The sequence below is a fragment of the Curvibacter sp. GW821-FHT01G03 genome (genome assembly GCF_059422285.1).
In genome coordinates this window covers 1-56,028 of record NZ_JBWKWP010000015.1, presented here as the reverse complement: position 1 = coordinate 56,028, position 56,028 = coordinate 1, and the positions used below count along the sequence as shown (strand labels likewise).

The following is a 56,028-nucleotide window of genomic DNA, read 5'->3' as shown; positions in this document are numbered from 1 at the left end:
CGTGGTCCTGACGCTGCCCCTGGCCTACCTGGGGGCGTATCACATGGCGCGTCAGTTGTCGGGGGATCCCCGGGTGATCCTGGCGCTGTGATGACTTTTGAAGCGGGTCTGCAGCGGTGGGCGCCCGGCCTGCTCTGGCTGGGGGCGTGGCCGGTGGCTGGTGGCTTGAGCCAGGTGCTGTTGCATGGCGAGGCCTTGCCGGTCTGTGCTTTCAAGGCCCTCACGGGTTGCCCATGCCCGCTGTGTGGGGGCACGCACCTGGTCCACGCCCTGGGCCAGGGCGACTGGTCTGGCGCCTGGCAGGCTCAGCCCGGGCTGTTGCCGCTGCTGCTGGGGGCCTGGCTGATGCTGGGTTGGCGCAGGCTGGCCCCTCAGGGAGGGCGCCAAGCCTGGAGCCGGCTGGAACGGCGGCTGTTGGGGGCCGGCGTGGTGTTCTGGCTGGCCGAGTGGGGTTGGCGGGTTGGGTGTGGCTTGGCAGGCGCCTGGGTTGCGGGCGGTTTTGCGGGCGGGTGAACCTGCGCCCGCAGGGCTTCAATCTCAATGCTTGACGCCTTGCCGCCCGGCCAGGGACACGGCCTTGAGCGACAGGCCGTCGATTTCGGCCGTGATGCCTGACAGCACGTTGGCCACCACGGCGAATTCGCGGCCGTGCTGGCCAGCCCGTGCCGCCATGACCTGGGCATTGAAGCTCACCACCTTGGCTTCCCGGGCCACGGTCTGGATCGAGGCCACGATGCCGGTCAGTTCGCGCATCATGGCCTGCGATTGGGCGGCCGTGACCTGGTCGAAGGCGGTGGTTGCCCGGTTCAGGGCATCGAGCACCTGATCGGTGCTGTCCACCAGCGAGGCCAGGGTCTCGCTCACCCGGTGGTCTTGTCGCTCGATCTGGTCCTGGGTGGTCCGGAGTTGCGCGATGAAGGTGTCGATGGTCTGCCCTGCACCGTTGGGGCCCTCGTAGGCCCGCAGAATGACCTGGGCCTGCTCGGCGGGCAGCGCACGGCCGGTTTCACGCAGGTGTTGCTGGCTGGTGGTGAACAGTTCCAGCGATTTGCGCGCGGCGGCCAGTTGTCCGGCATGGCCTTGGGCGGCCAGCACGGTCTGCAGGATCATGCGCTGCGACAACATGCGTTGGCGGGCGGCCATGTTGACCAGGGAGATGTCGCCTTCCCTGGGTTGGCTGGCCGCGCCGATGCCCCTGGGCAGGGCCTGCGGGTAGGCCGAGGCCGGGTGTCGTGCCAATGCAGTCATGTGGACTCTCTTTCCCTGGTGAACACGCCTGAAACGAAGCAAATGCCGGGCCAGAATTGTCAGCGCCAAGTCAGTCCTGGTGCCTCTCCCGGTCGGTCCTGGACGTGTCCGTCGTTCTCAAAGCGTGCCGGTGCGCTCGCGCATGGCGTCGACGTCGGCGGGCACTGAGGGGCTGGTGCTCAGGGCATGCACCCCACCGATCACGTCACCCACCACGATCACCGAAGGGCTGCCCAACTGTTCGGTCTGCAGCGTGTGGCACAACTGCGCCAGCGTGGTGATGGCATGGCGCTGCGTGGGCAGGCTGGCCCGTTGCACGATGGCCACCGGGGTGTGGCCGGGCAGGCCTTGCAGCAGCTCTTGCTGAATGCGCTCGGCCCCGCTCACGCCCATGTAGATCACCAGCGTGAGGCGGGCGCTGTGGGCGGTGGCCGCCAGTGCGGGCCAGTCGGTACCGCTGTCGCCGGGCTTGGCGTGGCCGGTGACGAACACTACCCCGTGGGCATGCTCGCGGTGGGTCAGGGGCACGCCCAGCGAGGTCACGGCGGCCAGGCCCGAGGTGATGCCGTTGACCACGCTGACCTCGATGCCGGCGGCACGCAGGTGCTCGACTTCTTCGCCGCCACGGCCAAAGATGAAGGGGTCGCCTCCTTTGAGACGCACCACCTGCTCGCCTTCGTGCACCGCCGTGATCATCAGCTTCTCGATGAAGGCCTGCGGGGTCGACTTGCAGCCGCCGCGCTTGCCCACATAGACCACGCGGGCCTGCGGCGAGGCCAGGGCCACGATCTCGTCGCTGACCAGGTCGTCCACCAGCAACACGGTGGCACGCTGCAGCGCTTTGACGGCCTTGAGTGTGAGCAGTTCGGGGTCGCCCGGGCCGGCGCCCACCAGGGTGCAATGGCCTTGTCGGGCCGATGAGGACCGGGGGTCCGGGGTGAGGGTGTTGGTCATGGGTGCTCCACAAGGCGCAGGATGTGTTCGACCTGGCGTGCGATGGGGGTGGGTACCGGCAGCTTGCCTGCCAGCACCAGTTGAATGTAGTTGGCGGTGGAGGCCGCGCTGATGTCACGGGGCAACTCGGGCAGGGTGGCCAAGGGGCCCTGCTGGGCCGCTTGCCAGGGGTAGGCCTGGCCTTCCATGTAGGCGGTCATCTCGGGGGTGCGGCGCGGGTCGGCCACCACCTCGCCCTCGGTGCCGCGCAGCAGCAGGGCGCGCTGACCGGTCAGCGCCAGCGTGGCCGCCATGGACTCGGCGTACTCCGGGTGGGTGTAGCTGCTGACCAGCACACTCGGGCCCTGGCAAGGGCTCATCAGCTTGACCATGCTGTGTGCTGAATTGCGCAAACCCACGGCCCGGCGCACCTCCAGCAGTCGCTTCAGGCCCGGCAGCAACAGGCCGGTGGGTGCGTAGACCAGTTCGCCAGCCTTGAGGGGGCGCACGGCCACCAGCGACGGGGTGCCGAGGGCCGACAGCACCGCGGCGGCCGGCACGCGGGCCTCTTCGGTCGGGGTGCCATGCACCAGCACACTGGCGCCCCGGCGCGCCAGCAGCAAGGCCAGCAGCGGCGTGAGCACGGGCAGCTTGCGCGCACCGTTGTAACTGGGCAGCACCACGATCGGTTTGAGGGTGGGGGGCATGCGGGTCATGCGGGCGTGGGTGGCATCGAGAAACCCGGCCATCTCTTCGGGGGATTCACCCTTGATGCGCATGGCCAGGCAGAACGCGCCGATTTCCAGATCGGTCACCGTGCCGTCCAGCACCTGGCCCATGAGGTCGGCCGCCTGCTCCCGGCTCAGGGGGCGTGCACCCTCTTTGCCGCGGCCAATTTCCTTGATGTACTGACTGATTGCCATGTCGTGGTCTGCTTGTTTTGGAAGGTCTGTTGAAACAGAGCCGCGCATTGTCCCTGAAGCCTTCTGACTTTCCGCTATATGCCCAACTTTGGTGCGGCTTCTGCATCGCCACACCTGGATGGGTCTCAGCCCGTCACCGGCTTGATCAATCGCACCATGCGCTTGAGCTCCGGCACACATGAACCACAATTCGTGCCACATTTCAGCGCTCCCTGAAGCTGGCCCAGTCGCTCCTCCTCCTGGCCCTGGCAGCCCGCCAGCGCGGCCTCGATGGCCTGGTCGGTCACCCCCACGCAACTGCACACGGTTCGCCCTTTGCTCACCACGGCCACCGGCGCTTCGGCGCCGGGCAGCAACAGCAGCCGCCCATAGGCCCGCGCGGGCAGGTCCTCCTGCAGCAGCGTGCGCAGCCACACTTCGGCGCGGGTGTCGCCACCCAGCAGCAGGCCGGTGATGCGGGTGTCGTCACCCTGGGGCTCCACCCGCACGGTGCGGCGCTGGCCGCGCCGCAGATCGACGTAGTTCAGCGAGTCTTCGTTTTGCAGGCCCAACAGGGTTTCGATCTGCACCAGCACTTCGGCGGGGGGGGCCTCGGGCGCAGCGGCCCGGAACAGCACGCCGGTGGTGGGCGCCGTGGTACCGCCCAGCGCATCCGCCCGGCCAAAGGGGACGCAGGTGCTGAAGGCAAAGGCGCCCATCAGGGGCTTCAGCTTCTCGCGCGCCGCAAGGGCCTCGCCGGTCGGCAACCAGGCCATGGCCACCAGGGACCAGGGCAGCTCCGCCTTGCTGATGCGCACGGCCGCGTGTTTGAGTTCGGGCTGCTTGGAGCTTGGGCAGAAGGTGCTGGGCATCAGCGCGTTGACGCCGGCCAGCGGCTCGCCCGTGGCCGAGCAGCCGCTCAGAAATTCGGCGCCCCAATGCATGGCGATGTAGGCCTGGTTGAGCCCGACCTCGCTGCTGGCCTGCACGGGCAGCACGATGGCGCCACGCCGTGATTGCACCGTCACCAGATCGCCCTCCTGCCACTGGCGGCGGGACATGTCTTGGGGATGGAGTTGAATCGCGGGCTCGGGCACGTGGCCGAACAAGCGGCCCAGGGTGCCGGTGCGGCTCATGCCGTGCCACTGGTCACGCAGGCGGCCGGTGTTGAGCGAGAACGGGTAGCGCGCATCGCGGCTTTCGGCCACCGGCTGGTAAGGGGTGGCGCTGAAACGGGCCCGGCCATCGGGGGTGGGGAACACGCCATCTTCGTACAGCCGGACCTTGCCGGCCGGCGCCCCGGCGGGCATGGGCCATTGCTGGGGACCCAGGCTGTCGAGCAGCTCGTAGCTCAGACCCGTGATGTCCAGGTCGCGGCCCCGGGTCGATTCGCGGTGTTCGCACCAGATGGCTTGCACCCCGGCCTCCGGCGCTTCCGTGGGGTAGGGGAACAGCGTGGCCTGGCCAGGGCGCAGCCGGGCTTCCAGGCGCTGGGCCAGCTGCACGCCGATGGCCCAGTCGTGACGGGCCTCGCCGGCCGGGGGCAGGGCGGCGCGCACGCGGCTGATGCGGCGCTCGCTGTTGGTCACGGTGCCCAGTTTTTCGCCCCAGGTGGTGGCGGGCAGCAGCAGGTCGGCGAATTCGGCGGTGGCGGTGGTGGCAAAAGCCTCCTGCAGCACCACGAATTCGGCGCGCTGCAGGGCGCGGCGCACCGTGGCCTGGTCCGGCATCGATTGGGCGGGGTTGGTGCAGGCGATCCACAAGGCCTTGATCTGGCCGTCGGCGGCGGCCTCGAACATCTCGACCGCGCTCTTGCCCGGGGTGGCGGGCACCTGCTCCACGCCCCAGTGGGCCGCGACTTCGGCGCGGTGCTGCGGGTTGGCCATGTCGCGGTGCGCGCTCAGCAGATTGGCCAGGCCGCCCACCTCGCGTCCGCCCATGGCATTGGGCTGGCCGGTCAGTGAGAACGGGGCCGCCCCCGGGCGTCCGATCTGGCCGGTGGCCAGGTGCAGGTTGATCAGGGCGGCGTTCTTGGCGGTGCCGCTGCTGGACTGGTTCAGGCCTTGGCAGTAGAGGCTCAGCGTGGCTGGCGAGGTGGCGAACAGGCGGGCGGCCTCGTGCAGGTCTTGCGGCGCAATGCCGCAGACCTGGGCCACCCGCTCGGGTGTGCAGTCGCGCACCAGGGTCTTCAGCGCTTCGAAGCCGCTGGTGTGGGCGGCGATGTAGGCCGGCTGCGTCCAGCCCTCCCACAGCATGATGTGCAGCATGCCGTGGAACAGCATCACGTCCGTGCCCGGCTGGATGGCCAGGTGCAGGTCGGCCAGTTCGACGGTGTCGGTGCGCCGCGGGTCGACCACCACGATCTTCAGCCCGGGGCGGGCGCGCTTGGCGTCTTCGATGCGGCGGAACGCGATCGGGTGGGCCCAGGCGGTGTTGCTGCCGGCGATGAAGAGGCAGTCGGCGTGGTCGAAATCGGCATAGCTGGCCGGTGGGGCATCGGCTCCCAGGGTGGCCTTGTAGCCGGCCACGGCGCTGCTCATGCACAGGCGTGAGTTGGTGTCGAGGTTGTTGGTGCCCAACAGGCCCTTGGCCAGCTTGTTGAAGACGTAGTAGTCCTCGGTCAGCAACTGGCCCGACAGGTAGAAGCCCAGGGCGTCCGGCCCGTGTTCGCGCACGATGCGGCTGAGACGGTCGGCCGCCAGGTCCAGGGCGGCATCCCAGGCCAGGGGCTGGGTCGGGCCACGCCGCTCCAGGCGCTGCAGCGGTTGCAGCAGGCGGGTCTGGCGGGTGATGTCGGCGCTGGCCGTGAGGTGCAGGGTGGAGCCCTTGGTGCACAGGCGGCCGAAGTTGGCCGGGTGGGCCGGGTCGCCGCGCACGCCGGTGATGGCCTGGCCCCGGGTTTCGATGATCACGCCACAACCCACGCCGCAGTACGGGCAGGTGGAGCGGGTTTCCTGGAGGAGCGCCTGGGGGACTGGGGTCATGGCTGCGGGCCTCCGTCCAGGGGTTGACGGCAGGCCGGGCCTGCCTGGGGGCGCTGCAGCTCGGTGGCATGGTGCAGCAGTTCCTCGGTATCGAGGTGGACCAGCCCGTCTTGCACCAGCACGGCGAAACGCGGCGTGCAACCCACGTCGGGGGCCTGGGCCTGGCCATCGGCCAGCCCGATGGTCCAGTTGTGCAACGGGCAGGCCACGCTGCGGCCGAAGACGATGCCCTGTGACAGCGGGCCGCCCTTGTGGGGGCAACGATCGAGCAACGCGAAGACCTCGTCTTGGTCGTTGCGGAACAGCGCCACCTCTAGGCCATGATCGCGGCTTACGCGGCGTGCGCCCAGTGCGGGAATCTCGTCCACGCGGCAGATGGGTTTCCAGAGGCTCATCTTGTTCTCCGTTCAGGCCCTGAGGGCCGCATACAACCCGGTGACGCGGTCCATCACCGAGAGCAGGTTTTCGCTCGCCACGAACAGCTCCGACAGCGGCTTGCTGCCAGGGGTGGCCGAGCTGATTTTTTTCAGTGCAGCGTCAAAGAACACCCACTGGCCGTCTGCCAGTGCCAGTTCATCGGCGATGCGGGCAGAGGTTTCGGGGGCTTTGTGCAGGGTGTCTTGCGCCTGCAGGAATTCGCTGCGGGCCCGGGCCATTTCGGTGGCCGCGGCGGCCGGGTCGACCTGCAGCACGCCGGCCAGGTAGAACTTGGCCAGTCGCTGCGACAACATGCGTTGGCGCCCGGCCAGGTTCACCAGGGGGCCGGCGGGGCGGGTCGAGGTCGCTTCGAGCTGGGCGGTGCCTTGCTGGGCCAGCGCCAGGACCTGGGCATCGGCTTGCAGCAGGGCATTGGCCCGGCGGGCCTCGGGTGGGGCAGACAGCGCGTCGCGCAAGGCCTGCCAGGCCGGATCCAGGGCCGCATAGGTGTTGCGGATCGGCGTGCTGGGCGCGTAGGCCTTGAGTTGTTCATGCTGGCGCTCGAACAAGGCCATCGACTGGCTCAACACTTGCTGAGCCGTGGGTGTGGGCGCCTGGGCGGCCAGGGCCAGCCAGGCCTTGACCATGCGCTGCGAGAGCATGCGCTGGCGCCCCGCCATGTTGATGGCATCGGCCAGATCGACCTGGGCCCGGGCGAGGCTCGCCCAGCAGGCGGCCAGGCCCAGCAGGTGTCGGCGTTGCAGAGCCATGGTGTTCATCCGGTGGGGTTTCAGGCCTTGAGGGCGTTGAATTGGCGGGTGTCCACCTCGGCGCGATCGAACTCGAACCAAGGGTCGGGTTCGCCGTCGAGGGCAAATTGCAGGCGCTCCCACAGAGCCAGGCGGCCGGCGGCATCGTCCAGGATGCGTTTTTTCACGTGGTCCAGACCGACCCGGCCCACGTAGTGCACGGTGCGCTCCAGGTACCAGCCTTCTTCGCGGTAGAGCTGCATGAAGGCGCCCGTGTATTCGAGCACCTCGGCAGCGGTCTTGAGTTTGGTGAAGAAGTGCGCCACCTCGGTCTTGATGCCGCCATTGCCGGCGATGTACATCTCCCAGCCGCTGTCCACACCGATGATGCCCACGTCCTTGATGCCGGCTTCGGCGCAATTGCGCGGGCAGCCCGAGACGGCAAACTTGACCTTGTGCGGGGCATACATGCGCCACATGGCACGCTCCAGGTCCTTGCCCATCTGGGTGCTGTCCTGGGTGCCCATGCGGCACCACTCACTGCCCACGCAGGTCTTCACGGTGCGCAAGGCCTTGGCATAGGCGTGGCCGCTGGGCATGCCGATGTCTTTCCAGACGTTGACCAGGTCTTCCTTCTTCACGCCCAGCAGGTCGATGCGCTGGCCGCCGGTCACCTTGACGGTGGGGATCTTGTACTTGTCGACCACGTCGGCAATGCGGCGCAGCTCATCGGCCGTGGTTTCGCCACCCCACATGCGCGGGATCACGCTGTAGCTGCCGTCCTTCTGGATGTTGGCGTGGCTGCGTTCGTTGATGAAGCGGCTTTGCGGGTCGTCGCGAGCCTCTTTGGGCCAGCTGCTGATCAGGTAGTAGTTGACTGCAGGGCGGCAGCTCGCGCAGCCGTTGGGGGTCTTCCAGTCCATGACGCGGAACACGTCGGCAATCGTCAGCAGCTTGTCTTTCACGATGGCCTCGCGCACGGCCTGATGGCCGTGCTCGGTGCAGCCGCACATGGCTTTGGTCTTGGGGGTGGCCGAGTAGTCGCCGCCCGCCGTGAACATCAGCAGTTGCTCGACCAGGCCGGTGCACGAGCCGCAGCTGGCGCTGGCCTTGGTGTGTTTGCGCACCTCTTCGAGCGTGAACAGGCCTTTTTCCTTGATGGCCTTGCAAATGGCCCCCTTGCTGACGCCGTTGCAGCCGCAGACCTCGGCCTCGTCGGGCATGGCCGCCGCCTTGCTGTGGCCTTCGTGGCCCACATCGCCGATGTTGGACTCACCGAACATCAGCTTGTCGCGGATGTCGGCCACGCTGCGGCCATCGCGCAACAGCTTGAAATACCAACTGCCGTCCACCGTGTCGCCATACAGGCAGGCGCCGATCAGCTTGTCGTTCTTGATGACCAGCTTTTTGTAGACCCCGGCATAGGGGTCGCTCATCACGATTTCCTCGGTGCCTTCGCCGCCCATGAACTCGCCGGCCGAGAACAGATCGATGCCGGTCACCTTGAGTTTGGTCGAGGTGAGTGAGCCCTGGTAGCGCGCGATGCCGAACTCGGCCAGGTGGTTGGCTGCCACCTTGGCCTGTTCGAACAGCGGTGCCACCAGTCCGTAGGCGGTGCCCCGGTGGGCGGCGCACTCGCCCACCGACCAGATGCGGGGGTCGGTCACGGTCTGCATCGTGTCGCTGACCACGATGCCCCGGTTCACCAGCAGGCCGGCCTGTTCGGCCAACTCGGTGTTGGGCCGGATCCCCACGGCCATCACCACCAGATCGGCCGCCACCTCGCTGCCGTCCTTGAAGCGCACGGCCTGGACGCGACCGTCGGCGCCGCCGATCAGGGCCTGGGTCTGGGCACCGATGCGGAACTGCAGGCCGCGTTGCTCCAGCGACTTCTGCAGCAGCCGGCCAGCCACGTCGTCGAGCTGGCGTTCCATCAGCCAGGCGTTCACATGCACCACCGTCACGCTCATGCCGCGCAGCATCAGGCCGTTGGCCGCTTCCAGGCCCAGCAGGCCGCCGCCGATGACCACTGCATGGCGGTGCGTGGTGGCGGTTTCGATCATGGTGTTGGTGTCGTGGATATCGCGGTAGGCAATCACGCCCTGCAAGTCCTTGCCCGGAACCGGGAGCATGAAGGGGGTGGAGCCTGTGCACAGCAGCAGGCGGTCGTAGGCCGCCTCGGTGCCGTCATCGGCCCGTACCACACGCCGGATGCGGTCGATCTGCACCACCTTCTTGCCGGTGTGCAGGGTGATGTCGTTGTCCCGGTACCAGTCGTAGGGGTTGAGGACGATTTCCTCCAGCGTCTGCTCACCTGCCAGAACAGGCGACAACAGGATGCGGTTGTAGTTGGGGTGCGGCTCGGCACCGAAGATCGTGATCTCGTACAGCGAGGGGTCGATCTTCAGCAGCTCTTCGATCGTGCGCACACCGGCCATGCCATTGCCGACCATCACCAGCTTGAGTTTTTTCATCGTCATGCTCCGTCGCTTGGGGCCGGGCTGGCGAGCCAGTCGGTCCGGAAAACAAAAAAGGCGTCCACACGATGCGGCCTCGGGGGTGCGAGACTGCATGTGGGGACGCCTTCGTCCCGGGTCGACCCCTGCGCCATTGCAAGGGATCCACCCGGCGGCCCTGAGGCCGTTGGGGGTGTCAAGCAATGGCTGTGCCAGGGCGAACGGCGCCCGCTGGGGCTGCGAAGCGCCCTGGTGCGCGAAATTGGTGCGGTGCACCACCCGGACAGGTGCTGGATGGGCAGCACAGCGCACCAGCTTCGGGCATGGAACCTGCTTTCCGCTGGTGCATGAGTTTTGATCTCGAATTTGGTTTTGTCTCGCTGCCTGGACGCAAGTCCGAGAACGAGGATTTCGCGGCCCTGGTCAGTGGCCAGGGTCACGAGCAGGCCCGTGGGGCGATTGCCGCGATTGCCGACGGCGTGAGCACCGGGGGCTTTGGCCGCGAGGCGGCTCAGACCACCGTGACGACGCTGGTGCGCGACTATTTCGGTACCCCCGAAACCTGGGACACCACGGTGGCCCTGGACCGCGTCATCAGCGCGCAGAACGCTTGGTTGGCGGGCATCAACCGGCGCCGTCAGCCCGCGCTGGGCCTGACCACGCTCACCGCTCTGGTGCTGCGCGGGCAGACCTATACCGTGGCCCATGTCGGCGACACCCGGGCCTACCTGGTGCGCGATGGCGAGATGCAGCAACTCACGGTCGATCATGTGATGCCGCACACCGACTTCGCCCACCAGCTGACCCGGGCCGTGGGGCTGGAGGATCGTTTGCTGGTCGATTACAGCCAGGGCGATCTGCAAAGTGGCGATACCTTCGTGCTGCTGTCCGATGGGGTGCATGGCAGCCTGCCGGGTCGCGACATCCTGGCCTTGTTGGCGCAGGGGCTGGCGCCCCAGGCCCTGTGTGAGGCGCTGGTCAAGGCCGCGCTGCGCAGCGGCAGTGACGACAACCTGACGGCGGCGGTGGTGCGGGTGCAGGGGGCGCTGGAAGCCACGCTGCAGGACGAGGCTCGCCACGCCTTGCAACAGCCGGTGCTGCCTTTGCTCAAGGTGGGCGATGGGGTGGATGGGCTGGAGGTGCTGGCGCTGGTGGCTGACAGCGGCATTCACCGTCTCTACCAGGTGCGCGATCCGTTGACGCAGCGCTGCTATGCCCTGAAGTCGCTGCACCCCCAGCGTGCGCACGACCCCGAAGAGCGCCAGACCCTGGCTCACGAGGCTTGGGTGGCGCGCCGCATGCAGGGCGGCAGTGCCGCGGGACACCTGGCCCGGCTCCATGACTGGCCACCGCAAGGGGCGGCTTCGGCCAGCGGCTTTTACTTGCTGTACGACTGGTACGACGGCGAGACCCTGGGGGCCTTGCTGCAGCGGCAGGCGGCCCTGCCCCTGGCCCAGGTGCTCAACCTGGTCACCCAGGCCTTGCGCACGCTGGCGGTGTTGCACCGGCAAGGGGTGGTGCACCGGGATGTGAAGCCCGACAACCTGCACCTGGGCGACGACGGCGTGCTGCGCCTGCTGGACCTGGGCGTGGCCTTGAGCGGGCGTGAGCCGGCGGCCACGCGCGAGCTGCATGCCGGCACACCCAGCTACATGAACCCTGAGCAGTGGGCCGGACATGGCCAGGCGGGCCACAAGGCGCAGTTGCCCGATGCCGGCAGCGACCTGTATGCGCTGGGCGTGACGCTGTATCAACTGCTCAGCCTGGGTCGCTTGCCGTATGGCGAGGTGCTGCCCTACCAGAGTGGGCGCTACCACCGCGATCCGCAGCCACCCAGCCGGCACAATCCCCAGGTGCCGATCTGGCTCGACCATGTCGCCCTGAAGGCCGTGGCGCGACAGCGCGCACAACGCTTCGAGACCGCCGAGGAGATGCTGCTGGCGCTGGAGCGCGGTGCGTCTCGCCCCCTGAGTGCGCCGGTGGCAACGCCCTTGATCCAGCGCGACCCTGCGGCGGTCTGGAAAATCGCCCTGGTGGTCAGCGTGTTGTTCAATGCAGCGCTGGTTTATTGCCTGCTGTTCCTGCCGCACTGAGCCGCACCAAACACTTGCATCTGCCGGGCGGGCCAGACGGACGGTGTCCGTTGGGTTGGGGGCGACTTCAGTGGCGGGCGCGACCGCCTTTTTCGGCCCAGGTGCGGGTCCAGCGGATCTGCATCACGCGCAACAGCAGCAGCACCGCCACGGCACAGGCGGCAAAGCAGGCGAAGCCGAGCAGGTAAGAGCCGGTGTACTGCTTGGAGAAGCCCATCAGATTGGGCACCAGGCCGCCGCCCAGTGCGCCGAGTTCGCCGATCATGGAGCCCGCCACCGCGGTGGTCAGCGGCCAGCGCAGGGGTACCAGCTGGAACAGCGCGCCATTGCCCGCGCCCAGGGCCGAGAAACAGACCAGAAACAGCAGCACCGTGACCGGCAGCGAGCCTTGGGCGAAGCCTGCCAGCAGCAGGCTGGCGGCGGTGACGACCAGCACCCCCGTCAGGGTGTTCACGCCGCCCCAAAGATCAGACAGCCAGCCCCCCATGACCCGCAGTGCTGCGCCCAGGAAGGCAGCGAGCATGGTGAGCTGGCCAGCCTGAACTTTGCTGACCCCGAATTGTTCGTAGAAATAGCTGGGCAGAAAGGCTGACAGGCCCACGAAACCGCCAAAGGTGACGGCATAGATCAGGCTGAACGCCCAGCCGTCTTTTTCGTAAAGGCAGGACAGGTGCTCGCGCAGCGTGGTGTGGGGCGACAGGTCGGCCGGCTCTTTGGCAAAGACCACCATCACGGCCGCCGGAATGGCCACGCTCAGCGCGGCGATGCCATACACCGTCTGCCAGCCGAAGTTCTGTGCCAGCACCGGGGCCAGCAGCGCTGCGAAGGCCGTGCCGACGTTGCCGGCACCCACGATGCCCATGGCCAGGCCCTTGTAGCGGGGCGGGAACGAACCCGAGCCCAGTGACATGGCCACGCCGAAGCTGGCGCCGGCCACCCCCAGCAGCACGCCCATGGCCAGCAGGTCGTTGAAGCTTTGCACGAAGAAGTAGCCGTAGGCCATGCTCAGGCTGATGCCGCCCATTTCGACCAGGGTGGCGTTTTTGCGTCCGATGTACTGCGCCATCAGACCCAGCGGAAAGCGCATGAAGGCCCCGGCAAAGATCGGGATGGACAGCATCAGGCCCTTTTGCGTGGGACTGAGTTGCAGCGCCTCGGTGATGAAGGGCGCCATGGCACCGTTGATGGACCAGATGGCAAAGGAAAAGCCAAAGTACAGGAAGGCTGACCAGAGCGTGGGGCTGTGACCTGCGCGGTGGAACTCTCGGAAATTGAACATGGGTGTCTTTGCGGCCCCGAGGGCATGGCGGAAAACAAAAAAGGCGTCCGCACCGGATGGCTTTCTGAGAAAGAAGCCAACGGTGGGGACGCCTGTGTCCTGAGGGGCTGCGGTGCATCGTCACGCCACAGCCCCTGACAGCCTTGTGGGGCCGATGCCTTGATTCAAGCAAACTCCGTGCCGCCAAAACAGGCCTTGGAAACGGCTTGGACTCGGTCTTTTTGCCTGGGTTTGGTGCAGCGGCCTCGCTTTGAAGGGTGGAGGCCGTCGACTTGGTGCATGCCCGCCCAGGGACGGGGCCGTCTATGAAAAACGCCCCTCGACGGCGCAGGGCCGGGAGGGGCGCCGTGGGAGGGGGCGCGGCTCAGGCGGCGGTCTTTTCGACGTGGGCCTGACGGGTGTAGAGGAAATCAATCACGGCCTTGCGGTAGCCCAGGTACTGAGTGCTTTCAGCCAGCGCAACACGCGAGCGGGGGCGGGGCAGGTCAACGCTCAGGACCTCGCCGATGGTGGCGGCCGGGCCGTTGGTCATCATCACGATCTTGTCGGACAGCAGCACGGCTTCGTCCACGTCGTGGGTCACCATCACCACGGTGGCCTGGGTTTCGGCCACGATGTCCAGCAGCTCGTCCTGCAGCTTGGCCCGGGTGAGGGCATCGAGGGCGCCAAAGGGCTCGTCCATCAGCAGCACCTGGGGCTCCATGGACAGGGCACGGGCGATGCCCACGCGCTGTTTCATGCCACCCGAGATTTCGCCCGGGCGCTTTTGCGCCGCCGCACTCAGCCCGACCAGGGCCAGGGCCGCTTCAGTGCGGGCCTTGAGCTGGGCCTTGCTTTCGCGCTGGCCGAAGACGCGCTCCACGGCCAGGTGGATGTTCTCGTGGCAGGTGAGCCAGGGCAGCAGGGAGTGGTTCTGGAACACCACCGCCCGCTCCGGGCCGGGGCCCTTGATTTCGCGGTTGGCGCACAGCATGGCGCCCTGGGTGGGGGAGGTCAGCCCGGCAATCAGGTTGAGCAAGGTGGACTTGCCGCAGCCGCTGTGGCCGATGAGGGCCACGAATTCACCTTTGGCGATGGTGAGATGGATGTCCCGCAGGGCAGGGAAGGCCCCTTTGGCGGTGCGAAAAGTCTGTTCGACACCCTGGATCTCGATGTACTTGGCGCTGTTCATGGCGTGTTCCTTGATGACGGGGTGGGTCAGCTCTTGACTTCTTCGAAGGTGAAGGCCGTGGCGATGCGGATCAGGGCGTATTCCAGCAGCAGGCCCACGCCGCCGATCACGAAGATGGCAATGATGATGTTCTTGACGTTGAGGTTGTTCCACTCGTCCCAGACCCAGAAGCCGATGCCCACGCCGCCGGTCAGCATTTCAGCGGCCACGATCACCAGCCAGGCCGTGCCCACGGCCAGGCGCACGCCGGTCAGCATGTAGGGCAGCACCGAGGGGAACAGGATCTTGGTGAAGATCTTCCACTCCGACAGCTTGAGCACGCGGGCCACGTTCATGTAGTCCTGCGGCACGCGCTGCACGCCCACGGCGGTGTTGATGATCATGGGCCAGATCGAGCAGATGAAGATGGTCCAGATGGCTGCCGGGTTGGCGCCCTTGAAGACCAGCAGGCCAATGGGCAGCCAGGCCAGCGGCGACACCGGGCGCAGCAGGCTGATCAAGGGGTTGAACATGCGCGAGAGGAACTCAAAGCGACCGATCAAAAAGCCGGCCGGAATGCCCACCAGGGCGGCCAGGCCGAAGCCCATGGCCACGCGCTTGAGGGAAAACAGCACGTTCCAGCCCACGCCCTGGTCGTTGGGGCCCTTGCTGTAGAACGGGTCGCTGAACACCTCCAGGGCCTGCTTGAAGGTGTCGGCCGGCGAGGGGATGGCGCTGGCGGTGGTGATCGACACGATGGCCCACAGGCCCAGCATCAGGCCCAGGCCAAAAACCGGTGGCAGCACGCGCAGCCAGAAGGCGCGCCAGTCAAACGGCAGGCGTGCAGGGCGCGGGGCGGCAGGGACGGCTTTTTTCATGGCGGGGGCCTGAGCGGCAGAGGACTTGGGGGCAGGCACCTGCGAAGCGGGGATTTCGGCGGGGTTGTGGAAGACGGCACTGACCATGGCGGGCTCCTGTTGGGTGGGTGGGGCGCAGGGGAGGCTCAGGCGTGAACCTTGAAGGATTCGGCGTATTTCTTGGGGTCCTTGCCATCCCAGACCACGCCGTCGATCAACTTGCTGCTGCGCATGGGGTCTTTAGGCACGTTGATCTTCAGGGCGCTGGCGGCCTGTTTGTAGAGGTCGATCTGGTTGATCTGCTTGGCCACGGCCAGGTAGTCGGGGTGGTCCTTGAGCAGGCCCCAGCGCTTGTGCTGGGTCAGGAACCACATGCCATCGGACAGGTAGGGGAAGTTGACCGCACCATCGTTGAAAAACTTCATGTGGTTGGGGTCGTCCCAGGTCTTGCCCAGGCCGTTCTGGTAACGGCCAAGGATGCGCTGGTTGATGGCGTCCACACTGGTGTTGACGTAGGACTTGTCGGCAATGGTCTCGGCCATCTTCAGCTTGTTCTGCAGGCTGGCATCGATCCACTGGCTGGCCTCGAGGATGGCCATCATCACGGCACGCGAGGTGTTGGGGTACTTCTTGGTGAACTCGGCAGTGGTGCCCAGCACCTTCTCGGGGTGGTCTTTCCAGATGTCCTGGGTGGTGACGGCGGTGATGCCGATGCCGTCCATGATGGCGCGGTGGCCCCAGGGCTCGCCCACGCAGAAGCCGTCCATGTTGCCCACGCGCATGTTGGCCACCATCTGGGGCGGAGGCACGGTGATGACCTTGGCGTCCTGCAGCGGGTTGATGCCGGCCGAGGCGAGCCAGTAATACAGCCACATCGCATGGGTGCCGGTGGGGAAGGTCTGGGCAAAGGTGTATTCGCGCTTGTCGCTGGCCATCAGCTTGGCCAGGCTGGCCGCGTCAACCGCGCCCTTGTCGGCCAGCTTCTTGGACAGCGTGATCGCCTGGCCATTGTTGTTCAGCGTCATCAGGACGGCCATGTCTTTCTTCGGACCACCCACGCCCAGGTGCACGCCATAGATCAGGCCGTACAGCACGTGGGCGAAATCCAGTTCGCCATTGACCAGCTTGTCGCGCACACCGGCCCAACTGGCTTCTTTGCTGGGGATGATCTTCACGCCATACTTCTTGTCAAAGCCCAGCACGGAGGCCATGACCACGCTGGCACAGTCGGTGAGGGGGATGAAGCCGATCTTCACTTCTTCCTTTTCTGGCTTGTCGGAGCCGCCTGCATAGACGACCGAGCGCAGTGCCGGTGACAGGCCGGTGGCAGCCACGGCAGCGGTTTGCAGCACGGTGCGCCGGCTCAGGCGGGTGTTCAACAGGTCGGTCATGGGCTACTCCTTGAAGCTGAAGTCATTCGGAACGTACAAAGCAAAAAGGCGTCCTCACGCAGCAGCCGAGCCCTGTGGGCCAGCCGTGGTGGGGACGCCTTTGTCCTGGCAGCCTATCAAGCCCGCCATTGGGCTTGATACGCTGTGTGACCCGGAGGGGTCATGCACCTTCTAAGCAAAGGGTGTGCCAGGCGAAAAAGAGGGCGTTAGGCCTCTGGGCCGGCTTGGCTGGGCGGCCAAGTGGCACATGGCGGTGCGCAAGGTGCGGGCTTGGTGCGTGCCAAAGGCCCCAGTCGGTGCGCCGCACTGCTTTTGTGCGATGCACCAATCCCCGGTCTCATCGGTCCTGCCGAGGTGTCTGCGTGGCCCTGGGTGGGTGGGGGCAGGGCCTTTGTGTCGGTCCGGCGAGGCCGCCAGGGCCTACACTTCGGCACCGATGTTGAACCGTCTGCCCATGTCCGTGACCGCCTCCACTGCTCCTTTTGCCCATCACACGCCCAGCCAGGCCCCTGGCCTGGTTCTGGGCATCGAGTCTTCCTGTGATGAAACAGGGGTGGCCCTGGTGCATGCCAGTGCCCAGGGCGTGCCGCGCCTGGAGGCCCATGCCCTGCACAGCCAGATCGAGATGCATCAGGCCTATGGCGGGGTGGTGCCTGAATTGGCCAGCCGCGACCACATCCGGCGGGTGTTGCCGCTGGCGACCCAGGTGCTGGCGAGCGCCGGGCGCAGCCTGGCCGAGGTGGATGTGGTGGCCTACACCCGTGGGCCCGGTCTGGCGGGGGCTTTGTTGGTGGGTTCGGGCGTGGCTTGCGCACTTGGTGCGGCGCTGGGCCGGCCTGTGTTGGGCGTGCACCACCTGGAGGGCCACCTGCTGTCCCCCTTTCTGAGTGCCGATCCGCCGGAGTTCCCTTTTGTGGCCTTGCTGGTGTCGGGCGGTCACACCCAGTTGATGCGGGTGGATGCGGTGGGGGAGTACCAGATTCTGGGCGAGACCATTGACGATGCCGCGGGCGAGGCCTTCGACAAGTCGGCCAAGCTCATGGGCCTGGGCTACCCGGGCGGGCCGGCGCTGTCGCGCCTGGCCGAGGCCGGCGACCCTGCCGCGTTCAAGCTGCCCAGGCCCTTGCTGCACAGCGGTGATCTCGATTTTTCGTTTGCGGGGCTGAAGACCGCCGTACTGACCCAGGCCCGCAAACTGGGCGATGACCTGGCCGCGCGCAAGCCTGACCTGGCGGCCAGCACGCAGGCGGCCATTGTTGAGGTGTTGCTGAAGAAGTCGATGGCCGCCCTGCGCCAGACCGGTCTGCGCCGCCTGGTGGTGGCGGGCGGGGTGGGCGCCAACCGCGAGCTGCGCCAGCGCCTGAATGCGGCCTGCCAGGTGGCCCGGGTGCGGGTGCATTACCCCGAACTCCATTTGTGCACTGACAACGGCGCCATGATCGCCATGGCGGCGGCCATGCGCCTGCAGGCCGGTCGTGCCCAGGCGGGATGCGATTACAGCTTTGATGTGCGGCCCCGTTGGCCGCTGGATGCCATCGACGCGTGAGTAGGGGCCAGCCCAGAGTGCTAGTGGGTCTTGAAAAACTAATTTTTTCAACTATCACTTTGTTGAACTTGACAATTTATTCGGCAAATTCGGTAGAATTGATTCATGAGCTCCGAAAACAATTTTTCCTCCGTCCCTCCCTCTGGTGAGCACTGCACCACGATCGAGGTGGCTCGTGAATTGGGCATGGCAGTCCGTTCGGTCCAGATGATGGTGGACCGGGGCGAACTTGAGGCCTGGAAGACCCCCGGTGGACACCGACGCATTTCCCGCGTCTCGGTGGACCGCTGGTTGGCCAATCGCCGTGCTGGCCGCCGTGGCAGCCAGCGTGGCAGCCCGGCCAACCCGCGTCGGGTGCTGTTCATCGAGGATTCGGCCCACTACCAGAACCTGGTGTCGCTGATGATGCAGCAGCACTTTCCCGAGGTATCGCTTCATTTGGCCGACGATGGCATCGTGGGCCTGGCCATGTACGGGCAGTTGCAGCCCGATGTGCTGCTGCTGGACCTGTTGCTGCCAGGCATTGATGGTGCGACGCTGCTGACCAGCCTGCGCGCCCACCCGGAGCTGAACCGGAGCCAGTTGGTGGTGGTCACCTCGCTGGACGAGGAGCAGCGCCGCCCTTATGCCTTCGCGCTGCGCGACATTCCGTTGGTCTACAAACCCAACCTCGTCACCGATCTGCCCAGGCTCCTGGGTGAGTTGCTGCACGAGGGAGATGCGAGCCCGTCGACCGCCTCTGAAGCCCGGTCTGCCACGGCCGCCTGATCCATTCCTCCCTGACCGGCAGAGGCCGGTCTTTGCCCCGCAGCACCTCACGGTCTGCGGGGTTTTTCATTTTCCAAAGATTGATCGGTCGGTTTCAAGATACAAAAGGTGATTCTTGCTACCGAAGTGCTCGAAATACCAGGGGTGATCGAGGTGTCCGAGCGTAGTGCTGCAAGCGATCAAATTGACAGTGCTCAAAGTCGGGTGACGCAGGGCTTGCCCAGTGACGGGCGGCGAAAAAAAAGGCCCTTGACGGGCCTTGTGGGATGGGGCGCTCGGGCAGGTCAGCCGATGTTGATCCGGGTGCCTTGAGGTGGGGGGGGTGCCTTCTTGCCGAGTTGAAGGGTGAGCACCCCATTGACCAATTGGGCCGTGCTGGTGGCGGCGTCAAGCGCTTGCGGCAGTTCGAAGGCCCAGCGATAGCGGCGCGGCGCTTCGGCTGTGCTTTCGATGCGCACCACGCTGCCTTCGATGTCCACCTGGAGTTGTTCGCGGCTCAGGCCGGGCGCATCCAGCTGAAGTCGGTAGCCTTGCTCGGATTCTTCGAGGGGCTGGGTGCTTTCGCGTTGGCGCTGGGCCTGTTGGTGCAGGGTCTGGGCCAGGAATCTTTCGAGGCCGCGGTCCATGGCGCGCAGGCCATTGAGGTGGGCTGAGGAGCGAATCACGGGAGCGAAGATCATGGTGCAAGTCCTTTACACTGCGCGGCTCTCGAACTGAGTGCCGCATGGATCACAGGTGCGATCCAGCGGCTTTTTTTCAAGGATTTTTCTTCATGGAATATCTGCGCAGGTCCCTCTTGAAAAGGGCTTTGTCGACGTTATCTGTCGCGGCTTTGCCGTGGGTGTCGGCGCAGGCAGCCGGTGCGTCCGGCCCGATCCGGGTGGCGCTGATCGAAGGTCTGAGCGGTCCGTTCGCCAATGCGGGTGAGGCGGTTTATCGCAATGTCCTGTGGGCGGTGGAGCGCGTCAATGCTCGGGGTGGGGTGCGCCTGAGCGCTGCTGCGGGCGGGCCGCGCCCCTTGCAACTGGACCGCTACGACAGCAAAGGCCAGAACGAAGAGGCCTTGTCGGCCTTGCGCTCGGCCATTGATGACGGGGCCCGGGTGGTGCTGCAGGGCAATTCTTCGGCCACGGCGGCGGTGTTGCTGGATGCCATCAACAAGCACAACGAGCGGGATCCGGCACGACGGGTGCTGTTCCTGAACTACTCGGCCGTGGATCCGACCCTGACCAACGAGCGTTGCAGTTACTGGCATTTCCGCTTTGATGCCCATGCCGACATGCGCATGGCAGCCTTGATGGAGGTGATCCGGGAGGACCGCTCGGTCAAGAGCGTCTACCTGATCGGGCAGGACTACAGCTTTGGGCAGGCCGTGCTCAAGGAGGCGCGTCGTCAACTGGGTGAGCAACGCCCGGATGTGCAGGTGGCGGGCGAAGAACTGCATCCCATGGGGCGGGTGAAAGACTTCGCACCTTACGCGGTCAAGATCAAGGCCAGCGGTGCGCAAGCGGTGATCACTGGCAACTGGGGCAATGACTTGACCTTGTTGATCAAGGCTGCACGCGAGGTGGGCTACGAGGGGCGCTTTTTCACCTATTACGGCAATGCGCTGGGGGCGCCGGCGGCCATCGGGGATGCCGGCCTGGGCCGGGTGGTGGCGGTGGCGGACTGGCTGCCCAACGTGCCGGGCGCCCAGAGCGAGGCCTTCTACCAGGCCTTCCGGCAGCGCTTTCCCAAACCGGCGGATGACTATGTGCACATGCGCATGCAACTGATGATCGAGGCCCTGGCCCAGGCCATCGAGAAGGCCGGTTCGACCGAGGCTGCGGCTGTGGCCGCGAAGCTGGAGGGCAGCAGCGTGTCTTTGCATGGGCAGTCGGGCACGATGCGAGCCAGCGACCATCAGTTCCAGCAGGGCCTGGTGGTGGGCGTGATGGACAAGCAGGGGCAGCCTGGGGTTCGGTTTGACGTCGAAGGCTCGGGTTATGGCTTCAAGGTGATCCGTCAGATCCCGGCCAGCAAGGCGGAGATGGCGACCACCTGTCGCATGCAGCGCCCCTGAGCCGGCGACTCACTGGGCGTAACCCAGACAGGCGCCGGCATTCGCCCGGCCCCGGCATTCGCGGCTGAGGCGACGGTCTCGGTCGGCGCGGCTTTCTTCGGAGCCAGAGGGCGCAGCAGGTTTGCTGCGCCCTTGGCTTTTCCGGGATTTGGCCGAGGCTCGGGATGCGGCCAAGACGGGTGGCGCGGTGCTGCCGAGCAGGGCGCTCAGCCCGAGCAGGGTTTGGCGGCGGGTGAGGGTGGTGGGCATCAGGGGCTCCGATTGAAGGGGGCAGGGCCGGGCGGCTCCGCTACCATGCGACTCTTGTTCAATCGCGTTGCGACGTGCAACTACAGGACCCCCGAATGCGACCCGCCATCCTCCAGCTTGAAGAATCGAAAATCCGTGAAGTGGCCAATGCCGGCATGGGCCGGTCCGATGTGTTGGCCTTCTGGTTTGGTGAGAGTGACGAGATCACGCCTGAAGCCGTGCGGCAGGCGGCCATCGATTCGATTGCCCAGGGTGAGACTTTTTACGCCCACAACCTGGGTCTGCCCGAGTTGCGCCAGGCCTTGGCGGACTACACCACCGGCCTGCACCGGCCGGTGGGGCCTGAGCGCATTGCGGTCACGTCGGGTGGGGTGAATGCCTTGATGCTGGCGATCCAGGCCTTGGTGGAGCCCGGCGACGAGGTTCTGGCCGTGACCCCGGTCTGGCCGAATCTGCTGGCCCAGCCCGCCATCATGGGGGGTGTGGTGAAAACCGTCTCGCTCAAGCCGGTGGTGCAAGGGGCTGAGCAAGGGGCCTGGCGCCTTGATCTGCCGGAGTTGCTGGCGGCGATCACGCCGGCTACACGGCTGCTGATCGTGAATGCGCCCAACAACCCCACGGGCTGGACCCTGAGTGCCGAGGAGCAGTCGCAGATCCTGGCACATTGCCGACGCACCGGAACCTGGATCCTGGCCGACGAGGTGTATGAACGCCTGTATTACGAGCCTTCGAGCAAGGGCTGTGCGCCCAGCTTCCTTGACCTGGCCGAGCCAGAGGATCGCCTGGTGGTGGTGCACAGCTTTTCCAAGAGCTTTCTGATGACCGGCTGGCGCCTGGGCTGGCTGGTCATGCCGCCTTCGATGCTGGCCTCGATGGGCAAACTGATCGAGTTCAACACCTCGTGCGCATCGGTGTTCACCCAGCGTGCCGGCCTGGCGGCCCTGCGCGAAGGGGGCAGCATCACCCCACGGGTGGTGGCGCACCTGAAAGCCTGCCGTGATCGTCTGGTGCCGCAGTTGCAGGCGCTGCCAGGGGTGCAGGTGGCTTCGGCCAGCGGGGGCATGTATGCGTTCTTCCGCCTGCAGGGTCATGACGATTCGTTGGCGGTGGCCAAGCGACTGGTGGCCGAGGCCGGATTGGGCCTGGCGCCGGGCAGTGCTTTCGGCCAGGAGGCCGATGGCTGGCTGCGCTGGTGTTTTGCCTCGCGCGACCTGAATCGCCTGGACGAAGGGGTGATTCGCCTGCGGCGCTGGCTCGGGCTATAATTTCAAGGCTTTGCGTTTTGCAAGGCAGCACGCTGGCCGCATTTCCGGCAGTCAGCGCAAGTCAAATATTCAAAGGAACCAAAATGATCGCATCCGAAATCAAGGCCGAAGTTGTCAAGGCCAATGCACGCAGCGCCAATGACACGGGTAGCCCAGAAGTTCAGGTCGCCATCCTGACCGCCCGCATCAACGAACTGACCCCTCACTTCAAGACCCATGCCAAGGATCACCACGGTCGCCGTGGTCTGCTGCGCATGGTGAGCCGCCGTCGCAAGCTGCTCGACTACCTGAAGGGCAAGGACGCTGACCGTTACACCGCACTGATCGCCAAGCTGGGTCTGCGCAAGTAATTCGAGCGACGAATGCTGGACGCCTGAGTTAGTTCACTAGCTCAGGCGTTTGTTTTTTGTTTTTCCACAGCTGAAAGCAGGGATGCGCGCTGTGTCATTCCAAAAGAATCGGCCGATGAGGCTGCCGGTTGTTCTGGAATGGCATCGTGTTCCGGGTTTTCAACTGTCCCTTGCCACCCGGGGTGGGTGGCGATGAGGCTGGCCCTCGGGTTGGCCAAGCAGCAGGAGCTGAACATGAGCATTTTCAACAAAGTCACCAAGACCTTCCAATGGGGTCAGCACACCGTCACCCTGGAGACGGGTGAAATCGCCCGCCAGGCCACTGGCGCCGTGCTGGTGAACATCGACGACACCGTGGTGCTGGCCACCGTGGTGGCTTCCAAGGGCGCCAAGCCGGGTCAGGACTTCTTCCCGCTGACCGTTGATTACATCGAGAAGGCCTACGCCGCCGGCAAGATCCCGGGCAGCTTCTTCAAGCGCGAAGCCAAGCCCAGCGAACTCGAAACCCTGACCAGCCGCCTGATCGATCGCCCGATCCGCCCGCTGTTCCCCGAAGGTTTCTTCAATGAAGTGCACGTGGTCATCCACACCGTGTCGCTGAACCCCGAAGTCGACGCCGACATTGCCGCCCTGATCGGCACCTCGGCCGCCCTGGCTGTGTCGGGCATCCCCTTCAACGGCCCGATCGGTGCCGCCCGCGTGGGTTACATCAACGGCGAATACGTGCTGAACCCGGGTCAGACCCAGCGCAAGAGCAGCCAGCTGGATCTGGTGGTGGCCGGCACTGAATCGGCCGTGCTGATGGTCGAATCCGAAGCGCAACAGCTGTCCGAAGACATCATGCTGGGTGCCGTGGTGTTCGGTCATGAACAAGGCGCCATCGCCATCAACGCCATCCATGAACTGGTGCGCGAAGCCGGCAAGCCGGTCTGGCAATGGGAAGCTCCGGCCAAGGACGAGCCGCTGATCGCCAAGGTCAACGCCCTGGCTGAAGAAGCCCTGCGCGCCGCCTACCAGATCCGCAACAAGCAAGCCCGCACCCAAGCCTGCCGCGAAGCCTATGCCGCCGTGATGGCTGGCCTGAAGGCCGAGGGCGTGGAGTTCGACAGCGTCAAGGTCGAAGGCCTGCTGTTCGAGATCGAAGCCCGCATCGTGCGTGGTCAGATCCTGGCCGGTGAGCCCCGCATCGACGGCCGCGACACCCGCACCGTGCGCCCGATCGAGATCCGCAACTCGGTGCTGCCCCGTACCCACGGTTCGGCCCTGTTCACGCGTGGTGAAACCCAGGCGCTGGTGGTGGCCACGCTGGGTACCGAGCGCGATGCGCAGCGCATCGACGCCCTGGCTGGCGAATACGAAGACCGCTTCATGCTGCACTACAACATGCCTCCCTTTGCCACCGGCGAAGTGGGCCGCATGGGCAGCACCAAGCGCCGCGAAATCGGCCATGGCCGTCTGGCCAAGCGTGCTCTGGTGGCGGTTCTGCCGACCAAGGAAGAGTTTCCGTACACCATGCGTGTCGTGTCTGAAATCACCGAATCGAACGGCTCGTCGTCGATGGCTTCGGTCTGCGGCGGCTGCCTGTCGCTGATGGACGCCGGTGTGCCGATGAAGGCCCACGTGGCGGGCATCGCCATGGGTCTGATCAAGGACGCCAACCGTTTTGCTGTGCTGACCGACATCCTGGGCGATGAAGATCACCTGGGTGACATGGACTTCAAGGTGGCCGGTACCACCAACGGCATCACTGCCTTGCAGATGGACATCAAGATCCAGGGCATCACCAAGGAAATCATGCAGGTGGCGCTGGCTCAGGCCAAGGAAGCCCGTCTGCACATCCTGGGCAAGATGCAAGAGGCGATGGGTGAAGCCAAGACTGAAGTGTCCAACTTCGCTCCCAAGCTGTTCACCATGAAGATCAACCCCGAGAAGATCCGTGACGTGATCGGCAAGGGCGGCGCCACCATCCGTGCGCTGACCGAAGAAACCGGCACCCAGATCAACATCGAGGAAGATGGCACGATCACCATCGCTGCCACCGACGGCGCCAAGGCGGATGAAGCCAAGCGTCGCATCGAGCAGATCACGGCCGAGGTCGAGATCGGCAAGATCTACGAAGGCCCGGTCACCAAGATCCTGGACTTCGGCGCCCTGATCAACCTGCTGCCTGGCAAGGATGGTCTGCTGCACATCAGCCAGATCGCTCACCAGCGCGTTGAAAAGGTCACCGACTTCCTGTCTGAAGGTCAGATCGTGCGTGTCAAGGTTCTGGAAACCGACGACAAGGGCCGCGTCAAGCTGTCCATGAAGGCCTTGGCCGATCGTCCGATGCATGGCGAAGCTGCTCCCCAGCAGCAACAACAGCAACAGTAATTCCGGTTGAGAGGGCTGCCTGCCGGCTGGGCTGGTGGGTGGTCTTCGGTGAGAGGTCTCATGAAAGCCATTGAAATCACCACCTACGGTGCTCCCGAGGTGTTGCAGCCTGCAGAACGTCCCGAGCCTGTTGCGGGTGAGGGTGAGTTGTTGATCCGCGTTGCGGCCAGCGGGATCAATCGTCCTGATGTGCTGCAGCGCACCGGCAACTACCCCGTGCCACCTGGGGCTTCGGATATTCCGGGCCTGGAGGTGGCAGGTGTGGTGGTGGCTGGCGATTCGGTGGCCATGGCTGAGGCCGGTTTGCGCATCGGCGATGCCGTGTGCGCACTGGTGGCCGGCGGGGGGTACGCTGAGTTGTGCGTGGCGCCTGTGGGTCAGTGCTTGCCGGTGCCGCAAGGTTGGACTGCTGTTGAGGCGGCCTCCTTGCCTGAGACCTTTTTCACCGTCTGGAGCAATGTCTTTGATCGTGGCCGCTTGCAGGCGGGTGAGACCCTGTTGATCCAGGGTGGAACCAGTGGCATCGGGGTCACGGCCATCCAGTTGGCCAAGGCCCGCGGGGCTCGGGTCATCGTGACTGCTGGCAGTGACGACAAATGTGCGGCCTGCCTGAAACTGGGGGCCGACCATGCGATCAACTACAAGACCCAGGACTTCGTGCAGGTCTGCAAGGAACTCACGAATGGCCGGGGCGTGGATGTGGTCCTTGACATGGTGGCCGGAAGCTATGTGGCCCGAGAAGTCGAGGCCCTGGCGGAGGATGGTCGGATTGTGATCATTGCCGTGCAAGGTGGTGTCAAGGCCGAGTTCAATGCCGGCATGGTGCTGCGCAAGCGTTTGACGATCACGGGTTCAACCTTGCGTCCTCGTCCGGTGGCGTTCAAGGCGGCCATTGCCCGCTCCTTGCGGGAGCAGGTCTGGCCGGCATTGGCGCGTCGGGATATTGCCCCCATCATTTTTGCTACGTTCCCTGCTGAACAGGCGGCCCAGGCGCATGCGCTGATGGAGTCTGGTCAGCATGTCGGAAAAATTGTTTTGACCTGGTGAGTTCATGAAAAAGAAGCTGATTGCCGGCAACTGGAAAATGAATGGCAGCCTGGCTGCCAACGATGCCTTGGTTCGTGCTGTTGCGGCCGGTGTGGCTGATGCAGCAGCCGAGGTGGCGGTTTGTGTGCCGGCGCCCTATCTGGCGCAGGTGGCTGCCTTGCGTGGTCCGGTGGCTCTTGGGGCTCAAGACCTGTCGGCGCATGAGTCGGGTGCTTACACGGGCGAAGTGTCGGCTGGCATGCTGCGCGATCTGGGGGTGCACTACGTGATCGTGGGGCATTCCGAGCGTCGCCAATACCATGCCGAGAGTGACGATCTGGTGGCGCGCAAGGCTCAGCGCGCGCTGGCGGCAGGCCTGGTGCCCATTGTCTGTGTTGGTGAGACCCTGGAGCAGCGTGAGGCGGGGCAGACCGAGCTGGTCGTCAAGCGTCAGTTGGCTGCGGTGATCCACCTCAATGGCCACTGCATCAGCGAGATCGTCGTGGCTTATGAGCCGGTCTGGGCCATTGGCACGGGCCGGACGGCGACGCCTGAGCAGGCCCAGGCGGTGCATGCCGTTTTGCGGGCGCAGCTTCAGGCGGCCACGCCCCGTGCTGATCGTGTCAAGCTGTTGTATGGCGGCAGCATGAATGCGGCCAATGCAGCCGAGCTGTTGGCCCAGCCGGATATCGACGGCGGCCTGATCGGTGGAGCGTCGCTGAAGGCGCCCGATTTCCTGACCATTGTGGCTGCCGCATCTGCGTTGGCTGTTTGATTTTTTATCTGGAGTTTTTATGAACATCATCACCACCATCATCCTGGCGGTACAGATGCTGGCGGCCCTGGGCATGATCGGTCTGATCCTGATTCAGCACGGCAAGGGTGCGGACATGGGGGCGGCTTTTGGCAGCGGTGGTTCGGGCAGTCTGTTCGGTGCCAGTGGCAGCGCCAACTTCCTGTCGCGCACGACGGCCGTACTGGCGGCGGTCTTTTTTGTCTGCACCCTGGCACTGGCCTATTTTGGCAACCTGCGTCCGGCAGCCAGCTCGGGCAGCGTGCTCGAAGGTGCTGCGGTCGTGACGCCTGCGGCTCCTGCAGCCGTGCCTGCGGCTCCTGCCGAGCCGGCCAAGGGTGCTGCTGCAATTCCGACCAAGTGAGCTCTTGATTTTCTGCCCGGCAACCCCAGAGGGGTGGGTTTTTCCGGGTAGAATTGACGTCTGTTCGGAAAGCCAAAACCGCAAGGTCCTCATGCCATCCGAGCAGCAACATCCCGCCGTCGTGGTGAAATTGGTAGACACGCTATCTTGAGGGGGTAGTGGCGAAAGCTGTGCGAGTTCGAGTCTCGCCGACGGCACCAAAATAAAGACCCTTCCAGCACTCGCTGGAAGGGTCGCGGTGATGAAATCCTCCAGATGAACCTTGATCAATACCTCCCCGTTCTCTTGTTCATTCTGGTTGGTCTAGGCGTAGGGGTCATCCCTCAGGCGCTGGGCTACCTGCTTGGCCCCAATCGGCCCGATCCGGCCAAAAATTCCCCTTACGAGTGTGGTTTCGAAGCGTTTGAAGACGCGCGCATGAAGTTTGACGTGCGTTACTACCTCGTGGCCATTCTCTTCATTCTCTTTGACCTCGAAATTGCCTTCCTCGTCCCTTGGGCTGTGTCTTTGACCGACACCGGCTCGGGTGGCTTCTGGACCGGGGTGGTGTTCCTCATCGATCTGCTCGTGGGCTTCATCTACGCGTGGAAAAAAGGCGCGCTGGATTGGGAATGAGCGAAAGCATCAACAAGGACGCATGCAATGATTGAAGGTGTCATGAAAGAGGGCTTTGTCACCACCAGCTACGACGCGGTGGTGAACTGGGCAAAGACGGGGTCCTTGTGGCCCATGACCTTCGGGTTGGCCTGCTGCGCGGTCGAGATGATGCACGCAGCGGCTGCGCGTTACGACATTGGCCGCTTCGGTGCTGAGGTGTTTCGCGCCAGCCCGCGTCAAAGCGATTTGATGATCGTGGCGGGTACGCTTTGCAACAAGATGGCACCGGCTCTGCGCAAGGTGTATGACCAGATGAGCGAGCCGCGCTGGGTGCTCTCCATGGGCTCCTGTGCCAACGGTGGTGGCTACTACCACTACAGCTACTCCGTGGTGCGCGGTTGCGATCGCATTGTGCCGGTGGACGTCTATGTGCCTGGCTGCCCCCCGACGGCAGAGGCCCTGATCTACGGGATCATGCAGCTGCAACAGAAAATCCGTCGTACCAACACGATCGCCCGGGTCTGAGATAGCGCCATGACACAGATTGCAATCCAGGCGGAAGCCCTGAAAGACGTGATTGTTGCCGCCCTGGGCGACAAGATCAAAACAGCTGTCATTGCGTTGGATGAGGTCACCATCGAGGTGGCTTCGGCCGATTACCTGGCCGCCATGCAGATTCTGCGGGATGCGCCCACTTGCCGTTTTGAGCAATTGGTCGACCTGTGCGGCGTGGACTATTCCACCTATGGCGAAGGCACTTGGGACGGTTTGCGTTATGGCGTCGTCAGTCACCTGTTGTCCGTCAGCCTGAACCAGCGCGTGCGCGTGCGGGTGTTCTGCCCGGACGACGACGCGCCGCTGGTGGCCTCTGTCGCCGATATCTGGAACTCTGCCAACTGGTACGAACGCGAGGCCTTTGACCTGTACGGCATCGTCTTTGAAGGTCATAACGACTTGCGCCGCATCCTGACAGACTATGGTTTCATCGGCCATCCTTTCCGCAAGGATTTCCCGATTTCGGGCCACGTCGAGATGCGTTATGACGCCGAGCGTCGTCGCGTGGTGTACGAACCGGTCACCATCGAGCCGCGGGAGATCACGCCCCGCATCATTCGTGAAGACAAGTATGGAGGCCTGCACTGAGGCGCTCCGCCTTGTGTGATGCATCATGGCTGAAATCAAAAATTACACTCTGAACTTCGGGCCTCAACACCCGGCAGCCCACGGCGTTTTGCGTCTGGTGCTGGAGTTGGATGGCGAAGTCGTCCAACGTGCTGATCCTCACATCGGTCTGTTGCACCGTGCCACTGAAAAGCTGGCAGAGCACAAGACCTTCATCCAGTCGTTGCCCTACATGGACCGGCTGGATTACGTGTCGATGATGAGCAATGAGCACGCTTACTGCCTGGCCATTGAAAAGCTGCTGGGTCTGGAAGTGCCTGTTCGCGCTCAGTACATCCGTGTGATGTTCTCGGAGATCACCCGCCTGCTGAATCACCTGATGTGGCTGGGTTCGCACGGCAACGACATCGGTAGCTCGACGATCCTGATCTACACCTTCCGCGAGCGTGAAGATCTGTTTGACATGTATGAAGCCGTGTCGGGCGCACGCATGCATGCGGCGTACTTTCGTCCGGGCGGTGTTTACCGCGATCTGCCGGACTCCATGCCGCAGTACAAGGTCAGCAAGATCAAGAACGCCAAGGCCTTGGCCGAGCTCAATCAGAACCGCCAGGGTTCGATGCTCGACTTCATTGAAGATTTCACGCGTCGTTTTCCGAAGTGCGTGGACGAATATGAAAACCTGCTGACCGAAAACCGCATCTGGAAGCAGCGTACCGTCGGTATCGGTGTCGTCGAGCCCGAACGTGCCTTGAATCTCGGCATGACGGGCCCGATGCTGCGTGGCTCGGGCTTTGCCTGGGATCTGCGCAAGACCCAGCCTTACGATGTCTATGACCGTGTCGACTTCGACATCCCGGTGGGTAAGACCGGCGACAGCTACGACCGGTATCTTGTGCGTGTCGCTGAAATGCGCGAGTCCAACAAGATCATCAAGCAATGTGTGGATTGGCTGCGTGCCAACCCTGGCCCGGTGATCACGGACAACCACAAGGTGGCACCGCCGGCCCGTGAAGCCATGAAGTCGAGCATGGAAGAGTTGATCCACCACTTCAAGCTCTTCACCGAAGGCTTCCACGTGCCCGAAGGCGAAGCCTACGCTGCCGTCGAGCACCCCAAGGGTGAATTCGGTATTTATCTGGTGAGCGATGGTGCCAACAAGCCCTATCGACTCAAGATCCGCGCCCCGGGTTTTGCCCATCTGGCAACCCTGGACGAAATGGCCCGCGGCCACATGCTGGCGGATGCGGTGGCCATCATTGGCACCATGGACATTGTGTTTGGAGAGATTGATCGATGATCTCTGATTCGACCAGGGCTCGTTTTGCCCGTGAAGTTGCCAAGTATCCCGCTGATCAAAAGCAGTCGGCCGTCATGGCCTGCCTGTCGATTGCTCAGCAAGAGCAGGGCTACGTGAGTGAAGACAGCGAAAAAGTCATCGCTGAGGTGCTGGGGATGCCCGTGATCGCGGTGCACGAAGTCACCACCTTCTACAACATGTACAACCAGCAGCCTGTGGGCAAGTACAAGCTCAATGTTTGTACCAATCTGCCGTGCCAACTGCGTGATGGTTACAAGGCTTTGCACCATCTGGAGCAAAAGCTGGGCATCGCGATGGGTGAAACCACGCCGGACGGGTTGTTCACGCTTCAGCAATGCGAATGCCTGGGCGCTTGCGCCGATTCGCCGGTGATGCTGGTGAATGATCGCACCATGTGCAGTTTCATGAGCAACGACAAGCTCGATCAACTGGTGGACGGCCTGCGCGCTGCCGAGGTGAAGTGATGACCTCCGCTCAAAGCATTCTTTCCCAGTTTCAGGCTTCCGGTGTTGAGACCTGCTTCCATGACCGTCACATCGGGCCGCAGATCTACGCTGGCCTGAACGGCAGCAACTGGAGCATCAAGGACTACGAAGCCCGCGGCGGCTACCAGGCTCTGCGCAAGATCCTGGCGCAGGACGGCGGCGAAGGCCTGACCCAGGACCAGGTGATTGCCACGGTCAAGGAATCCGGCTTGCGCGGTCGCGGTGGTGCGGGTTTCCCGACAGGCCTGAAGTGGAGCTTCATGCCGCGTCAGTTCCCGGGCCAGAAGTACCTCGTCTGCAATTCGGACGAAGGCGAGCCGGGCACGTGCAAAGACCGTGACATCCTGCAATTCAATCCGCACATCGTGATTGAAGGCATGATCATTGCCGCTTATGCCATGGGCATCTCGGTGGGTTACAACTACATTCACGGCGAGATTTTCCAGACCTACGAACGCTTTGAGGAAGCCCTCGAAGAAGCGCGTGCTGCGGGTTACCTCGGCAATAACATCATGGGCAGTGCATTCAGCTTCCAGCTGCATGCGGCTCACGGCTTTGGCGCTTACATCTGTGGCGAAGAAACCGCCTTGCTCGAGTCACTCGAAGGCAAGAAAGGGCAGCCTCGCTTCAAGCCGCCATTCCCGGCCAGCTTCGGTCTGTATGGCAAGCCCACCACGATCAACAACACCGAGACCTTTGCTGCGGTGCCCTGGATCATTCGCAATGGTGGTGCGGCCTACCTGGAATGCGGCAAGCCCAACAACGGTGGCACCAAGATCTTCTCGGTCAGCGGCGACGTCGAGCGCCCCGGCAATTACGAGATTCCGCTGGGCACGCCGTTCTCCAAGCTGCTTGAGTTGGCCGGTGGCGTTCGCAAGGGCCGCCAGCTGAAGGCTGTGATCCCTGGTGGTTCTTCCTCGCCCGTGCTGCCCGCTTCCATCATCATGGAATGCACCATGGATTACGACTCGATTGCCAAGGCTGGCTCGATGCTGGGTTCCGGCGCCGTGATCGTGATGGATGATTCGCGCGACATGGTTGAGAGCCTGCTGCGACTGTCCTACTTCTATTCGCATGAATCCTGTGGCCAATGCACCCCTTGCCGCGAAGGCACGGGCTGGATGTGGCGCGTGATCGACCGAATCTGGCACGGTCAGGGTCGCGATGGTGATCTCGAATTGCTGAACTCGGTGGCTGACAACATTCAGGGGCGCACGATTTGCGCTTTGGGTGACGCCGCCGCCATGCCCGTGCGGGCCATGCTGAAGCACTTCAAGCCCGAATTCCAGGCATTGATTGAGCAAGCCAAGTCGTCAAAGACTGCGCACGCTTGATCGCGAGAGTACATATGGTTGAAATCGAACTCGACGGTCAAAAGGTAGAGGTCAATGAAGGCAGCATGGTCATGCATGCAGCTGAAAAGGCTGGCACCTACATTCCGCACTTTTGCTACCACAAGAAGCTGAGCATTGCGGCCAACTGCCGCATGTGCCTGGTGGATGTTGAAAAAGCTCCCAAGCCCATGCCTGCCTGCGCCACCCCGGTGACGCAGGGCATGATCGTCCGCACCAAGAGCGACAAGGCCATCAAGGCCCAGCAATCGGTGATGGAATTCCTGTTGATCAACCACCCGCTGGATTGCCCGATCTGCGATCAGGGCGGCGAGTGCCAGTTGCAGGATCTGGCCGTGGGCTATGGCGGTTCTTCCTCTCGCTACGAGGAAGAAAAGCGCGTGGTCTTCCACAAGGATGTTGGCCCGCTGATCTCGATGGAAGAGATGAGCCGCTGCATCCATTGCACCCGTTGCGTGCGTTTTGGCCAGGAAGTGGCCGGCGTCATGGAGCTGGGCATGATCAATCGGGGTGAGCATTCCGAGATCACCACCATTGCGGGCGACACGGTGGACTCCGAGCTGTCCGGCAACATGATCGACATCTGCCCCGTGGGTGCCTTGACCAGCAAGCCCTTCCGTTACAGCGCCCGGACCTGGGAGCTGTCGCGCCGCAAGAGCGTGAGCCCGCATGACTCTACCGGTGCCAACCTGATCGTTCAGGTCAAGAATCACCAGGTTCTGCGCGTCGTTCCGTTGGAGAACGATGCTGTCAACGAATGCTGGATTGCCGATCGCGACCGCTTCTCCTACGAATCCCTCAATGGCCCGGATCGCTTGACCCAGCCCATGTTGAAGCAGGGCGGCGAGTGGAAGACCGTTGACTGGCAGACCGCGCTTGAGTACGTGGCCAATGGTCTGAAGCAGATCGGCGCCAACCACGGTGCGTCCAGCATGGGCGCATTGGTGAGCCCGCACAGCACGGTGGAAGAGCTGTTCCTGGCTGCTCAACTCGTGCGTGGCTTGGGCAGCGACAACATCGACTACCGCCTGCGCCAGGCCGAGTTCACTGCGCCCGAGGGCGCTCGCTGGCTGGGCACCTCGATTGCCTCGCTTTCCGAACTGCAACGTGTGCTGGTGGTTGGTTCGAACCTGCGCAAGGATCACCCGCTGTTTGCCCAACGCATCCGTCAGGCTGCCCGCAAGGGAGCTCAGGTCCATGCGCTGTACTCGGTCGAAGCTGACTGGGCGCTGCCTGTCGCTCAGTTCCAGGTGGCGCCGGCCTCCGAGTGGCTGAACACGCTGGCCAGCATTGCGACTGCTGTGGCCGCCGAAAAGGGTTTGGTGGCTCCTTGGGCCGCTGAAGTCACGCCGGCTGCGGCTGCCGTGGCCAAGTCTTTGCTGGGTGGCGATCGCAAGGCTGTGCTGCTGGGCAATGCCGCGGCTCACCATGCCAACGCATCCAGCCTGCTGGCCCTTGCCAACTGGATTGCCCGTGAGACCGGTGCCTCTGTCGGCTACCTCACTGAGGCTGCCAACACCGTCGGCGCGCAACTGGTCAAGGCCCAGCCTCTGGCTGGCGGCTTCAATGCCGCGCAGATGGCTCAGGGTGCCTTGAAAGCTGCCTTGTTGTTGAATGTCGAGCCCGTTGCTGACCTGGCGGGCGGTGAAGCCGCCGTTTCGGGTCTGAACAAGGCCGAAATGGTGGTCACGCTGAGCCCCTTCAAGACCAACCTCGACATCAGCGACGTGCTGCTGCCGATCGCCCCGTTCACCGAAACATCGGGCAGCTTTGTCAACGCTGAAGGGCGTCTGCAAAGCTTCCATGCCGTGGTCAAGCCTTTGGGTGAGACCCGTCCGGCCTGGAAGGTACTGCGGGTGCTGGGCAATATGCTTGGTCTGAACGGTTTTACGGATGAATCTTCGCAAGATGTTCTGGCGCGTGCCGCTCTGGTGCCTGCTGGCAGCCAGCAAGTGGCCAGTGCTCAACTGAGCAACGACACGGGCGTCGCCATCCGTGCCTCGGTGGCCGGTGAGTCGGTGCCGGTGACGGCTGCCATTTACCAGCTTGACGGTCTGGTGCGCCGCTCGCCGTCTCTGCAATTGACGGCCGATGCACGGTCGACCACGAACGAGGTGACCGCATGATCGACGCGCTGTACAACGCCGGACTGGGCTTGCTGCCCGCCAGCTGGTGGACTGCGGCCGCTTGGCCTGTGATCTGGGTTCTGCTCAAGATCGTGGCTGTGCTGGCCCCTCTGATGGGCGCCGTGGCTTACCTCACGCTGTGGGAGCGCAAGTTGCTGGGTTTCATCCAGGTTCGCTACGGTCCCAACCGAGTGGGTCCTGCCGGTCTGTTGCAACCCATCGCCGACGCGCTCAAGCTGCTGACCAAGGAATTGATCCGCCCAGATGCCGCCAGCAATGGCCTGTTCCGTCTGGGTCCGATCATGGCCATCATGCCGGCGTTGGCTGCCTGGGTGGCCATCCCCTTCGGCCCCGAGGTGGCATTGACCAACCTGAACGCTGGCCTGTTGCTGGTGATGGCCATCACCTCGATCGAGGTCTATGGCGTGATCATCGCCGGCTGGGCTTCGAACTCGAAGTACGCCTTCCTGGGGGCGCTGCGTGCCTCGGCCCAGATGGTGAGCTACGAAATTGCCATGGGTTTCTGTTTCCTGGTGGTTCTGATGGTGAGCGGCAGCATGAACCTGTCCGTCATCGTGGCAGGGCAGGCCAAGGGCATGGCCGCTGGCCTGGGGCTGAACTTCCTGTCCTGGAACTGGCTGCCGTTGCTGCCCATCTTCATGGTCTACCTGATCTCGGGCGTGGCAGAAACCAATCGTCACCCGTTCGACGTGGTGGAAGGCGAAGCTGAAATTGTGGCCGGTCACATGGTTGAATACTCGGGCATGGGCTTTGCCATCTTCTTCCTGGCCGAGTACGCCAGCATGTGGCTGGTGTCCATTCTGGCCGTGCTGATGTTCCTGGGTGGTTGGCTGTCGCCGATCGACCACGCCATTTTCAACGCCGTGCCGGGCTGGATCTGGCTGGGTGCCAAGACTTTCATCGTGGTGTCCATGTTCATCTGGATCCGCGCTACTTTCCCGCGCTTCCGCTATGACCAGATCATGCGTCTGGGCTGGAAGATCTTCATCCCGGTCACCCTGGTGTGGCTGCTCGTGGTGGGTTTCTGGATGCAGAGCCCCTGGAACATCTGGAACTGAGTGGGCAAGAACATGACAGTCGCTGCAGCTTCCCCTTTTTCGCTCACGGACTTCCTGAAGAGCTTCATGCTTTTCGAGTTGTTCAAGGGCATGGCCATGACGGGCCGCTACGCCTTCAAACGCAAGGTGACGGTTCAGTTTCCCGAGGAAAAGACCCCTCTCTCGCCCCGCTTCCGTGGCCTGCACGCCTTGCGCCGTTACGACAACGGCGAAGAGCGTTGCATCGCCTGCAAGCTGTGCGAAGCGGTCTGCCCGGCCATGGCCATCACCATCGAATCGGACGTTCGTGCCGACGGTTCCCGTCGCACCACCCGCTACGACATCGATCTGACCAAATGCATCTTCTGCGGTTTTTGCGAAGAGAGTTGCCCGGTGGATTCGATCGTGGAAACGCATATTTTTGAGTACCACGGTGAAAAGCGGGGTGACCTGTACTTCACCAAAGACATGCTGTTGGCGGTGGGCGACCGTTACGAGAGCGATATTGCGGCTGCCAAGGCGGCAGACGCGAAATACCGTTGATCAGCTTCCTCGCCTGAACCCTGAAAAGATCTGATTCATGGACGCCAAGACTGGTTTCTTCTATCTCTTCTCGGTGGTGCTGCTTTTTGCAGCCTTCCGAGTGATCACAGCGCGCAACCCTGTGCACGCTGTCCTCTACCTCATGCTGGCCTTCTCTCAGGCCTCGGCCATCTGGCTGCTGCTCAAGGCCGAATTTCTGGCCATCGCCCTGGTGCTGGTCTACCTCGGTGCCGTGATGGTGCTTTTCCTGTTCGTTGTGATGATGCTCGATATCGATATCGACAGCATGCGCAAGGGATTCTGGAAGCATTTCCCGCTGGCCGCCTTGATGGGTGCTGTCGTCGCTCTGGAAATGGCCGGTGTGCTGCTGGGTGGGTTCCGCCTGACCGAAGAGCCTGCGACGGCCGCCATGGCGGAAGCCGCTGCCAAGGGCGTTCAGTACTCCAACGCCCAGGAAGTCGGCAAGCTGCTTTACACGCAATACGTCTACCCGATCGAAATTGCAGCCGTGATCCTGCTGGTCGCGATGATCACGGCGATTGCCTTGACCCTGCGCCAGCGCAAGGACAGCAAGTTCGTCGATGCCTCCGAACAGGTGCGTGTCAAGGCCCGTGATCGCATGCAACTGGTGAAGGTGGCTGTGACCCGCAAGGCTGAGCCGACCCCCGCCGCTGAACCGGAGAAAGCCAAATGACATTGACTCTTGGACATTTTCTTTCGATCGGTGCTGTGCTGTTTGCGCTGTCGGTGATCGGGATTTTTCTGAATCGCAAGAACTTGATCGTTCTGCTCATGGCCATCGAGTTGATGCTGCTGGCCGTCAACATGAACTTCGTCGCTTTCTCCCATTTCCTGGGCGATGTGCACGGTCAGGTGTTCGTGTTCTTCATCCTGACCGTGGCGGCCGCTGAGTCCGCCATCGGTCTGGCGATCCTGGTGCTCCTGTTCCGTAACAAGAACAGCATCAATGTCGATGAACTCAACACGCTCAAAGGCTAACCAGAGAATCCAACAATGAGCGCAACGCTTTCTGCATCCACACTGCTGGCGGTGCCGCTGGCACCGCTGGCCGGGTCGATCCTCGCCGGGATTTTTGGCACGGCGTTCGGCGGCAACTGGATTGGTCGCCGCCTGAGCCACTCGCTGACCATCCTGGGCGTGTTCGTCGCCTTTGTGCTGTCGGCACTCACCTTCAAGAGCGTGGCTTTTGAAGGTGCCCGCTTCAGTGAAACCCTCTACACCTGGATGGTGGTGGGTGGCCTGAAGATGGAGGTTGGCTTCCTCATCGATAGCCTGACCGCCATGATGATGTGCGTCGTGACCTTCGTGTCGCTGATGGTGCACATCTACACCATTGGTTACATGGAAGAGGATGAGGGCTACAACCGCTTCTTTGCCTACATCTCTCTGTTCACCTTCTCCATGCTGATGCTTGTGATGAGCAACAACATGTTGCAGCTGTTCTTCGGCTGGGAGGCGGTGGGCCTGGTGTCCTACTTGCTGATTGGCTTCTGGTTCAACAAGCCGACGGCCATCTTTGCCAACATGAAGGCGTTTCTGGTCAACCGCGTGGGTGACTTCGGCTTCATCCTGGGCATCGGCCTGCTGGCTGCCTACGGTGGCACCTTGAACTATGCCGAAACCTTTGCCAAGGCCGACGAACTGGCCAAGCTGACCTTCCCCGGCACCGACTGGATGCTGATCACGGTGGCTTGCATCTGCCTGTTCATTGGTGCCATGGGCAAGAGCGCCCAGTTCCCGCTGCACGTGTGGCTGCCGGACTCCATGGAAGGCCCCACTCCCATTTCGGCCCTGATCCACGCGGCCACCATGGTGACCGCCGGTATCTTCATGGTGGCTCGCATGTCGCCGCTGTTTGAACTCAGCGATACGGCTCTGAACTTCATCATGGTGATCGGCGCCATCACGGCTCTGTTCATGGGTTTCCTGGGCATCATCCAGAACGACATCAAGCGCGTTGTGGCCTACTCGACGCTGTCTCAGCTGGGCTACATGACGGTGGCGCTGGGTGCTTCGGCCTACTCGGTGGCGGTTTTCCACCTGATGACCCACGCGTTCTTCAAGGCGCTGCTGTTCCTTGCCGCTGGCTCGGTCATCATGGGCATGCACCACAACCAGGACATCCGCTGGATGGGCGGTGTCCGCAAGTACATGCCCATCACCTGGATCACCTCGTTGATTGGTTCGCTGGCCCTGATCGGCACACCGTTCTTTGCAGGCTTCTATTCCAAGGACAGCATCATTGAAGCGGTGCATGAGAGCCATCTGCCCGCCGCTGGTTTTGCCTCGTTCGCGGTGCTGGCTGGTGTGTTTGTCACTGCCTTCTACTCGTTCCGCCTCTATTTCCTGGTGTTCCACGGCAAAGAGCGATTTGATCAGAACCCGGATGCCCACCATGGTCACGATGACCATGGCCATCATGACGACCACCACGAGCCACATGAGTCTCCCTGGGTGGTGACCCTGCCGCTGGTCTTGCTGGCAATTCCTTCGGTGATCATCGGCTACATCGGCATCGAACCCATGCTGTTTGGCGACTTCTTCAAGGACGTGATCTTTGTGGATGGCGAAAAGCACCAGGTGATGGAAGAGTTGGCCCATGCATTCCACGGTTCGGCCGCCATGGCCCTGCACGCGGTCAGCACGGCACCTTTCTGGCTGGCCCTTTCTGGCGTGGCGCTGTCCTACTACATGTACATGATCAATCCGGCCTTGCCTGCTGCGATCAAGTCGGCCTGCAAGCCAATCTACAACCTGCTCGAGAACAAGTACTACCTCGACTGGATCAATGAAAACATCATCGCCCGCGGTGCGCGTGGTCTGGGTCTGGGTCTGTGGAAGGCCGGCGACCAAGCCATCATCGATGGTGCGGTGGTCAATGGCTCCTGGAAGCTGGTCGGTTGGGTCGCTGGCTTGGTGCGCTGGATCCAATCCGGCTACATCTATCACTATGCGCTGGTGATGATCCTGGGTGTGTTTGTCTTCATGACGTATTTCGTCTGGCTCAACAAGTAGGAGAAAAACAAAAATGGGATTGTTGAGTCTTGCAATCTGGACACCGATTGTTTTTGGTGTCGTGCTGCTGGCCTTGGGCCGTGATGAGCATGCCAAGGTGGTCCGTTGGGTCGCCCTGATCGGTGCAGTCTGTGGTTTGTTGGTCACCTGGCCGCTGTACGCGGGCTTCGAGATCGGCACCTCGGCCATGCAGTTTGTTGAAAACGTGAGTTGGATCGAACGTTTCAACATCCACTACCACCTGGGTCTTGACGGGATCTCGTTCTGGTTCGTGCCCTTGACCGCTTTCATCACCGTGATCGTCGTGATCGCAGGGTGGGAGGTCATCACCGAGCGCGTCAATCAATACATGGGCGCGTTCCTGATCCTCAGCGGTTTGATGATCGGTGTGTTCTCCGCACTGGACGGCATGCTGTTCTATGTGTTCTTTGAAGCCACGCTGATTCCGATGTACTTGATCATCGGCATCTGGGGTGGTCCGAACAAGATCTACGCAGCGTTCAAGTTCTTCTTGTACACCTTGCTCGGCTCGCTGCTGACGCTGGTGGCCTTGATCTATCTGTACGCAGCCTCGGGTGGCAGCTTCGATATCCAGACTTGGCACAAGCTGCCGCTGGGCTCGACCGCCCAGACCCTGCTGTTCTTCGCCTTCTTCGCAGCTTTTGCGGTGAAGGTGCCGATGTGGCCGGTGCACACCTGGTTGCCTGACGTGCACGTGGAAGCCCCCACGGGTGGTTCCGCTGTGCTGGCGGCCATCATGTTGAAGCTGGGTGCCTATGGTTTCTTGCGTTTCTCCATGCCCATTGCCCCCGACGCCTCGCGCGAGTGGGCTTGGCTGATCATCGGTCTGTCGCTGACGGCCGTGATCTATGTGGGTCTGGTGGCCATGGTCCAAAAGGACATGAAGAAGCTGGTGGCCTATTCATCTGTGGCGCACATGGGCTTCGTGACCCTGGGTTTCTTCATCTTCAACGACCTCGGCGTGGCCGGTGGTCTGGTGCAGATGATTGCCCACGGTTTTGTGTCTGGCGCCATGTTCCTGAGCATTGGCGTGCTGTACGACCGGGTTCACTCGCGTGAGATCGCCAGCTATGGCGGTGTGGTGAACACCATGCCCAAGTTCGCTGCTTTTGCCTTGCTGTTCTCGATGGCCAACTGCGGCCTGCCGGGTACGGCTGGCTTTGTGGGTGAGTGGATGGTGATCCTGGGGGCAGTTCAATCCAATTTCTGGTTGGGTCTGCTGGCGGCCTCGGCCCTGATCTTCGGTGCGGCTTACACCCTCTGGATGTTCAAGCGTGTCTACCTGGGGCCTGTGACCAACGACCACGTGCGTGAACTGACGGACATCAATGCCCGCGAGTTCCTGATCATGACCCTGCTGGCCATTGCTGTTCTGGCAATGGGTCTGTACCCCAAGCCTTTCACTGATGTGATGAACGCATCGGTCACTGACTTGCTGCAACACGTCGCAGCCTCGAAGCTGAACTGACCAGCCTGACCAGAGAGAAACGAGATGATTGACAAACTCAGCTGGATCACGATCTACCCAGAGGTCATTTTGCTGGCCATGGCCAGTGTGATCGCCATTCTCGACTTGGGCGTGAGCAGCCCCCGTCGCACTGCCACCTACTTGCTGACTGTGATCACCCTGGTGGTGGTGGCGGGTATGCAGGCCATGTATGCCGACAGTGGCCAGACCTTCTATGGCTTCAACGGCATGGTGGTCAGTGATCCGATGGGCAACTGGCTCAAGTGCTTTGCCTCGATCGCCATGCTGGTGACCCTGGTCTACGGTCGCCCCTATGCTTTCGACCGCGGCATGTTGCGCGGTGGCGAGATGTTCACGCTGAGCTTGTTCGCCCTGCTCGGCATGTTCGTGATGATCTCGGGCAACAACTTCCTGTTGATCTACCTCGGTCTGGAACTGTTGACCCTGTCGAGCTATGCCTTGGTGGCCCTGCGCCGCGATCATGCGACCTCGTCTGAGGCCGCCATGAAGTATTTCGTATTGGGCGCGCTGGCCAGCGGTTTCTTGCTGTACGGCCTGTCCATGTTGTACGGTGCCACCGGTTCTCTGGACCTGGGCCAGGTGTTCAAGGCTGTGGGGTCTGGCCAGGTGGATCACCAGGTGCTGGTCTTTGGTCTGGTCTTTGTGGTGGCGGGGCTGGCTTTCAAGCTCGGTGTGGTGCCTTTCCACATGTGGGTTCCCGACGTGTACCAAGGTGCTCCGACGGCCGTCACCCTGATGATCGGCGGCGCACCCAAGTTTGCGGCCTTTGCCATCGTGATCCGCCTGTTGGTTGAAGGTTTGCTGCCCTTGGCCATTGACTGGCAGCAGATGCTGTTGGTGTTGTCGGTCTGCTCTTTGCTGATTGGTAACCTGATTGGTGTGGTCCAGACCAACCTCAAGCGCATGCTGGCCTACTCGACCATCTCCCAGATGGGCTTTGTCCTGCTGGGTTTGATCCCGGGTGTGGTCAATGGCACCACCTTGCCAGCGGCCAATGCTTACAGCTCGGCGATGTTCTATGTGGTCACCTACGTGTTGACCACTCTGGCTACCTTTGGTGTGATCTTGCTGCTGGCCCGCGAAGGTTTCGAGAGCGAAGAGATCTCCGATCTGGCAGGCCTCAACCAACGCAGCCCCTTCTACGCGGCCGTGATGTCGGTGTGCCTGTTCTCCATGGCGGGTATTCCCCCGCTGGCAGGCTTCTATGCCAAGCTGTCGGTGCTTCAGGCCTTGGTCACCACAGGTGAGAACGGCTACATCGTCTTGGCCGTATTTGCCGTGCTGATGTCCTTGATCGGCGCCTTCTACTACCTGCGTGTGGTCAAGGTCATGTACTTTGACCAGCCTTTGACGGCCACCACCGTGTCGGCACCTGCTGATGTGCGGATCGTGATGTCCATCAACGCGGCGCTGATTCTGTTGCTGGGCTTGCTGCCTGGTGGTCTGATGACCCTGTGCGCCCGGGCCATCGTGCTGACGCTGGGTTCCTGAGTCTGCCGCCGTGAACCAGACGGTTTCTGTTTGGCTGGTCATCCTGGCGGCACTGGTTGCCGCCAACCTGCCTTTTCTGAATCACCGCCTGCTGGCGGTGTTTCCATTTGCAACGGTCAAAGCCTTGCCCTGGCGCTTGCTGGAGCTGGTATTTTTCTATGCGCTGGTCGGCTTTTTCGCCTGGGGCATGGAGCAACGCGCCGGTCAGGCTGCCCCGCAAGGGTGGGAGTTTTATGCGACCACGTTTTGCCTGTTTCTCACGTTGGCCTTTCCGGGCTTCGTCTATCGCTATCTTCTCAAGCATCGGCGCGGCGCCTGAATTCGGTAGTCCTTCATGAAGGTTCTGAACCTGCAGTGCGCCGCCCAACACGGGTTTGAAGGCTGGTTTGCCTCCGAGGCGGAATTTCAACGCCAACTCGCTGAGGGCTTGGTGAGTTGCCCGGTTTGTGGTGATCACACCGTTCACAAGCTCCCAGCGGCACCACGTTTGAACCTCAGTGGATCACGTGAATCAGCATCCCGTGTGCCGGCCAAAAGGCCGGACTCCCAAACTGCATCACAACCAGCAACCCCAGCTGGGCAACAGGAATTGCAAGCCGCCTGGCTGAAGTTGGCCCGTGAGGTGGTGCGTCAGACGGAAGACGTGGGTCCCGCCTTTGCCGAGGAGGCTCGTCGCATTCACCATGGAGAGGCCCCCGAACGCGGCATACGGGGCCAAGCCACGGTTGAAGAGACCTTGGCCTTGGTGGAAGAGGGCATTCCGGTGCTGCCGATCCCCATGCCGGTGGCGGCCAAAGAGACCTTGCAATAAGGTACGCCCCGTGGGCGCCCCCGGCGCCCCCTGAGCGGTGTGGGGTCTCAACTCAGCAATTGCATGTTGGCAAAGCGAGCATAGACGCCGCCCAGGGCCATCAGATCCTCATGACGACCTTGTTCCACGACTTGACCCTGGTCAAGCACCACGATGCGGTCCGACTTCTGGACCGTGGCCAGGCGGTGCGCGATGACCAGTGTGGTGCGTTGGCGCTCGCCGCCATGCAGGGCCGCTTCCAGTGCCGCCTGCACCATGCGCTCGCTTTCGGCGTCCAGGGCACTGGTGGCTTCGTCCAGCAACAGAAGGCGGGGGCGGCGCAGCAAGGCCCTCGCGATGGAGAGCCGTTGCTTCTGCCCACCACTCAACCGCACACCGCGTTCGCCCAAAAATGTGTGATAGCCCTCTGGCAGGGCTCGGATGAACTCGTCGGCAAAAGCCTCCCGGGCGGCCGCCATCACTTCGGCGTCGGTCGCCCCGGGGCTGCCGTAACGGATGTTCTCCAGAGCGGTGTTCGAGAAAATCACGGCGTCCTGGGGCACAACACCGATCTGGGCGCGCAGGGCGTCCAGATTCCAATCGGCCAATGGAATGCCATCCAGGCGAATGGCTTGCGTCGGGGTCACATCGTAGAAACGTTGCAGCAACTGCAGCACCGTTGATTTACCGGCACCGCTGCTGCCGACCAATGCCACTGTTTCTCCAGGGGCGATCTGCAGCGTGAAATGGTTGAGCGCAGGCTGCTGGGGGCGAGAGGGGTAGTTAAATTGCACGTTCTCGAACGCAATGGCCACCCCGGCGGCCTCGCTGGCTGACGCCGGAGCATGAGCGCCGCTGGTGATCGTGGGGGGCGTGTGAAGCAGTTCCATCAGGCGTTCTGTGGCGCCGGCCGCTCGCAGCAGGTCACCGTACACCTCGCCCAACACGGCCGCTGAACTGGCCAGAATCAGCACGTAGACCACGGTCTGCCCCAGTTCCCCGGCACTCAAAGTACCCCGCATCACCGCCTGGGTGCCCTCGTACAGGCCCCAGAGCAATGCGGCGCTCGTGGCCATGATCACAAAGGCCACCAAGACGGATCGGGCTTTGCTGCGGCGTACCGCCGTCTGAAACGCCGCTTCTGTGGCTGCACTGAATCGGTCGGCCTCTCGCTGACCCGCATTGTTGGCCTGCACAGTGCTGACTGCATTCAATACTTCGGCAGCGACGGCGCTGGCGTCCGCGACACGATCCTGACTGGCTCGCGACAGGCGGCGTACCCGACGCCCGAACCAGACCGAGGGGGCCACGATCAGTAACAGGGCCAGAAGGACCTGACCCATGACGAGTGGGTTGGTCCATACCAGCATGCCGAGCGCACCGAGGCCCATGACAGCATTGCGCAGGCCCATGCTCAACGACGAGCCCACCACGGTCTGCACCAGGGTGGTGTCGGCGGTGAGGCGCGACAGCACCTCGCCTGTCTGGGTGGTTTCAAAAAACGCCGGGCTCTGATCCAGCACATGGGCATAGACCGCATCCCGCAGGTCGGCGGTGATGCGTTCGCCCAGCCAGCTCACGGTGTAGAAGCGCGCTGCCGAGAACACCGCCAGTGCCGCGGCCACGCCGAACAACGCGCCAAAGTGCTGGCCGAGTGCCAGGGCCTGCTGGTCCCGGTGGGCCGGCAGCAGGCCTCCGTCGATCAGGCTGCGAAGGGCTTGCGGAAACACCAGCGTTGCGCCTGCCGCTAGCAGCAGAAACAGCAAGGCCAGTCCGATGGCGGCCCGGTAAGGGGACAGGAAAGGCCGCAAGCCCCCCAGTGCGCGGGGGGAGGCTTTGGCGGAAGCGGGGGAGTTCATCGTGAAATGCCTGTGTTGCGAGCGGATTGCTGTGGAGCCAGTGTGATCGGTTTTCGCGACTGTAACGTTGCCCGTCCGCTGCCGCAGTGTTTACCAAAAATTAACATTGCTTCAGCAGACTCAGCCTTGACAATATTTGCCTGGGCAAATAATATTTTGACCTATGTCATGTGATTCTTCAAGCCAACGGAGCGCCTCTTTACCGGGCTTCTACCGTCCCGACGCCTACGGAGGCCAGATCAGCGTGGGTTACACCATGCGCCACATCGTCAGGCTCATGGGCCTGGAGATCGAGCGCAAGATGGTGCCGCATGGGTTGACCAATGCGCAATGGATTCCCCTGATCAAGCTTTACGAGGGCCAAGGCGGCAGCGTCGCTGAGTTGGCTCGCTCTTGCCAGTTGGACAACGGGGCCATGACCCGGCTGTTGGACCGGCTGGAGGACAAGGGCCTGTGCCGCCGGGTTCGATCGGTATCCGATCGGCGGGTGGTCAACCTGACGCTGACACCTGAAGGCGAGGAGGCCGCCCGTATCATTCCCGCGGTACTTTGCAACATGCAAAACAGCATGCTTGAAGGCTTCTCGGAGTCCGAGTGGCTGCAACTCGTCGAATTTCTTCAACGTATTCTCAAGAACGCAGAGCACATCCAGGCCCAGGCCGATGGTGTTGCTGCGAAGGGCAAGTCATGATCAAACATCCTCAGCGCCATGCAGACCGGCGCAAGCGTTTTGCGACTGCCGTGGCCGCCATCGGCGCCGTGGTCGCATTGTCAGCGTGTGCCGACTTCTCAGGCATCCAAGGCCACGCCAAGCTGCGCGAGCCTTCCACCCTGGGCACCCAGACCGGAGCCAGCCAGCCAATCCAGGCACTGCCCTGGCTGCGTGCCGATGTGTGGCGTGAGTATGGCGATGCCCAATTGGACGCCTTGCTTGAGCAAGCGCTGAGCGGCAACCCCAGCCTGCAACAGGCCCGTTTGCGCCTGGAGCGTGCGCAGGCCCAATCCGGTGTGGCCCGGGCTGCCTTGCTGCCTCAGTTGGGGGCAGGCGCTGAAATCAGCCGCGACCTGTACACCGCCAACAGCATTTACCCGCCGCCCCTGGGGGGCAGTGTGGAAGACTCTGGCACGGTGCAATTGTCGGGCTCGTGGGAGTTGGACTTTTTTGGCAAGAACCGGGCGGCTCTGGATTCGGCCATCGGTTCTGTGCAGGCGGCGGCAGCCGACGCGCAGGCCGCTCGTCTGTTGCTGGCGAGCAATGTGGTCCGCTCTTACTACCAGTTGGCCCGCGCAGGTGCCCAGCTGGAGGTGGCCGAGCGCACCCTGCAACAACGCAAGGAGATGCTGGGCCTGGTTCGCTCGCGGCTGGCTGCAGGTCTGGACACCCAACTGGAACTGCGCCAAAGCCAGGGTGGCATTCCCGAGGCCCAATTGCAGATCGAGGCTTTGCAGGAGCAACAGGCGCTGGCCAAAAACGCGCTGGCCACCTTGGCCGGTGACCCATCGCTGGCCCAGCGGCTGAAGGTACCGTCGTTGCCCGTGGCCTTGGGCGTTGCCGGGCCGGCCGAGGTGCCCCTGAACCTGCTCGGCCAGCGGGCTGACGTGGTGGCCGCCCGCTGGCGGGTCGAGGCCACCAGCCGCGACATCGAGGTGGCCCGTGCCCAGTTCTATCCCAACATCAATCTGAAGGCCTATGCCGGTTTCTCGGCGCTTGGCTTGTCGAACCTGCTCAAATCCGGTAGCGAGCAGTGGGGTGTGGCGCCTGCCATCAGCCTGCCGATCTTCTCGGGGGGGCGCTTGCGGGCTAATTTGCGTGTGAAGACGGTCGATCTGGACACCGCCATCGAGTCCTACAACGGCACCTTGCTGGAGGCGGTGCGCGATGTGGCCGATCAGTTGGTCACAGCACAATCGCTGGAGCGCCAGCAGGTCGAACAAAAGAGTGCCCAGCAAGCTGCTGAAGATGCCCACCAGATTGCGCTGCAACGTTACAAGGCTGGCCTGAGCACCTACCTGCAGGTCTTGGCCACGGAAAGCAATGTGCTGCAACAGCGCCGTGCCGCTGTCGATCTGAAAGCCCGGGTCATCGATACCCAGGTGGCCTTGTGGCGCGCCCTCGGGGGCGGTCTGCCAACCACGCCAGTGGCCGTGACCAATGACCGGAGCACCTTGGAAAACGGGGCCATCCGCTTGCAGTCGGCCCTGGCAGGCGAGCGAGCCGACACGGCGGCCACCCCGGCCACCCCTTGAAAGCGCCCCGACCCCATTGACTCCAGCGCGGGCCACGGCTGATGCGCCCCGCTCCTTACCCACACAGGATTCATCATGAACGCTCCACAAAACAACTCTGCCCCCTCGCTCGATCCGTCGTCCGCCAAGGCTTCGCGACGCAAGGGCCTGCTGTCGATTGCCGCCCTGGTGGTGCTGGCCGGTGCGGGCTGGGCGGCCTACGAGTGGATGGTCTCGAGCCACTACGAGACCACTGACAACGCCTACGTGCAAGGCAATCTGATTCAGATCACGCCGCAAATCAGCGGCACGGTCACGGCCATCCTGGCGGACGACACGGATTTCGTGAAGGCCGGTGCGCCACTGGTGCGCCTGGATACCGCCGATGTGGCTGTGGCCCTGGAGCAAGCCCAGGCCAACTTGGCGCAGACGGTGCGCCAGGTGCGCACACTCTATGCCAACAACGCCTCCCTGGAGGCCCAGGTCAAGCTGCGCGAAACCGATGTGGCCAAGGCCCAACTGGAGATCGAGCGCGCCCAGGACGATTTGAATCGTCGCCAATCCCTGAGCGGCAATGGGGCTGTGTCCCGCGAGGAGCTGGCCCACACCCAGACCCAACTGGCCAATGCACGCAGTGTGCTGGCGGCGGCCCAGGCCGGCGTGGTGGCTGCGCGCGAACAACTGGCCAGCAACAAGGCCATGACTGACGGCACCCAGGTGGAGACCCACCCCAGCGTGCTGGCGGCCGCGGCCAAGGTGCATGAGGCCTTCCTGGCCTCGCGCCGTGCGGCCTTGCCGGCCCCGGTCGATGGTTATGTGGCCAAGCGCACGGTTCAATTGGGCCAGCGTGTGGCGGCTGGCAACCCGATGATGTCCATCGTGCCGCTGAATCAGCTGTGGGTGGACGCCAACTTCAAGGAGGTTCAGCTGCGCAACATCCGCATTGGACAGCCGGTCAAGCTCACGGCCGACCTGTGGGGCAAGAAGGTGGAGTACACCGGCAAGGTGGCGGGCCTGGGCGTGGGCACGGGGGCCGCGTTTGCGTTGCTGCCGGCCCAGAACGCCACCGGCAACTGGATCAAGGTGGTGCAGCGGGTGCCGGTGCGCGTCACCCTGGATCCTGAAGAGGTGGCCAAGCACCCCTTGCGCATTGGCTTGTCCATGGATGCCGAGGTGGATGTGACGAATCGCGACGGCAAGACGCTGGCCGATGCGCCACGCGACAACGCGGCGGTGCAAACCCAGGTCTACGCCGTGCCCGATGACGAAGCCACGACGCTGATCAACCGGGTGATTTCGGCCAATGTGGGACATCCCGTGCGCTTGTCCAAGGCTGCTTTTGCGGCGGCGCCCGTGGTGGCTCAGAACGCCCGTTGAAAGGCCACAGCATGTCGTCCAATTCTGCGGCTTTCTCGCCCCCACCTCCTCTGGAGGGGGCGGCCCGCACCTGGGGCACGATCGCCCTGTCGGCAGCCACGTTCATGAACGTGCTGGACACGTCGATTGCCAACGTGTCACTGCCTGCGATTGCCGGCGACCTGGGCGTCAGCCCGAATCAGGGCACGTGGGTGATCACCAGCTTTGCCGTGGCCAACGCCATTGCCGTGCCTCTCACAGGCTGGTTGTCTCAGCGGGTGGGGCAGGTGCGCCTGTTTGTCATCAGTGTGCTGCTCTTCGTGCTGGCTTCCTGGCTGTGCGGCCTGGCCCCCAACATGAGCAGCCTGATCGCGCTGCGTGCGCTGCAGGGCTTTGTGGCTGGCCCGATGATTCCGCTGTCGCAGGGCCTGCTGCTGTCCAGTTACCCGCGTGCCCTGGCCGGGCTCGCCATGGCCATGTGGTCGATGACCACCCTGATTGCGCCGGTGATGGGGCCCTTGCTGGGGGGCTGGATCACCGACAACATGAGTTGGCCCTGGATCTTCTACATCAACATCCCGGTGGGTATCGTCTCAGCCCTGGTCACCTGGATGCTTTACCACAAGCGCGAGACGCCGACCAAGCAACTGCCGATCGATTCGGTGGGCTTGGCCTTGCTGGTGATCTGGATCGGCGCGATGCAGGTGACGCTGGACATCGGCAAGGAGAACGACTGGTTCCACTCGGACGTGGTGGTCGGCTTGGCGGTGGTGGCCGTGGTGGGCCTGGCGCTGTTTTTGGTGTGGGAGCTGACCGACGATCATCCCGTGGTGGATCTGGCCCTGTTCAAGCGGCGCAACTTCTGGGCCGGTGCCCTGGCCACGTCGGTGGGCTATGGGTTGTTCTTTGGCAACGTGGTGCTGCTGCCGCTGTGGTTGCAGCAGTACATGGGCTACACCGCCACCCAGGCGGGCATGGTGATGGCCCCGGTGGGGCTGATGGCCCTTGTGCTTTCGCCTTGGGTCGGCAAGAACATTGCCAAGTTCGATCCGCGTTACTTTGCCACCTTCGCCTTTGCGGTGTTTGCGCTGGTGCTGTGGATGCGGTCCAACTTCAACACGCAGGCTGATCTGGCCACCATCATGGTGCCCACCATCGTGCAAGGTGTGGCGATGGCTTTCTTCTTCATTCCGCTGGTCACCATCACGTTGTCGGGCATCACGCCAGACCGCATTCCGGCTGCCTCGGGTTTGTCCAACTTCGCCCGCATCACGGCGGGGGCTTTTGGGACCTCCATTTCCACCACGGTCTGGGAGAACCGGGCCAGCCTGCACCATGCTCAGTTGGTGGAGTCGATTCAGCAGGGCAATGCGACCGCCATGGGGGCGTTGCAGGGCTTGAATGCCGCCGGCTTGAGCCCCGAACAGGCCTTGGCGCAGGTCAATCGCCTGGTGGACCAGCAGGCCTTCATGCTGGCGGCCAATGATGTGTTTCTGGCCTCGGCCTTCATCTTTCTGGCCCTGATCCCCTTGGTGTGGTTGTCCCACCCCTTGCCCGGAACAGGTGGCGGCGCCGACGCAGCCGCTGGCGCCCATTGAGGTCCAGGGCGGGGTGCCCAAGACGGGCTCCCTGCTTCTTCAGAGAGGGGGGGCCTCCAGCCAGCAAAGGGCCACTTGACCCAATGGGTCTTGCCAGCAGGGGCCCGGCGCAAAGCCAGCCCGCCGTGCCAGCGCCTGCAGGTCAGCTGCCGCACCCGGGTGCATCTGCAGCGTTTGAATGGCATCGCCCGCGGGCAGGTCGATCGCCGTCACGCGCCCCTGGTGGCGCAGCTCCAGGGTCAGCCCCCGGGGGCAGCTCAACTGCAGCACCACCGAATGGCCTGCTGCATCCACCTTCACCTGGTGCTGGAATTGGCCACTGCTCAACTGCAATGCAAAGTCCCTCTGGCATCGACGCAGTCCGTTCAGGTTGAATTCGGCCATTCGCCCCTGCGCATCGTTGTAGGCGCGTTCTTGCAGCGCCGGGTCCTGGACCTGGTCGACTGTGATGAGCAACGCGCCGCCTCGCAGTGCAGTGGCCAGCCGCTGCAATGCCGTGAGCCGAGCCCCGGGGGGGATCCTGCTCCAGCCAGAGCCTCCGATGAGGCCGACACGTCGTGCCGCCTCGGGGTGGGCCGCCGGAAGGGCAGGGGGTTGTGCCAGGTCGCCAGCCAGGGCCTGGATGTCCAGGTGCGGGTAGTCATGTTGCAGGCCCGATACGCGTGCCTGCAGGTGTTGCTCCGAGGTGTCCATGGCCACATAGCGCACCGGCTGATCGGCTTCTTCAATCAAGCGGCGCACCACGCGCATGGCCCCCGCCCCGTACTCGATCAATTCGGGGCAGGGGCCCATGCGGCGTGCGATGTCGCCGGCGTGCTCGTGCAGCACCCGCAATTCGGTGCGGGCCAGAAAGTAGTCCGGTGATTCGGTGGCCAATTCATACAAGGCTGATCCCTGCAGATCGAACAGATAAGACCAAGGCAACTGCCTGGGCTGGCCTTGCAGGGCGCCCAAAACCTGGGCCTGCATTTCCTCCGAGACGCTTGTGGCGTGCAGGGCCGTGGCAGGCCAAGGCAGTGGGGCCTTGGCAGCGCCACGGCGCGCGCTGTTCCATTGGTGTATCGGGCCGACCGGGGCCATGGTGCTCTGCCGGTTCAGGGAGATGCAGGGGGGCTGTCTGACTGGTTGGATTGGTTCAAACGCGTGCGTGCTTCGATCATCAGGGGCCTCCTCGCCGGTCGTTGTTTTTGGTCGACGTGCGATTGACCTTATCGGAATTCACAAGCGGCGCACAAGCGGGCTTGCACGGAGTGTGGGTGGTTTGCATCTGCCAAACCTGAGGCCAAATCGGCCGCGCGAGTCGAGCCCGCAGAGACGGGTGTCCGATTTGCGACCAACCTAGGCATTTGCCCCAGTATCAGCCGCTGCGGCGCAGCATTAGCATGAACTTCAATGCACATGAAACAAGGTGTGTGTGCAGCCAGCGGTCCCTGGCTGCCTCTTTCCCCATCTTCCGGAGCGCCCCAGAGACGATGAGTGACATCATTTTGCAAACCCAAAAGCTCACCAAAGAGTTCAAGGGCTTCACAGCGGTCAGCCAGGTGGATCTGGCCGTGGAACGTGGATCCATCCACGCCTTGATCGGACCGAACGGTGCTGGCAAGACCACCTGCTTCAATCTGCTGACCAAGTTTCTGGAGCCCAGTTCGGGTCGGATCCTCTTCAACGGCATCGACATCACCCGCGAGCGCCCCGCCCAGATCGCCCGGCGCGGCATCATCCGCTCCTTCCAGATTTCTGCCGTGTTTCCGCACCTGACCTTGCTGGAGAACGTTCGCATCGGCTTGCAACGCATGCTCGGCACAAGCTACCACTTTTGGCGCAGCGAGAAGACCTTGAATCAACTCAATGACAGGGCATTGGCCTTGCTGGCCGAAGTGGGCCTGGACGACATGGCGTCCGAGCTGACAGTCAACCTGCCCTATGGGCGCAAGCGCGCACTCGAGATCGCCACCACCTTGGCCATGGAGCCTGAGTTGATGCTGCTCGATGAGCCCACACAAGGCATGGGCCACGAAGACGTGGACCGGGTCACCCAGTTGATCAAGAAGGTGTCCCTGGGGCGAACCATTCTGATGGTGGAGCACAACATGAGCGTGATCTCGAACATCGCCGACAAGATCACCGTACTTCAGCGTGGCGCTGTCCTGGCCGAAGGGCCTTATGCCGAGGTGTCGCGCAACCCTCTGGTCATGGAGGCCTACATGGGCACCACGGACGGTCAGTTGCAGGGAGCCCACTGAGATGAGCGAGGCGCTTCACAAAAACGCAGGGCCGGCGGCCCTCGAGATTCGAGGCTTGCAGGCCTGGTACGGCGAGTCTCACGTGCTTCACGGGGTGGACATGGTGGTCCGTCCCGGCGAGGTGGTGACCCTGCTGGGCCGCAATGGCGCCGGGCGCACCACGACGATGCGGGCCATCATGGGACTGACCGGAGCTCGAAAGGGATCGCTCAAGATCGATGGCACCGAAACCATCGCCATGCCCACCCATCGCATTGCGCACCTCGGGGTGGGCTACTGCCCGGAGGAGCGGGGCATCTTCTCGAGCTTGAGCTGCGAAGAAAACCTGTTGTTGCCACCGCGCCTGAAAGGCGCTACCGGGGGCATGTCGGTCGAAGAGATCTACGACATGTTTCCCAACCTGGCCGAGCGACGTCACAGCCAGGGAACCCGCCTTTCAGGCGGCGAGCAACAGATGCTTGCGGTAGCGCGCATTTTGCGGACGGGTGCCAAATTGCTCTTGCTGGACGAGATATCCGAGGGTCTGGCCCCGGTCATCGTCCAGGCCCTGGCCCGCATGATCACCACCTTGCGCACCAAGGGCTACACGGTCGTCATGGTGGAGCAGAACTTTCGTTTTGCAGCCCCCCTGGCCGACCGTTTCTACGTCATGGAGCATGGCCGGATGGTCGAACAGTTTGGCGCCGCTGAACTGGACCAGAAGATGCCCGTGCTCAACGAGCTCCTGGGCGTCTGAGCCCCGGGTTCGCATTCACTCCAATCACAGACAGTGACCCTTCGATCCATCCACAGGAGACAAACATGAAAGCCAAACTCACCGTACTCGCTGCCTTGCTGGCCTGCTCGGGCATGACGGTCGCTCAGGCGCAGGACAAGGTCAAGATCGGTTTCATCACCGACATGTCCAGCCTCTACGCCGACGTTGAAGGCAAAAACGGCGCTCTGGCCATCCAGATGGCCATTGATGATTTTGGCGGCAAGGTCAATGGCATGCCGATCGAGTTGTTGACGGCCGATCACCAGAACAAGGCTGACATTGCTGCCTCGAAGGCGCGTGAGTGGATTGACACGCAGGGCCTGACCATGGTCTTTGGTGGCACCAACTCCGGTACCGCCCTGGCGATTGCCAAAGTGGCACAGGAGAAGAAGCGTGTTTACGTGAACAACGGGGCGGCCACCTCTGCCTTGACCAACGAGCAATGCTCGCCCTACACCGTTCACTATGCCTATGACACGGTGGCCCTGGCCAAAGGCACCGGTGGCGCGGTGGTCGATGGCGGCGGTCGCAACTGGTTTTTTCTCACCGCTGACTACGCTTTCGGTCATGCACTCGAAGCCGATACCAGCGCTGTTGTGAAGGCCAAGGGTGGCCAGATTCTGGGTGGGGTGCGCCACCCCCTGAATGCGTCGGATTTCTCATCCTTCCTGCTGCAGGCTCAAAGCTCGAAGGCGCAGATCCTGGGCCTGGCCAATGCGGGTGGTGACACCATCAACTCGATCAAGGCGGCCAAGGAGTTCGGCATTGGCAAGACCATGAAGCTGGCGGGCTTGCTGATCTTCATCTCTGATGTCCACAGCCTGGGCTTGAAGAACACCGAGGGCCTGCTGTTGACCGCCCCCTGGTACTGGGATCTGAACGACGAAACCCGCAAGTTCTCGGCTCGATTCTTCGAAAAGACCAAGCGCATGCCGACGGAAATCCAGGCTGCGGATTACTCGGCCACGATGAATTACCTGAAGGCCGTGCAGGAGGCCAAGACGGTGGACGCCGACAAGGTGATGGCGACCTGGAAAGGCATGAAGATGAACGACTTCTTTGCCTCTGGTCAGCTGCGGGCCGATGGCCGCTATGTCCATGACATGTACCTCATGCAGGTGAAGGCGCCCGCCGAATCGACCAAGCCATGGGATTACTACAAGGTGGTCAAGAAGATGGCCGGCGATCAGGTCTTCACGACCAAGGCCGAGTCCAAGTGCGCGCTTTGGAAATGATCTCCTGAACCCGGTGGGGGGATGTCTTCCCTCTGCCGGCCTGACTGCTTTTACCGTCCACCCACCTGTACCTTATGGAAATCTTCGGTGTCTCCGTGCCCGCCATGTTGAGCCAGTTGTTGCTCGGCCTGGTCAATGGGTCCTTTTACGCCATCTTGAGCTTGGGGTTGGCGGTGATTTTCGGCCTGCTCAACGTCATCAACTTTGCGCATGGTGCGCTGTTCATGATGGGGGCCATCCTGACCTGGATGGCGATGACGTACTTCAATATCAGCTACTGGGTGATGTTGATTGCATCGCCCTTGGTGGTAGGAGCCTTTGGCATCCTCATCGAGCGCCTGTTATTGCGGTGGATCTACAAACTGGATCACCTCTACGGCTTGCTCCTCACCTTGGGCTTGACCCTGCTGATCGAGGGTGTCTTCCGTTCCGTCTACGGTGTCTCTGGCCTGGCCTACGACACGCCTGACCAATTGGTCGGCGCCACCAACCTGGGCTTCATGATGCTGCCCAACTACCGTGCGTGGGTGGTGGTGGCTTCTTTGATGGTCTGCCTGGCGACCTGGTTCGTCATTGAAAAGACGCGACTGGGGGCTTACCTGCGTGCGGGCACCGAGAACCCGCGGCTGGTGGAGGCCTTTGGCATCAACGTGCCTTTGATGGTCACGCTGACTTACGGCTTTGGTGTGGCGCTGGCTGCATTTGCCGGTGTCCTGGCGGCTCCCGTCATCCAGGTCACCCCTTTGATGGGCCAAAACCTGATCATTGTGGTGTTCGCCGTGGTGGTGATCGGCGGCATGGGGTCCATCATGGGGTCCATCCTCACCGGGCTGGGCTTGGGGGTGATTGAAGGTTTCACCAAAGTGTTCTATCCGGAGGCTTCCTCGACGGTCGTGTTTGTCATCATGGTCATCGTTCTCCTGATTCGCCCCGCCGGTTTGTTCGGCAAAGAAAAATAAGAGGAGCCCAGGGCATGAACAAAAACACGAACAATCTGCTGGCCTATGGGGCGCTGTTGCTGGCTTTGGTGGCCGCACCGTTTCTCGGCGCCTACCCAGTCTTCGTCATGAAGCTGATGTGCTTCGCCTTGTACGCGTCGGCTTTCAACCTTTTGCTGGGCTACACCGGCTTGCTGTCCTTCGGCCATGCCGCCTTTCTTGGTGGTGCGGCCTACCTGTGCGGGCATTCAATCAAGGCCTGGGGTTTGAACCCGGAATGGGCCTTGCTGCTGGGGACGGCAGGGGGCGCGTTTCTGGGGTGGGTCTTCGGCTTGTTGGCGATTCGCCGGCAGGGCATCTACTTCTCCATGATCACGTTGGCTCTGGCCCAGATGCTGTTCTTTGTCTGCCTGCAGGCCCCGTTCACTGGGGGGGAGGATGGCATGCAAGGCGTCCCGCGCGGTGCCTTGTTTGGTCTTTTGGATCTGAAGAGTGATCTGACCATGTACTACGTGGCGCTGGCGGTGGTGGTACTTGCCTTCCTGCTGATCGTCCGCATCATTCATTCGCCATTTGGACAAGTGCTCAAAGGCATCAAGGAGAACGAAGCGCGTGCCATTTCTCTGGGCTATGACACGCAACGCTACAAACTCTTGGCGTTTGTCCTGTCGGCGGCGCTGGCCGGGCTGGCCGGCTCTCTGAAGACGCTGGTGCTGGGCTTTGCAACACTCAGTGATGTCCATTGGACCAGTTCGGGGGAAGTCATCCTGATGACCCTGGTTGGGGGGCTGGGCACTTTGTCGGGGCCGCTGCTGGGCTCGGCGGTTGTGGTCGTCCTGGAGAACAAACTTGGCGAAATCGGCAACCTGCTGGCCGCATTGAGCGGAGTCGATTGGTTCAAGACACTGGGCGAGTCGGTCACGATGGTGACCGGACTGATCTTTGTGATCTGTGTGCTCGCGTTCCGACGAGGCATCATGGGCGAAATTCTGGCCCTGAGAAATCGCTTCAAATAGACCTCCTGCTGAAGGAGGGGGCTTCGCGTAAGCCCTCGATTTGATATTTATTAACCTATTTGGTAACTTGGTTAATAAGGGAAGTTGTCTCAATCAGTCAAATCAGCCCTTTTC

Annotated in this window: 53 protein-coding genes and 1 tRNA gene (1 of these 54 only partly in view); 38 read left to right on the top strand and 16 right to left on the bottom strand. The window is 63.0% G+C overall.

Annotated features, from left to right (window positions below; all coding sequences use genetic code 11):
* Nucleotides 1-91, top strand: the end of a protein-coding gene (locus tag AC07VS_RS20900; RefSeq protein WP_494751846.1) for a hypothetical protein. Its footprint begins 479 nt before the window's first position; only the last 91 of its 570 coding nucleotides appear in the window; its start codon lies off the left edge, out of view; the stop codon is at nt 89-91.
* Nucleotides 91-513: a DUF2752 domain-containing protein gene (locus tag AC07VS_RS20895; RefSeq protein WP_492348075.1), complete on the top strand. Its 423-nt coding sequence runs from the start codon at nt 91-93 to the stop codon at nt 511-513. Before AC07VS_RS20900 ends, AC07VS_RS20895 begins: the two co-directional genes overlap by 1 nt.
* Nucleotides 514-537: 24 nt before the next feature.
* Here AC07VS_RS20895 and AC07VS_RS20890 read toward each other — a convergent pair whose 3' ends face one another.
* From AC07VS_RS20890 to nirB, 7 genes are all read right to left on the bottom strand, one after another.
* On the bottom strand, nt 538-1,248 hold the full coding sequence (locus AC07VS_RS20890; protein ID WP_494751845.1) for a type IV pili methyl-accepting chemotaxis transducer N-terminal domain-containing protein: 711 nt from the start codon (nt 1,246-1,248) through the stop codon (nt 538-540).
* 117 nt (nt 1,249-1,365) lie between these two features.
* Entirely contained in the window at nt 1,366-2,202 is an 837-nt protein-coding gene (gene cobA, locus AC07VS_RS20885) for a uroporphyrinogen-III C-methyltransferase (RefSeq protein ID WP_492348077.1), read from the bottom strand.
* Nucleotides 2,199-3,104 carry a DNA-binding protein YbiB gene (gene ybiB, locus AC07VS_RS20880; RefSeq protein ID WP_494658204.1) on the bottom strand — a complete coding sequence of 302 codons (906 nt, stop codon included), beginning with the start codon at nt 3,102-3,104 and terminating at the stop codon, nt 2,199-2,201. Before ybiB ends, cobA begins: the two co-directional genes overlap by 4 nt.
* Nucleotides 3,105-3,229: 125 nt before the next feature.
* The gene (locus AC07VS_RS20875; protein ID WP_494751844.1) at nt 3,230-6,067 is read right to left on the bottom strand and encodes a nitrate reductase; all 2,838 of its coding nucleotides are present in this window, start codon (nt 6,065-6,067) and stop codon (nt 3,230-3,232) included.
* A complete protein-coding gene (gene nirD, locus AC07VS_RS20870) occupies nt 6,064-6,462 on the bottom strand; it encodes a nitrite reductase small subunit NirD (protein ID WP_492348080.1) in 399 nt (132 codons plus the stop codon). Before nirD ends, AC07VS_RS20875 begins: the two co-directional genes overlap by 4 nt.
* Before the next feature lie 12 nt (nt 6,463-6,474).
* A complete protein-coding gene (locus AC07VS_RS20865; protein ID WP_494658202.1) occupies nt 6,475-7,263 on the bottom strand; it encodes a type IV pili methyl-accepting chemotaxis transducer N-terminal domain-containing protein in 789 nt (262 codons plus the stop codon).
* 11 nt (nt 7,264-7,274) lie between these two features.
* Nucleotides 7,275-9,707, bottom strand: coding sequence for a nitrite reductase large subunit NirB (nirB, locus tag AC07VS_RS20860; RefSeq protein ID WP_494751843.1), 2,433 nt, complete (start codon nt 9,705-9,707; stop codon nt 7,275-7,277).
* A 329-nt stretch (nt 9,708-10,036) separates the two neighbouring features.
* Between nirB and AC07VS_RS20855 the strand changes: the two genes are divergently transcribed.
* Nucleotides 10,037-11,782 carry a bifunctional protein-serine/threonine kinase/phosphatase gene (locus AC07VS_RS20855; protein ID WP_494751922.1) on the top strand — a complete coding sequence of 582 codons (1,746 nt, stop codon included), beginning with the start codon at nt 10,037-10,039 and terminating at the stop codon, nt 11,780-11,782.
* Between the two features lie 67 nt (nt 11,783-11,849).
* Here the strand turns inward: AC07VS_RS20855 and AC07VS_RS20850 are convergent, their stop codons facing one another.
* From AC07VS_RS20850 to AC07VS_RS20835, 4 genes are all read right to left on the bottom strand, one after another.
* The gene (locus tag AC07VS_RS20850; protein WP_492348083.1) at nt 11,850-13,061 is read right to left on the bottom strand and encodes an MFS transporter; all 1,212 of its coding nucleotides are present in this window, start codon (nt 13,059-13,061) and stop codon (nt 11,850-11,852) included.
* 364 nt (nt 13,062-13,425) lie between these two features.
* Nucleotides 13,426-14,232, bottom strand: coding sequence for an ABC transporter ATP-binding protein (locus tag AC07VS_RS20845; RefSeq protein WP_494658201.1), 807 nt, complete (start codon nt 14,230-14,232; stop codon nt 13,426-13,428).
* A 26-nt stretch (nt 14,233-14,258) separates the two neighbouring features.
* Nucleotides 14,259-15,176: a nitrate ABC transporter permease gene (gene ntrB, locus AC07VS_RS20840; RefSeq protein ID WP_492348085.1), complete on the bottom strand. Its 918-nt coding sequence runs from the start codon at nt 15,174-15,176 to the stop codon at nt 14,259-14,261.
* A 38-nt stretch (nt 15,177-15,214) separates the two neighbouring features.
* Nucleotides 15,215-16,459, bottom strand: a complete 1,245-nt coding sequence (locus AC07VS_RS20835) for a CmpA/NrtA family ABC transporter substrate-binding protein (RefSeq protein ID WP_494751842.1) — start codon at nt 16,457-16,459, stop codon at nt 15,215-15,217.
* Between the two features lie 454 nt (nt 16,460-16,913).
* On the opposite strand from AC07VS_RS20835, the gene tsaD reads away from it, so the two are divergent.
* Nucleotides 16,914-18,005, top strand: a complete 1,092-nt coding sequence (gene tsaD, locus AC07VS_RS20830; RefSeq protein WP_494658199.1) for a tRNA (adenosine(37)-N6)-threonylcarbamoyltransferase complex transferase subunit TsaD — start codon at nt 16,914-16,916, stop codon at nt 18,003-18,005.
* A 105-nt stretch (nt 18,006-18,110) separates the two neighbouring features.
* On the top strand, nt 18,111-18,773 hold the full coding sequence (locus AC07VS_RS20825) for a helix-turn-helix domain-containing protein (RefSeq protein ID WP_494751841.1): 663 nt from the start codon (nt 18,111-18,113) through the stop codon (nt 18,771-18,773).
* A gap of 284 nt (nt 18,774-19,057) precedes the next feature.
* Here AC07VS_RS20825 and AC07VS_RS20820 read toward each other — a convergent pair whose 3' ends face one another.
* Nucleotides 19,058-19,453: an Hsp20/alpha crystallin family protein gene (locus AC07VS_RS20820; RefSeq protein ID WP_492348089.1), complete on the bottom strand. Its 396-nt coding sequence runs from the start codon at nt 19,451-19,453 to the stop codon at nt 19,058-19,060.
* A 92-nt stretch (nt 19,454-19,545) separates the two neighbouring features.
* Between AC07VS_RS20820 and AC07VS_RS20815 the strand changes: the two genes are divergently transcribed.
* Nucleotides 19,546-20,835, top strand: coding sequence for a branched-chain amino acid ABC transporter substrate-binding protein (locus tag AC07VS_RS20815; protein WP_492348090.1), 1,290 nt, complete (start codon nt 19,546-19,548; stop codon nt 20,833-20,835).
* Nucleotides 20,836-20,844: 9 nt separating this feature from the next.
* On the opposite strand, the gene AC07VS_RS20810 is transcribed toward AC07VS_RS20815, so the two are convergent.
* On the bottom strand, nt 20,845-21,084 hold the full coding sequence (locus tag AC07VS_RS20810) for a hypothetical protein (RefSeq protein ID WP_492348091.1): 240 nt from the start codon (nt 21,082-21,084) through the stop codon (nt 20,845-20,847).
* 95 nt (nt 21,085-21,179) lie between these two features.
* Between AC07VS_RS20810 and AC07VS_RS20805 the strand changes: the two genes are divergently transcribed.
* Nucleotides 21,180-22,349: a pyridoxal phosphate-dependent aminotransferase gene (locus AC07VS_RS20805; protein WP_494751840.1), complete on the top strand. Its 1,170-nt coding sequence runs from the start codon at nt 21,180-21,182 to the stop codon at nt 22,347-22,349.
* 83 nt (nt 22,350-22,432) lie between these two features.
* Nucleotides 22,433-22,699: a 30S ribosomal protein S15 gene (gene rpsO / locus AC07VS_RS20800; protein ID WP_019577581.1), complete on the top strand. Its 267-nt coding sequence runs from the start codon at nt 22,433-22,435 to the stop codon at nt 22,697-22,699.
* 41 nt (nt 22,700-22,740) lie between these two features.
* Here rpsO and AC07VS_RS20795 read toward each other — a convergent pair whose 3' ends face one another.
* Nucleotides 22,741-22,935: a hypothetical protein gene (locus AC07VS_RS20795; protein WP_492348093.1), complete on the bottom strand. Its 195-nt coding sequence runs from the start codon at nt 22,933-22,935 to the stop codon at nt 22,741-22,743.
* Between AC07VS_RS20795 and pnp the strand changes: the two genes are divergently transcribed.
* The 21 genes from pnp to AC07VS_RS20690 all read left to right on the top strand — a co-directional run bounded on the left by pnp (nt 22,934) and on the right by AC07VS_RS20690 (nt 42,707).
* Nucleotides 22,934-25,072, top strand: a complete 2,139-nt coding sequence (gene pnp, locus AC07VS_RS20790) for a polyribonucleotide nucleotidyltransferase (protein ID WP_494751839.1) — start codon at nt 22,934-22,936, stop codon at nt 25,070-25,072. The two genes, AC07VS_RS20795 and pnp, sit on opposite strands and share 2 nt — an antisense overlap.
* Nucleotides 25,073-25,132: 60 nt before the next feature.
* Nucleotides 25,133-26,119, top strand: a complete 987-nt coding sequence (locus tag AC07VS_RS20785; RefSeq protein ID WP_494658193.1) for an NAD(P)H-quinone oxidoreductase — start codon at nt 25,133-25,135, stop codon at nt 26,117-26,119.
* Between the two features lie 4 nt (nt 26,120-26,123).
* Nucleotides 26,124-26,873: a triose-phosphate isomerase gene (tpiA, locus tag AC07VS_RS20780; RefSeq protein WP_492348096.1), complete on the top strand. Its 750-nt coding sequence runs from the start codon at nt 26,124-26,126 to the stop codon at nt 26,871-26,873.
* Nucleotides 26,874-26,892: 19 nt separating this feature from the next.
* Nucleotides 26,893-27,255, top strand: coding sequence for a preprotein translocase subunit SecG (gene secG / locus AC07VS_RS20775; protein WP_492348097.1), 363 nt, complete (start codon nt 26,893-26,895; stop codon nt 27,253-27,255).
* 115 nt (nt 27,256-27,370) lie between these two features.
* Nucleotides 27,371-27,455, top strand: a tRNA-Leu gene (locus AC07VS_RS20770).
* Between the two features lie 55 nt (nt 27,456-27,510).
* The gene (locus tag AC07VS_RS20765) at nt 27,511-27,870 is read left to right on the top strand and encodes an NADH-quinone oxidoreductase subunit A (RefSeq protein WP_019577576.1); all 360 of its coding nucleotides are present in this window, start codon (nt 27,511-27,513) and stop codon (nt 27,868-27,870) included.
* Between the two features lie 27 nt (nt 27,871-27,897).
* On the top strand, nt 27,898-28,377 hold the full coding sequence (locus AC07VS_RS20760; RefSeq protein ID WP_019577575.1) for a NuoB/complex I 20 kDa subunit family protein: 480 nt from the start codon (nt 27,898-27,900) through the stop codon (nt 28,375-28,377).
* A gap of 9 nt (nt 28,378-28,386) precedes the next feature.
* Entirely contained in the window at nt 28,387-28,995 is a 609-nt protein-coding gene (locus AC07VS_RS20755; protein ID WP_494751838.1) for an NADH-quinone oxidoreductase subunit C, read from the top strand.
* Between the two features lie 25 nt (nt 28,996-29,020).
* Complete coding sequence (locus tag AC07VS_RS20750; RefSeq protein WP_492348099.1) at nt 29,021-30,274, top strand: NADH-quinone oxidoreductase subunit D; 1,254 nt, start codon at nt 29,021-29,023, stop codon at nt 30,272-30,274.
* Entirely contained in the window at nt 30,271-30,759 is a 489-nt protein-coding gene (nuoE, locus tag AC07VS_RS20745; RefSeq protein ID WP_492348100.1) for an NADH-quinone oxidoreductase subunit NuoE, read from the top strand. The genes AC07VS_RS20750 and nuoE overlap by 4 nt, the downstream gene beginning before the upstream one ends.
* Nucleotides 30,759-32,114, top strand: a complete 1,356-nt coding sequence (gene nuoF / locus AC07VS_RS20740; RefSeq protein WP_494658191.1) for an NADH-quinone oxidoreductase subunit NuoF — start codon at nt 30,759-30,761, stop codon at nt 32,112-32,114. Before nuoE ends, nuoF begins: the two co-directional genes overlap by 1 nt.
* A gap of 14 nt (nt 32,115-32,128) precedes the next feature.
* Nucleotides 32,129-34,258 (top strand): NADH-quinone oxidoreductase subunit NuoG, encoded by a 2,130-nt coding sequence (nuoG, locus tag AC07VS_RS20735; RefSeq protein WP_494751837.1) that lies wholly within the window; start codon nt 32,129-32,131, stop codon nt 34,256-34,258.
* Nucleotides 34,255-35,337: an NADH-quinone oxidoreductase subunit NuoH gene (gene nuoH / locus AC07VS_RS20730; RefSeq protein ID WP_492348103.1), complete on the top strand. Its 1,083-nt coding sequence runs from the start codon at nt 34,255-34,257 to the stop codon at nt 35,335-35,337. The genes nuoG and nuoH overlap by 4 nt, the downstream gene beginning before the upstream one ends.
* Before the next feature lie 12 nt (nt 35,338-35,349).
* Nucleotides 35,350-35,859, top strand: coding sequence for an NADH-quinone oxidoreductase subunit NuoI (gene nuoI, locus AC07VS_RS20725; protein ID WP_027477194.1), 510 nt, complete (start codon nt 35,350-35,352; stop codon nt 35,857-35,859).
* Nucleotides 35,860-35,896: 37 nt separating this feature from the next.
* Nucleotides 35,897-36,553, top strand: coding sequence for an NADH-quinone oxidoreductase subunit J (locus AC07VS_RS20720; RefSeq protein ID WP_492348104.1), 657 nt, complete (start codon nt 35,897-35,899; stop codon nt 36,551-36,553).
* Nucleotides 36,550-36,858 (top strand): NADH-quinone oxidoreductase subunit NuoK, encoded by a 309-nt coding sequence (gene nuoK, locus AC07VS_RS20715; protein ID WP_019577566.1) that lies wholly within the window; start codon nt 36,550-36,552, stop codon nt 36,856-36,858. Before AC07VS_RS20720 ends, nuoK begins: the two co-directional genes overlap by 4 nt.
* Before the next feature lie 15 nt (nt 36,859-36,873).
* A complete protein-coding gene (gene nuoL / locus AC07VS_RS20710) occupies nt 36,874-38,895 on the top strand; it encodes an NADH-quinone oxidoreductase subunit L (RefSeq protein WP_492348105.1) in 2,022 nt (673 codons plus the stop codon).
* Nucleotides 38,896-38,908: 13 nt separating this feature from the next.
* A complete protein-coding gene (locus AC07VS_RS20705) occupies nt 38,909-40,384 on the top strand; it encodes an NADH-quinone oxidoreductase subunit M (protein WP_492348106.1) in 1,476 nt (491 codons plus the stop codon).
* Between the two features lie 24 nt (nt 40,385-40,408).
* Nucleotides 40,409-41,896, top strand: a complete 1,488-nt coding sequence (nuoN, locus tag AC07VS_RS20700; protein WP_492348107.1) for an NADH-quinone oxidoreductase subunit NuoN — start codon at nt 40,409-40,411, stop codon at nt 41,894-41,896.
* Nucleotides 41,897-41,906: 10 nt separating this feature from the next.
* Nucleotides 41,907-42,215, top strand: coding sequence for a DUF2818 family protein (locus AC07VS_RS20695; RefSeq protein WP_494751836.1), 309 nt, complete (start codon nt 41,907-41,909; stop codon nt 42,213-42,215).
* Between the two features lie 15 nt (nt 42,216-42,230).
* On the top strand, nt 42,231-42,707 hold the full coding sequence (locus AC07VS_RS20690) for a DUF1178 family protein (protein ID WP_494751835.1): 477 nt from the start codon (nt 42,231-42,233) through the stop codon (nt 42,705-42,707).
* A gap of 47 nt (nt 42,708-42,754) precedes the next feature.
* Here the strand turns inward: AC07VS_RS20690 and AC07VS_RS20685 are convergent, their stop codons facing one another.
* On the bottom strand, nt 42,755-44,545 hold the full coding sequence (locus AC07VS_RS20685; RefSeq protein WP_494658188.1) for an ABC transporter transmembrane domain-containing protein: 1,791 nt from the start codon (nt 44,543-44,545) through the stop codon (nt 42,755-42,757).
* A gap of 256 nt (nt 44,546-44,801) precedes the next feature.
* Here AC07VS_RS20685 and AC07VS_RS20680 point away from each other — a divergent pair, with 256 nt between their 5' ends.
* The 4 genes from AC07VS_RS20680 to AC07VS_RS20665 all read left to right on the top strand — a co-directional run bounded on the left by AC07VS_RS20680 (nt 44,802) and on the right by AC07VS_RS20665 (nt 49,725).
* Complete coding sequence (locus AC07VS_RS20680) at nt 44,802-45,236, top strand: MarR family winged helix-turn-helix transcriptional regulator (protein ID WP_494751834.1); 435 nt, start codon at nt 44,802-44,804, stop codon at nt 45,234-45,236.
* Entirely contained in the window at nt 45,233-46,792 is a 1,560-nt protein-coding gene (locus AC07VS_RS20675; RefSeq protein ID WP_494751833.1) for an efflux transporter outer membrane subunit, read from the top strand. Before AC07VS_RS20680 ends, AC07VS_RS20675 begins: the two co-directional genes overlap by 4 nt.
* A gap of 75 nt (nt 46,793-46,867) precedes the next feature.
* Nucleotides 46,868-48,148, top strand: coding sequence for an HlyD family secretion protein (locus AC07VS_RS20670; RefSeq protein ID WP_492348113.1), 1,281 nt, complete (start codon nt 46,868-46,870; stop codon nt 48,146-48,148).
* Nucleotides 48,149-48,159: 11 nt separating this feature from the next.
* A complete protein-coding gene (locus AC07VS_RS20665) occupies nt 48,160-49,725 on the top strand; it encodes a DHA2 family efflux MFS transporter permease subunit (RefSeq protein WP_492348114.1) in 1,566 nt (521 codons plus the stop codon).
* A gap of 39 nt (nt 49,726-49,764) precedes the next feature.
* Here the strand turns inward: AC07VS_RS20665 and AC07VS_RS20660 are convergent, their stop codons facing one another.
* Nucleotides 49,765-50,805 (bottom strand): L-histidine N(alpha)-methyltransferase, encoded by a 1,041-nt coding sequence (locus AC07VS_RS20660; protein ID WP_494751832.1) that lies wholly within the window; start codon nt 50,803-50,805, stop codon nt 49,765-49,767.
* A gap of 392 nt (nt 50,806-51,197) precedes the next feature.
* On the opposite strand from AC07VS_RS20660, the gene AC07VS_RS20655 reads away from it, so the two are divergent.
* The 5 genes from AC07VS_RS20655 to AC07VS_RS20635 all read left to right on the top strand — a co-directional run bounded on the left by AC07VS_RS20655 (nt 51,198) and on the right by AC07VS_RS20635 (nt 55,914).
* On the top strand, nt 51,198-51,968 hold the full coding sequence (locus tag AC07VS_RS20655; RefSeq protein ID WP_492348116.1) for an ABC transporter ATP-binding protein: 771 nt from the start codon (nt 51,198-51,200) through the stop codon (nt 51,966-51,968).
* Nucleotide 51,969: 1 nt separating this feature from the next.
* Nucleotides 51,970-52,704, top strand: coding sequence for an ABC transporter ATP-binding protein (locus tag AC07VS_RS20650; RefSeq protein WP_492348117.1), 735 nt, complete (start codon nt 51,970-51,972; stop codon nt 52,702-52,704).
* 65 nt (nt 52,705-52,769) lie between these two features.
* A complete protein-coding gene (locus AC07VS_RS20645; protein ID WP_492348118.1) occupies nt 52,770-53,960 on the top strand; it encodes an ABC transporter substrate-binding protein in 1,191 nt (396 codons plus the stop codon).
* Nucleotides 53,961-54,034: 74 nt separating this feature from the next.
* Nucleotides 54,035-54,919, top strand: coding sequence for a branched-chain amino acid ABC transporter permease (locus AC07VS_RS20640; RefSeq protein ID WP_492348119.1), 885 nt, complete (start codon nt 54,035-54,037; stop codon nt 54,917-54,919).
* A 14-nt stretch (nt 54,920-54,933) separates the two neighbouring features.
* A complete protein-coding gene (locus tag AC07VS_RS20635; RefSeq protein WP_492348120.1) occupies nt 54,934-55,914 on the top strand; it encodes a branched-chain amino acid ABC transporter permease in 981 nt (326 codons plus the stop codon).
* The last annotated feature ends 114 nt before the right edge of the window (nt 55,915-56,028 follow it).

Coding starts and splice junctions, on each gene's coding strand:
- AC07VS_RS20895 (WP_492348075.1), top strand. CDS start 91: ATGACTTTTGAAGCGGGTCTGCAGCGGTGGGCGCCCGGCCTGCTCTGG.
- AC07VS_RS20890 (WP_494751845.1), bottom strand. CDS start 1,248: ATGACTGCATTGGCACGACACCCGGCCTCGGCCTACCCGCAGGCCCTG.
- cobA (WP_492348077.1), bottom strand. CDS start 2,202: ATGACCAACACCCTCACCCCGGACCCCCGGTCCTCATCGGCCCGACAA.
- ybiB (WP_494658204.1), bottom strand. CDS start 3,104: ATGGCAATCAGTCAGTACATCAAGGAAATTGGCCGCGGCAAAGAGGGT.
- AC07VS_RS20875 (WP_494751844.1), bottom strand. CDS start 6,067: ATGACCCCAGTCCCCCAGGCGCTCCTCCAGGAAACCCGCTCCACCTGC.
- nirD (WP_492348080.1), bottom strand. CDS start 6,462: ATGAGCCTCTGGAAACCCATCTGCCGCGTGGACGAGATTCCCGCACTG.
- AC07VS_RS20865 (WP_494658202.1), bottom strand. CDS start 7,263: ATGAACACCATGGCTCTGCAACGCCGACACCTGCTGGGCCTGGCCGCC.
- nirB (WP_494751843.1), bottom strand. CDS start 9,707: ATGAAAAAACTCAAGCTGGTGATGGTCGGCAATGGCATGGCCGGTGTG.
- AC07VS_RS20855 (WP_494751922.1), top strand. CDS start 10,037: ATGAGTTTTGATCTCGAATTTGGTTTTGTCTCGCTGCCTGGACGCAAG.
- AC07VS_RS20850 (WP_492348083.1), bottom strand. CDS start 13,061: ATGTTCAATTTCCGAGAGTTCCACCGCGCAGGTCACAGCCCCACGCTC.
- AC07VS_RS20845 (WP_494658201.1), bottom strand. CDS start 14,232: ATGAACAGCGCCAAGTACATCGAGATCCAGGGTGTCGAACAGACTTTT.
- ntrB (WP_492348085.1), bottom strand. CDS start 15,176: ATGGTCAGTGCCGTCTTCCACAACCCCGCCGAAATCCCCGCTTCGCAG.
- AC07VS_RS20835 (WP_494751842.1), bottom strand. CDS start 16,459: ATGACCGACCTGTTGAACACCCGCCTGAGCCGGCGCACCGTGCTGCAA.
- tsaD (WP_494658199.1), top strand. CDS start 16,914: ATGTCCGTGACCGCCTCCACTGCTCCTTTTGCCCATCACACGCCCAGC.
- AC07VS_RS20825 (WP_494751841.1), top strand. CDS start 18,111: ATGAGCTCCGAAAACAATTTTTCCTCCGTCCCTCCCTCTGGTGAGCAC.
- AC07VS_RS20820 (WP_492348089.1), bottom strand. CDS start 19,453: ATGATCTTCGCTCCCGTGATTCGCTCCTCAGCCCACCTCAATGGCCTG.
- AC07VS_RS20815 (WP_492348090.1), top strand. CDS start 19,546: ATGGAATATCTGCGCAGGTCCCTCTTGAAAAGGGCTTTGTCGACGTTA.
- AC07VS_RS20810 (WP_492348091.1), bottom strand. CDS start 21,084: ATGCCCACCACCCTCACCCGCCGCCAAACCCTGCTCGGGCTGAGCGCC.
- AC07VS_RS20805 (WP_494751840.1), top strand. CDS start 21,180: ATGCGACCCGCCATCCTCCAGCTTGAAGAATCGAAAATCCGTGAAGTG.
- rpsO (WP_019577581.1), top strand. CDS start 22,433: ATGATCGCATCCGAAATCAAGGCCGAAGTTGTCAAGGCCAATGCACGC.
- pnp (WP_494751839.1), top strand. CDS start 22,934: ATGAGCATTTTCAACAAAGTCACCAAGACCTTCCAATGGGGTCAGCAC.
- AC07VS_RS20795 (WP_492348093.1), bottom strand. CDS start 22,935: ATGTTCAGCTCCTGCTGCTTGGCCAACCCGAGGGCCAGCCTCATCGCC.
- AC07VS_RS20785 (WP_494658193.1), top strand. CDS start 25,133: ATGAAAGCCATTGAAATCACCACCTACGGTGCTCCCGAGGTGTTGCAG.
- tpiA (WP_492348096.1), top strand. CDS start 26,124: ATGAAAAAGAAGCTGATTGCCGGCAACTGGAAAATGAATGGCAGCCTG.
- secG (WP_492348097.1), top strand. CDS start 26,893: ATGAACATCATCACCACCATCATCCTGGCGGTACAGATGCTGGCGGCC.
- AC07VS_RS20765 (WP_019577576.1), top strand. CDS start 27,511: ATGAACCTTGATCAATACCTCCCCGTTCTCTTGTTCATTCTGGTTGGT.
- AC07VS_RS20760 (WP_019577575.1), top strand. CDS start 27,898: ATGATTGAAGGTGTCATGAAAGAGGGCTTTGTCACCACCAGCTACGAC.
- AC07VS_RS20755 (WP_494751838.1), top strand. CDS start 28,387: ATGACACAGATTGCAATCCAGGCGGAAGCCCTGAAAGACGTGATTGTT.
- AC07VS_RS20750 (WP_492348099.1), top strand. CDS start 29,021: ATGGCTGAAATCAAAAATTACACTCTGAACTTCGGGCCTCAACACCCG.
- nuoE (WP_492348100.1), top strand. CDS start 30,271: ATGATCTCTGATTCGACCAGGGCTCGTTTTGCCCGTGAAGTTGCCAAG.
- nuoF (WP_494658191.1), top strand. CDS start 30,759: ATGACCTCCGCTCAAAGCATTCTTTCCCAGTTTCAGGCTTCCGGTGTT.
- nuoG (WP_494751837.1), top strand. CDS start 32,129: ATGGTTGAAATCGAACTCGACGGTCAAAAGGTAGAGGTCAATGAAGGC.
- nuoH (WP_492348103.1), top strand. CDS start 34,255: ATGATCGACGCGCTGTACAACGCCGGACTGGGCTTGCTGCCCGCCAGC.
- nuoI (WP_027477194.1), top strand. CDS start 35,350: ATGACAGTCGCTGCAGCTTCCCCTTTTTCGCTCACGGACTTCCTGAAG.
- AC07VS_RS20720 (WP_492348104.1), top strand. CDS start 35,897: ATGGACGCCAAGACTGGTTTCTTCTATCTCTTCTCGGTGGTGCTGCTT.
- nuoK (WP_019577566.1), top strand. CDS start 36,550: ATGACATTGACTCTTGGACATTTTCTTTCGATCGGTGCTGTGCTGTTT.
- nuoL (WP_492348105.1), top strand. CDS start 36,874: ATGAGCGCAACGCTTTCTGCATCCACACTGCTGGCGGTGCCGCTGGCA.
- AC07VS_RS20705 (WP_492348106.1), top strand. CDS start 38,909: ATGGGATTGTTGAGTCTTGCAATCTGGACACCGATTGTTTTTGGTGTC.
- nuoN (WP_492348107.1), top strand. CDS start 40,409: ATGATTGACAAACTCAGCTGGATCACGATCTACCCAGAGGTCATTTTG.
- AC07VS_RS20690 (WP_494751835.1), top strand. CDS start 42,231: ATGAAGGTTCTGAACCTGCAGTGCGCCGCCCAACACGGGTTTGAAGGC.
- AC07VS_RS20685 (WP_494658188.1), bottom strand. CDS start 44,545: ATGAACTCCCCCGCTTCCGCCAAAGCCTCCCCCCGCGCACTGGGGGGC.
- AC07VS_RS20680 (WP_494751834.1), top strand. CDS start 44,802: ATGCGCCACATCGTCAGGCTCATGGGCCTGGAGATCGAGCGCAAGATG.
- AC07VS_RS20675 (WP_494751833.1), top strand. CDS start 45,233: ATGATCAAACATCCTCAGCGCCATGCAGACCGGCGCAAGCGTTTTGCG.
- AC07VS_RS20670 (WP_492348113.1), top strand. CDS start 46,868: ATGAACGCTCCACAAAACAACTCTGCCCCCTCGCTCGATCCGTCGTCC.
- AC07VS_RS20665 (WP_492348114.1), top strand. CDS start 48,160: ATGTCGTCCAATTCTGCGGCTTTCTCGCCCCCACCTCCTCTGGAGGGG.
- AC07VS_RS20660 (WP_494751832.1), bottom strand. CDS start 50,805: ATGGCCCCGGTCGGCCCGATACACCAATGGAACAGCGCGCGCCGTGGC.
- AC07VS_RS20655 (WP_492348116.1), top strand. CDS start 51,198: ATGAGTGACATCATTTTGCAAACCCAAAAGCTCACCAAAGAGTTCAAG.
- AC07VS_RS20650 (WP_492348117.1), top strand. CDS start 51,970: ATGAGCGAGGCGCTTCACAAAAACGCAGGGCCGGCGGCCCTCGAGATT.
- AC07VS_RS20645 (WP_492348118.1), top strand. CDS start 52,770: ATGAAAGCCAAACTCACCGTACTCGCTGCCTTGCTGGCCTGCTCGGGC.
- AC07VS_RS20640 (WP_492348119.1), top strand. CDS start 54,035: ATGGAAATCTTCGGTGTCTCCGTGCCCGCCATGTTGAGCCAGTTGTTG.
- AC07VS_RS20635 (WP_492348120.1), top strand. CDS start 54,934: ATGAACAAAAACACGAACAATCTGCTGGCCTATGGGGCGCTGTTGCTG.